The 57,671-nt window shown below is 61.4% G+C and carries 50 protein-coding genes and 1 pseudogene (1 of these 51 running past the window's edge); 16 read left to right on the plus strand and 35 right to left on the minus strand.

From position 1 onward, the window contains the following. Positions 1–172: 172 nt before the first annotated feature. Positions 173–391, plus strand: coding sequence for a hypothetical protein (locus tag SM763_RS19200; protein ID WP_368999457.1), 219 nt, complete (start codon positions 173–175; stop codon positions 389–391). Between the two features lie 15 nt (positions 392–406). On the opposite strand, the gene SM763_RS19205 is transcribed toward SM763_RS19200, so the two are convergent. Further along, the gene (locus tag SM763_RS19205; RefSeq protein WP_274834032.1) at positions 407–1,246 is read right to left on the minus strand and encodes a M15 family metallopeptidase; all 840 of its coding nucleotides are present in this window, start codon (positions 1,244–1,246) and stop codon (positions 407–409) included. 256 nt (positions 1,247–1,502) lie between these two features. Between SM763_RS19205 and SM763_RS19210 the strand changes: the two genes are divergently transcribed. Both SM763_RS19210 and SM763_RS19215 read left to right on the plus strand, forming a co-directional pair. Then, positions 1,503–2,021 carry an OmpA family protein gene (locus SM763_RS19210; RefSeq protein ID WP_368999458.1) on the plus strand — a complete coding sequence of 173 codons (519 nt, stop codon included), beginning with the start codon at positions 1,503–1,505 and terminating at the stop codon, positions 2,019–2,021. A 44-nt stretch (positions 2,022–2,065) separates the two neighbouring features. Then, the gene (locus SM763_RS19215) at positions 2,066–4,231 is read left to right on the plus strand and encodes a serine/threonine protein kinase (RefSeq protein ID WP_368999459.1); all 2,166 of its coding nucleotides are present in this window, start codon (positions 2,066–2,068) and stop codon (positions 4,229–4,231) included. 25 nt (positions 4,232–4,256) lie between these two features. On the opposite strand, the gene SM763_RS19220 is transcribed toward SM763_RS19215, so the two are convergent. The 22 genes and pseudogenes from SM763_RS19220 to tssA all read right to left on the minus strand — a co-directional run bounded on the left by SM763_RS19220 (position 4,257) and on the right by tssA (position 34,109). Continuing rightward, the gene (locus SM763_RS19220) at positions 4,257–4,979 is read right to left on the minus strand and encodes a PP2C family protein-serine/threonine phosphatase (protein WP_274830711.1); all 723 of its coding nucleotides are present in this window, start codon (positions 4,977–4,979) and stop codon (positions 4,257–4,259) included. Beyond that, the gene (tagF, locus tag SM763_RS19225; RefSeq protein ID WP_368999460.1) at positions 4,976–5,659 is read right to left on the minus strand and encodes a type VI secretion system-associated protein TagF; all 684 of its coding nucleotides are present in this window, start codon (positions 5,657–5,659) and stop codon (positions 4,976–4,978) included. The genes SM763_RS19220 and tagF overlap by 4 nt, the downstream gene beginning before the upstream one ends. Further along, positions 5,659–9,234 carry a type VI secretion system membrane subunit TssM gene (gene tssM / locus SM763_RS19230; RefSeq protein WP_368999461.1) on the minus strand — a complete coding sequence of 1,192 codons (3,576 nt, stop codon included), beginning with the start codon at positions 9,232–9,234 and terminating at the stop codon, positions 5,659–5,661. Before tssM ends, tagF begins: the two co-directional genes overlap by 1 nt. Continuing rightward, positions 9,231–10,655, minus strand: a complete 1,425-nt coding sequence (gene icmH, locus SM763_RS19235) for a type IVB secretion system protein IcmH/DotU (protein ID WP_368999462.1) — start codon at positions 10,653–10,655, stop codon at positions 9,231–9,233. The genes tssM and icmH overlap by 4 nt, the downstream gene beginning before the upstream one ends. A 77-nt stretch (positions 10,656–10,732) precedes the next feature. Then, positions 10,733–12,073, minus strand: a complete 1,341-nt coding sequence (gene tssK, locus SM763_RS19240) for a type VI secretion system baseplate subunit TssK (protein WP_274866621.1) — start codon at positions 12,071–12,073, stop codon at positions 10,733–10,735. 39 nt (positions 12,074–12,112) lie between these two features. Beyond that, a complete protein-coding gene (gene tagH, locus SM763_RS19245) occupies positions 12,113–13,618 on the minus strand; it encodes a type VI secretion system-associated FHA domain protein TagH (RefSeq protein WP_368999463.1) in 1,506 nt (501 codons plus the stop codon). 8 nt (positions 13,619–13,626) lie between these two features. Next, entirely contained in the window at positions 13,627–13,926 is a 300-nt protein-coding gene (locus tag SM763_RS19250; protein WP_274830717.1) for a PAAR domain-containing protein, read from the minus strand. A 17-nt stretch (positions 13,927–13,943) separates the two neighbouring features. Next, positions 13,944–14,552: a DUF6931 family protein gene (locus SM763_RS19255; RefSeq protein WP_274830718.1), complete on the minus strand. Its 609-nt coding sequence runs from the start codon at positions 14,550–14,552 to the stop codon at positions 13,944–13,946. A gap of 9 nt (positions 14,553–14,561) precedes the next feature. Continuing rightward, positions 14,562–16,673, minus strand: coding sequence for a type VI secretion system Vgr family protein (locus SM763_RS19260; RefSeq protein ID WP_274834013.1), 2,112 nt, complete (start codon positions 16,671–16,673; stop codon positions 14,562–14,564). 63 nt (positions 16,674–16,736) lie between these two features. Further along, positions 16,737–19,907 carry a type VI secretion system contractile sheath domain-containing protein gene (locus tag SM763_RS19265; protein WP_368999486.1) on the minus strand — a complete coding sequence of 1,057 codons (3,171 nt, stop codon included), beginning with the start codon at positions 19,905–19,907 and terminating at the stop codon, positions 16,737–16,739. A gap of 744 nt (positions 19,908–20,651) precedes the next feature. Continuing rightward, positions 20,652–21,152, minus strand: a pseudogene (tssB, locus tag SM763_RS19270) (type VI secretion system contractile sheath small subunit); the annotation flags it as partial. Further along, positions 21,145–22,002: an ion transporter gene (locus SM763_RS19275; protein WP_274830720.1), complete on the minus strand. Its 858-nt coding sequence runs from the start codon at positions 22,000–22,002 to the stop codon at positions 21,145–21,147. The gene SM763_RS19275 and the pseudogene tssB (SM763_RS19270), both read right to left, overlap by 8 nt. 31 nt (positions 22,003–22,033) lie before the next feature. Continuing rightward, a complete protein-coding gene (locus SM763_RS19280) occupies positions 22,034–23,272 on the minus strand; it encodes a hypothetical protein (protein ID WP_274830721.1) in 1,239 nt (412 codons plus the stop codon). Between the two features lie 90 nt (positions 23,273–23,362). Next, on the minus strand, positions 23,363–26,071 hold the full coding sequence (tssH, locus tag SM763_RS19285; protein ID WP_368999464.1) for a type VI secretion system ATPase TssH: 2,709 nt from the start codon (positions 26,069–26,071) through the stop codon (positions 23,363–23,365). Position 26,072: 1 nt separating this feature from the next. Then, the gene (tssG, locus tag SM763_RS19290; RefSeq protein WP_274830723.1) at positions 26,073–27,128 is read right to left on the minus strand and encodes a type VI secretion system baseplate subunit TssG; all 1,056 of its coding nucleotides are present in this window, start codon (positions 27,126–27,128) and stop codon (positions 26,073–26,075) included. Then, the gene (tssF, locus tag SM763_RS19295; RefSeq protein WP_274837458.1) at positions 27,092–28,969 is read right to left on the minus strand and encodes a type VI secretion system baseplate subunit TssF; all 1,878 of its coding nucleotides are present in this window, start codon (positions 28,967–28,969) and stop codon (positions 27,092–27,094) included. The genes tssG and tssF overlap by 37 nt, the downstream gene beginning before the upstream one ends. Positions 28,970–28,971: 2 nt before the next feature. Further along, complete coding sequence (gene tssE, locus SM763_RS19300) at positions 28,972–29,469, minus strand: type VI secretion system baseplate subunit TssE (RefSeq protein ID WP_274830725.1); 498 nt, start codon at positions 29,467–29,469, stop codon at positions 28,972–28,974. Continuing rightward, positions 29,462–30,289 (minus strand): type VI secretion system accessory protein TagJ, encoded by an 828-nt coding sequence (locus SM763_RS19305; RefSeq protein ID WP_368999465.1) that lies wholly within the window; start codon positions 30,287–30,289, stop codon positions 29,462–29,464. Before SM763_RS19305 ends, tssE begins: the two co-directional genes overlap by 8 nt. A gap of 72 nt (positions 30,290–30,361) precedes the next feature. Beyond that, positions 30,362–30,865, minus strand: coding sequence for an Hcp family type VI secretion system effector (locus SM763_RS19310; RefSeq protein ID WP_274830727.1), 504 nt, complete (start codon positions 30,863–30,865; stop codon positions 30,362–30,364). Positions 30,866–30,944: 79 nt separating this feature from the next. Then, a complete protein-coding gene (gene tssC, locus SM763_RS19315; RefSeq protein WP_274830728.1) occupies positions 30,945–32,441 on the minus strand; it encodes a type VI secretion system contractile sheath large subunit in 1,497 nt (498 codons plus the stop codon). An 11-nt stretch (positions 32,442–32,452) separates the two neighbouring features. Beyond that, a complete protein-coding gene (gene tssB / locus SM763_RS19320) occupies positions 32,453–32,971 on the minus strand; it encodes a type VI secretion system contractile sheath small subunit (RefSeq protein ID WP_274830729.1) in 519 nt (172 codons plus the stop codon). An 82-nt stretch (positions 32,972–33,053) separates the two neighbouring features. Beyond that, positions 33,054–34,109 carry a type VI secretion system protein TssA gene (gene tssA / locus SM763_RS19325; protein WP_274830730.1) on the minus strand — a complete coding sequence of 352 codons (1,056 nt, stop codon included), beginning with the start codon at positions 34,107–34,109 and terminating at the stop codon, positions 33,054–33,056. Positions 34,110–34,280: 171 nt separating this feature from the next. On the opposite strand from tssA, the gene SM763_RS19330 reads away from it, so the two are divergent. From SM763_RS19330 to SM763_RS19355, 6 genes are read left to right on the plus strand one after another with little or no spacing between them, the layout of a single operon-like run. After that, positions 34,281–35,120, plus strand: a complete 840-nt coding sequence (locus tag SM763_RS19330; RefSeq protein ID WP_274833998.1) for a hypothetical protein — start codon at positions 34,281–34,283, stop codon at positions 35,118–35,120. A 57-nt stretch (positions 35,121–35,177) separates the two neighbouring features. After that, positions 35,178–35,612 (plus strand): hypothetical protein, encoded by a 435-nt coding sequence (locus tag SM763_RS19335; RefSeq protein ID WP_368999466.1) that lies wholly within the window; start codon positions 35,178–35,180, stop codon positions 35,610–35,612. Between the two features lies 1 nt (position 35,613). Then, on the plus strand, positions 35,614–36,231 hold the full coding sequence (locus SM763_RS19340; protein ID WP_368999467.1) for a MotA/TolQ/ExbB proton channel family protein: 618 nt from the start codon (positions 35,614–35,616) through the stop codon (positions 36,229–36,231). Between the two features lie 15 nt (positions 36,232–36,246). Further along, complete coding sequence (locus SM763_RS19345; protein WP_274840688.1) at positions 36,247–36,657, plus strand: ExbD/TolR family protein; 411 nt, start codon at positions 36,247–36,249, stop codon at positions 36,655–36,657. Continuing rightward, positions 36,654–37,061: an ExbD/TolR family protein gene (locus SM763_RS19350; RefSeq protein WP_368999468.1), complete on the plus strand. Its 408-nt coding sequence runs from the start codon at positions 36,654–36,656 to the stop codon at positions 37,059–37,061. Before SM763_RS19345 ends, SM763_RS19350 begins: the two co-directional genes overlap by 4 nt. Further along, entirely contained in the window at positions 37,058–38,560 is a 1,503-nt protein-coding gene (locus SM763_RS19355) for a DUF4384 domain-containing protein (RefSeq protein WP_368999469.1), read from the plus strand. The genes SM763_RS19350 and SM763_RS19355 overlap by 4 nt, the downstream gene beginning before the upstream one ends. Before the next feature lie 61 nt (positions 38,561–38,621). Here the strand turns inward: SM763_RS19355 and SM763_RS19360 are convergent, their stop codons facing one another. Further along, a complete protein-coding gene (locus SM763_RS19360; RefSeq protein ID WP_274833987.1) occupies positions 38,622–40,118 on the minus strand; it encodes a caspase family protein in 1,497 nt (498 codons plus the stop codon). A gap of 190 nt (positions 40,119–40,308) precedes the next feature. Here SM763_RS19360 and SM763_RS19365 point away from each other — a divergent pair, with 190 nt between their 5' ends. Beyond that, positions 40,309–41,349: an OmpA family protein gene (locus SM763_RS19365; protein WP_274830738.1), complete on the plus strand. Its 1,041-nt coding sequence runs from the start codon at positions 40,309–40,311 to the stop codon at positions 41,347–41,349. Between the two features lie 89 nt (positions 41,350–41,438). On the opposite strand, the gene SM763_RS19370 is transcribed toward SM763_RS19365, so the two are convergent. Beyond that, on the minus strand, positions 41,439–42,557 hold the full coding sequence (locus tag SM763_RS19370) for a ParB/RepB/Spo0J family partition protein (RefSeq protein WP_274833985.1): 1,119 nt from the start codon (positions 42,555–42,557) through the stop codon (positions 41,439–41,441). Further along, on the minus strand, positions 42,554–43,858 hold the full coding sequence (locus SM763_RS19375) for an AAA family ATPase (RefSeq protein ID WP_274830740.1): 1,305 nt from the start codon (positions 43,856–43,858) through the stop codon (positions 42,554–42,556). Before SM763_RS19375 ends, SM763_RS19370 begins: the two co-directional genes overlap by 4 nt. A gap of 557 nt (positions 43,859–44,415) precedes the next feature. On the opposite strand from SM763_RS19375, the gene SM763_RS19380 reads away from it, so the two are divergent. Then, a complete protein-coding gene (locus SM763_RS19380; protein WP_368999470.1) occupies positions 44,416–45,099 on the plus strand; it encodes a hypothetical protein in 684 nt (227 codons plus the stop codon). Positions 45,100–45,145: 46 nt separating this feature from the next. Here the strand turns inward: SM763_RS19380 and SM763_RS19385 are convergent, their stop codons facing one another. The 4 genes from SM763_RS19385 to SM763_RS19400 are packed head-to-tail and all read right to left on the minus strand — an operon-like array spanning position 45,146 to position 48,310. After that, complete coding sequence (locus SM763_RS19385) at positions 45,146–45,928, minus strand: ABC transporter permease (RefSeq protein WP_274833981.1); 783 nt, start codon at positions 45,926–45,928, stop codon at positions 45,146–45,148. Further along, positions 45,925–46,677 (minus strand): ABC transporter permease, encoded by a 753-nt coding sequence (locus tag SM763_RS19390; protein ID WP_274830743.1) that lies wholly within the window; start codon positions 46,675–46,677, stop codon positions 45,925–45,927. Before SM763_RS19390 ends, SM763_RS19385 begins: the two co-directional genes overlap by 4 nt. A 9-nt stretch (positions 46,678–46,686) precedes the next feature. Beyond that, positions 46,687–47,451, minus strand: coding sequence for a transporter substrate-binding domain-containing protein (locus SM763_RS19395; protein ID WP_274830744.1), 765 nt, complete (start codon positions 47,449–47,451; stop codon positions 46,687–46,689). 49 nt (positions 47,452–47,500) lie between these two features. After that, positions 47,501–48,310, minus strand: a complete 810-nt coding sequence (locus tag SM763_RS19400; RefSeq protein ID WP_274834727.1) for an ABC transporter ATP-binding protein — start codon at positions 48,308–48,310, stop codon at positions 47,501–47,503. 91 nt (positions 48,311–48,401) lie between these two features. Between SM763_RS19400 and SM763_RS19405 the strand changes: the two genes are divergently transcribed. Genes SM763_RS19405 through SM763_RS19420 form a run of 4 tightly spaced genes read left to right on the plus strand, consistent with a single transcriptional unit; the run spans position 48,402 to position 52,629 of the window. Then, a complete protein-coding gene (locus SM763_RS19405) occupies positions 48,402–49,061 on the plus strand; it encodes a TetR/AcrR family transcriptional regulator (protein WP_274830746.1) in 660 nt (219 codons plus the stop codon). Further along, positions 49,058–50,245 (plus strand): pyridoxal phosphate-dependent aminotransferase, encoded by a 1,188-nt coding sequence (locus tag SM763_RS19410; protein ID WP_368999471.1) that lies wholly within the window; start codon positions 49,058–49,060, stop codon positions 50,243–50,245. Before SM763_RS19405 ends, SM763_RS19410 begins: the two co-directional genes overlap by 4 nt. Next, complete coding sequence (locus tag SM763_RS19415) at positions 50,242–51,843, plus strand: 5-guanidino-2-oxopentanoate decarboxylase (RefSeq protein ID WP_368999472.1); 1,602 nt, start codon at positions 50,242–50,244, stop codon at positions 51,841–51,843. Before SM763_RS19410 ends, SM763_RS19415 begins: the two co-directional genes overlap by 4 nt. Positions 51,844–51,846: 3 nt before the next feature. Beyond that, complete coding sequence (locus tag SM763_RS19420; RefSeq protein WP_368999473.1) at positions 51,847–52,629, plus strand: dimethylarginine dimethylaminohydrolase family protein; 783 nt, start codon at positions 51,847–51,849, stop codon at positions 52,627–52,629. Between the two features lie 5 nt (positions 52,630–52,634). On the opposite strand, the gene SM763_RS19425 is transcribed toward SM763_RS19420, so the two are convergent. From SM763_RS19425 to SM763_RS19440, 4 genes are all read right to left on the minus strand, one after another. Next, positions 52,635–53,549 (minus strand): MurR/RpiR family transcriptional regulator, encoded by a 915-nt coding sequence (locus tag SM763_RS19425; RefSeq protein WP_368999474.1) that lies wholly within the window; start codon positions 53,547–53,549, stop codon positions 52,635–52,637. Between the two features lie 67 nt (positions 53,550–53,616). Next, positions 53,617–54,429 (minus strand): metal ABC transporter permease, encoded by an 813-nt coding sequence (locus tag SM763_RS19430; protein WP_274830751.1) that lies wholly within the window; start codon positions 54,427–54,429, stop codon positions 53,617–53,619. After that, on the minus strand, positions 54,426–55,223 hold the full coding sequence (locus tag SM763_RS19435; RefSeq protein ID WP_368999475.1) for an ATP-binding cassette domain-containing protein: 798 nt from the start codon (positions 55,221–55,223) through the stop codon (positions 54,426–54,428). Before SM763_RS19435 ends, SM763_RS19430 begins: the two co-directional genes overlap by 4 nt. Next, the gene (locus SM763_RS19440; protein WP_274834734.1) at positions 55,220–55,702 is read right to left on the minus strand and encodes a Fur family transcriptional regulator; all 483 of its coding nucleotides are present in this window, start codon (positions 55,700–55,702) and stop codon (positions 55,220–55,222) included. The genes SM763_RS19435 and SM763_RS19440 overlap by 4 nt, the downstream gene beginning before the upstream one ends. 135 nt (positions 55,703–55,837) lie before the next feature. Between SM763_RS19440 and SM763_RS19445 the strand changes: the two genes are divergently transcribed. Continuing rightward, positions 55,838–56,884 carry a zinc ABC transporter substrate-binding protein gene (locus SM763_RS19445; protein WP_368999476.1) on the plus strand — a complete coding sequence of 349 codons (1,047 nt, stop codon included), beginning with the start codon at positions 55,838–55,840 and terminating at the stop codon, positions 56,882–56,884. 44 nt (positions 56,885–56,928) lie between these two features. On the opposite strand, the gene SM763_RS19450 is transcribed toward SM763_RS19445, so the two are convergent. Next, positions 56,929–57,671, minus strand: the 3' portion of a protein-coding gene (locus tag SM763_RS19450; RefSeq protein ID WP_368999477.1) for an NAD(P)/FAD-dependent oxidoreductase. The gene runs 532 nt beyond the window's last position; the window shows 743 of its 1,275 coding nt (coding positions 533–1,275); its start codon lies beyond the right edge, outside the window; it ends in the stop codon at positions 56,929–56,931.

The following is a 57,671-nucleotide window of genomic DNA, read 5'->3' on the forward strand; positions in this document are numbered from 1 at the left end:
ACTCGGCGTCAAGCCCGTCACAATTTACAGATATGTCGGCCCCAACGGGGAACTCAGAGAGAACGGAAGACGCGTCCTGGCCGCTTAGAGTGTCATTCTGCACTCAGCCGGAATCGACCCCAATCTGCGCAAGATCGCGCGTGACAACCGCGATCCGCAGGCCCCGCGCGCAGTGGTGCAACACTCGGATACCAATACGAAATCCTCCCGCCCGCTGGTGGCGGTGGCATCCACCCGCAAGCGGCAGGCGGCTGCCGCAGCCGTTTCTGCGCTTGAGGAGGCGGAGACGATCCTGCTCAGATCCGCCGCCCAATCGACCGCCCGAGCTGTGCAATACCAGCAAATCGCTGCGGCGCTTGGCTCCAACAAGGTCCTGCTACGCTCACTGTGATGCCGTCGGGGCTGATTACAGTCGCCCCTCTGCGATCCAGGTGTCCAGCTGGCGGCGGCTGATTTCGAAATGCATGCTGTCTTCGCGGCCAAAACCGGCCCCCCAGACCCAGCCTTCATCAAAGAAGAAATCGGCCATGATCGTCAGCCCCAGCTGCGTTTTGCCATCGGTGAAATTATCCAGCTTGCCGTCGATATTGAGATCCACCGCCAGACCGTAGCTGTGCGTCGACAGGGAATTCACCGTGCCGCGGATCCGCCGCACGCAAAGGGCGCCGGCGGTGTTGATCCGGGAATAAAGGTCCGGGTCGACGCTGCGGATATTCTCGAACACGATCCGCAGGCTTTCGATTGCGGGCTGCAACATGCTGACACGGATCGGGCCAACCTGCTCGGTTACGAGTTTTTCCTTCAAATCCGGGTTGGTCATGGGCTGGCAGCTGTCGCTCAGATCCTCACGCGGGCGCCCCAGTTTTTCGGACAGATACCTGCCCCCGGCCACGTTCAGGCCCCGGTTTACATTCAACCGGTCTGCGATCAGCACCACCTGCGCATAATCAAGGTCTGTGCCTTCGGTCTGCTCCCAGATCTGACGTTCGCCGTCAGCGTCCGGGAGAAAAGGGGCGTTGGAGCCTGCTCCTCCCGCGGGCAGGCGCGCAATCTCTGTCTGAAGGTCACTCATCCGGAGTTGCAGATCCTCGATCTGCTGACGGAGCATTTCCAGTTCGATCCGCGCCGTGGAATCGACGGCCCCGCCTGCATAGTCTTCATCAGACATAAGCCAGCTCAGGCCGAACCAGACAACGGGCGCCAGGACGATGCCTGTCGCGATGATAACTGCCGAAACGACGCGCATAGAACCCTCAACATACTACGCCCCTATTGAATGCCCTGAACCAGCCTTCGTAAAGCCCTCAATTCCATCCGTCGCGGATAGGGCAGAGTTTAGGGGTTTTTGCAGCGCTGTTTGCGGCCGCCCATTGGCAGATCAACAAGTGTGGTATAGGCTTTTATTCAGTATATGTTTTCAACGTAAGGGACAGGTTATGGTCCGGTTTCGCATTATTTCTGCCTGTATTCTGAGTTTGGGTGTGTTGCAGGCGCCTGACGCTATGGCCCAGTCTGCCGATGACGGCCCCTCGGTCGAAGAAATCACCCAAGCCTTCAAGAAGCAAAAAACCCGCGGTCTAGTCATCGTGCCGAACGCGGCGACGTCCTCTTCGGCGCAGAGCGACGACACTGCGGAAACGGCCACCGTTGCCGCTGCTGCGGAAGAATATAACCCGGTTGAGCGGCAATCGCAGATCAACGTCCAGATTTCCTTTGATTTCGACAGTGCAGCCCTGCGCACGGATCAGGAGCCGAAGCTGGCCAATATGTGCGAGTCGATGAAGCTAATGCAGGGCACCGTGTTCCAGATCATTGGTCACACCGACAGTTCGGGCTCGGCCGAATACAATGAACGCCTGTCTCTGCTGCGGGCGCAGGAAGTTCGGCGCCATCTGATCGGCTCCTGCGGCATTCCCGAGGACATGCTGAAAGCGATCGGCATGGGGGAAACCGCACCCTTTGATGAAAACGATCCGCGGGCCGATGAAAACCGCCGTGTCGAGTTCCAGGCTCTGGGCTGAGGGATGAACGTCGCTTCGGGCGGGTACAAGGCGGGACATGACAGATGATCGAATCCCGCCCCGGTGATATTTTTCAACCCGGTGATCTGCTGAACAACACCTACCGGATCGAGATGCTGTTGGGTCGCGGTGGCACTTCGGATGTCTACAAGGCGCGCTCGGAAATCTCCGGCAATCTGGTGGCGATCAAGGTTCTCAAACAGGAACTCTCTGCCAACGAGGACTTTCAGGTCCTGATGGCCCGCGAGGAAAACATCCGCGAAATCCGCCATGACGCGGTGGTGCGCTATTCGGAAAATCACCGCACCCCGGATGGGCATATCTACCTGCTGATGGATTACGTCGACGGGCCGGGGCTGGATCGGAAGCTGAAACAGGGACCGATGTCTGCCGATGATCTGATGATCATCTGCAAACGCGTGGCGCAGGGTCTGCAATCCGCCCATGCACGCAAGATCGTGCACCGGGACCTGAGCCCGGACAATATCATCCTGCGCGGCGGTGATCCGGCCGAGGCCGTGATCATCGATTTCGGCATCGCCAAGGATACCAACCCAGGTGCCCAGACGATTGTCGGTAATGAATTCGCCGGCAAATATTCTTATGCCGCGCCCGAGCAGATGAGCGGGCAAACCGACGCCCGGTCGGATATCTACTCGCTTGGCGCCTTGCTGCTGGCGAATTTTCGCGGCGCGCCGCCGTCGCTGGGCGCAAACCCCATGGAAGTGGTGGAAAACAAGCAGAAGCCGCTGGATACCTCGGGTGTGCCCGACCCCTTGAAGGGGCTGATCGACCGCATGTGCGCGCCGGATCCTGCGGACCGGTTTCAAAACGCAGCAGAGGTTCTGGCCTATATCGATGACCCGGACCCCCGCCCTGCTGGTACGCCGCCCAAGGCAGACACTCCACCCCCGGCGGAAGAAGCCACGATCATTGTTCCGAAGACCGCAGCGCCAACCGCAAAACCTGCGCCCTCGACGCCTCCGGTAGACGAAAAACCGGCAAAAGGGCGCGGTGGCCTCGTGGCGGTTATCCTCCTTATAGGTGTGCTGGGTCTGAGCGTTGGCGGCTATTTCGCCGGGCTGTTTGGCAATCTCACTGGACCATCCCTGCCGGTTGCCGAACCTTTCACGCTGATTATTGAAAAATCCGCAGGGGCCCCGGCCCGGGCAACCGGGAACATGCCGTCTGAGGCGAGCCTCACTGCGCTGCAGGACATGGTTGAAACCACGGATGTCTCTCTGGCGTCAGGGGCAATCGCCGACAGCTGGGGCGACGATGTACTGGCAACCATTGCGCCGCTGGATCAACTCGGTGAATGGCGTCTTGCCGTCAGCAACAATCAGGGCAGACTGAGCGGCGTGACGCAGGATGCCGAACTGGCGGCGTCGTTGAACGCGCGGTTTGCCGATGGGCTGCCGGGAGCACTGGACGGCGCGGTCGATATCGTTTTCAAACTGCCTGTTCTGGCGCGGGAAGAGGTCCTGTCGGTGATCGCTGATCATCAGGACTGCGGCCCGTTGCAACTGTCCGGCACAGATGGAACCGGCGGCTTTGCGCCCGAGGATTCCATCGTGATCACCGGGCGGCTGGCGGAAACATCAACCCGCGTTGCCCTGTTCGATGCGCTGCGCGCCATCGCGAATGACCGCAAGGTGGTTCTGGACGCCGAAGTGCTGAACCCCGCCCTTTGCGTTGTAGAGCAGCGCCTTCCCAAGGCGCCTGCGGGCGGGGCAAAGGTCAGCTATACCCTTGGCGGGGAAGGCACGCCGAACCCATCGGGGCGGTTCTTCGTCGGGGAAAATCCGGTCATCGACGTGATCCTGCCGGAAGACATGACCGACGGCTTTCTGACCGTTTCAATCTTGGATGTCTCTGGCAACGTCTTTCATCTGTTGCCCAATATCGGACGTCCCGAGAATGCGATTGCGGACCTCAGAGATGGTGAGATCGGGCCGTTTTCCGTGCGCGTCGCCTTTGATTTGCAGGATGCAGCAGAAACCGGCGGGCTGGCGTTCAAGGTGGATGACAGCACCCTGGGCAAAAGCCGTATTCTGGTCCTGCATTCCTCGGAACCGCTGTTCGCGGGCATGCGTCCCACATCGGAAAGCGCGGTTGGTTTTGCCGAAGCGCTGCAGCAAAGCGCGGCAGAGGATGCGAGCCGGATCCTGTCGCTGGACAGCCGTATATTGGTGACAGCCCGCCCCTGATTGCGGCCTGTCGGACCCGCGTCCGTCAGAGCACGTCGACGACGATCACCGAGATATTGTCAGCCCCGCCCCCGGTCAGTGCGACCTGCACCAGCCGCTCGGCGACGGTTTCCAAGGGCGTGCTCGACAGAATATCCTCCAGCATGGAGAAGGTGGCATATTTCGTCAGCCCATCCGAGCAGATCAGGAACCTGTCGCCGCTTTCAGCGGTGCCGCGCACCTTGTCGAGTTCGAGATCCTCCCCGACCCCAACCGCGCGGGTGATGGCATTGGATTGTGGATGCTGATCCGCCTCATCCCAGCTCATCTTGCCGGAGTGGACGTATTCGGCGACCACGGAATGATCTGCCGTCAGCATGTCGATCTGCCCGCCATGGAGCCGGTAGATACGGCTGTCGCCGGCCCAGATACCGGCGAAATGGCCCTGCGCCATGATCAGGGCGGCAACCGTTGCACCAATGGTGCCGCCCCCCCGCGCCGTGGCCTCGGCCTGGATGGCGCGATGGGCGCCTTGCAAGGCATCACGCAGGGCATGCATCTTGGCCGCCGGGTCCAGCCCGCCGGGGATCATCGCGGCGGAATCCGCGATCAGACGGCTGGCATAATCGCCGGCATCATGGCCTCCCATCCCATCTGCAACCAGCCAGATGTCATGGTCCGGTAGCGCCAGCACCGCGTCTTCGTTGACCTTGCGTTGCAGTCCGACATGGGTCTGAACGGCATAGCGATAGGGGTGCATCGGATTCATAGCGGCCGGGCCTCCTGCCAGATGGGAGCCGTAAGATCGAACAGTCCCATTGCAGCCCCGCCTTGCGGCAGGCCCGGGCACATCATCATCCGCGGGCCGCTGTCCAAAACCGCAGTCCAGATGCTGGTATCAGCAGCCCGGCTGTCCAGCAGGGCTGCCGCCACGGTGTTTGGTAGATCCTCTGTCTGACCAGCGCCGGTCAGCACCAGCGTGTTGCCCGATGTGCGCAGCGGCGCCACCGCGCGCATGGCGGGCGGCTGCACCGCGCCGAGGGCTGCGGATAATTTGTCCTGTGTCATGCTGTCCTCCAATGCATCCAGGGCAATCGCCTCAAGCTGCTCAAACAGCTTTGTGTCGGTGAAATGATCCAGTACCGCAGGCCCCGGCGTGGCCAGAGGCGCCACCAGTGTCAGCGGAAACCGGCGGCCAACCCGGTCAACCGAGGGCATCAGGACCCCCGTCAGCTTTTCCGGCCCGGCAAGGCCCGCAGGTAATGAGAATCGCCAGATCGGCGCCGACATATAGCTGCGATCAAAGGCCGTGCCATAGGCGCTTTGCCCGGCCAGCAGCACCTGCTGCAGCCAGCCATCCCACAGGCGGACAAAACCGCCCGGCATGTTGATCCGGAAAAAATCTCCGACCGAGGGCATCTTGCCGAAGGCTCCGAACCCTGCCTCCATCACATCGACTTCGGGCAGCTGAATTTTGCCATCGCCGGCAGGGCAAAGGGATTTACGACAGATCCCGATTGCAACTCGAACAGGGCCAGACGCCCACCAACCCGGAAGTTCACCCGCCGCCGGTCGGTGACGTTAGTCCGGCGTACCTCGGCGGCATCCAGCAACCGGAACCAGGCCCAGGGCCCATCCCGCGACAGAACGTTTTCAATATTGCGCTTGTCCGGCAAAAGGGTGATCCGCGCCAGGCCGACCGTCCCCGGCCAGGTCACTGCAACCGGCGTGGGCTGTCCCATCCGGTGATTATAGGACACCTGCGTGCCGTCGATCTCCAGAAGAACCTCCTTGGCCTTTGAATCCAGCGCCTTGGGGGTGATCTGGAACTGGACCACCGGCGTGTCGCCCCCGGCAAAGAAGGCATCACGTATTTCAGCGGCATACTGCATCTGTTCCAGCACCGCTTGGCTGATCCCCAGATCGACATCATTGACGCGTTTCCAGGTCCACGGGCGGCTGCGGGTATCGACATATTTCAGCAGGTTCTCGTCAAAGAAACTGTCGATCAGCCCGCCCGGCGCAAACAGTTTTGCAAAATCCACCATCGCCACATCGGCACGGGCGCGCCGGTTGAAGGGATAGCGGTTATCCAGCGCCTTTTCGCAGAAGGGCAGAACCGAGGCCTGCCAGCGGGCATTGATCGATGCGCGGGTTCCTTCCGAGGTAATGCCGGAAGAGCCCGTCGAGATCTGCATGGCCCAGCGTTGCACCGGCCCGTCGATCCGCGAGGCCGTTTGCTGGAACTGCAGTAGGGCCTGCCCGCTTTCGCCCGAGGTCACGCCGCTGAACGACATCTTGTTCAGCTCCTGATACACGAGTTGCAGAGAGACCATGAGGTCGTCCAGCCGCGAGGGCTGCCCTTCGGGGCGGTCCACCAGATCGTGCAGCCACTGGAATCGGTCCTGCACATAGGCACCCGGTGGCTTTGGCGGCTCGCCGGAGGCGGTCGATGCCGAGCTGACAAGTGCCTCAAGCAGGATTTGTCCTTGGATAGACAGGCTGGACCGGGTTTCGATGGCTGCCACCTGCGACACGCCTTCGCCTAGGGATTCCGTGTTCAGTTGCGAGCGGTCCTCCGCCAGGCTGGTTTCCTGGCTGACCGCCGTCAGGATATTGGTGATCGGAGAGGTCGGCCCGGACAGCACATTGGTCACCTCGACCGCATGGCTGAGGCTTTCCAGCGGCACGATGTCCACATCCCCCAGCACCTGATCATACCGGGTGATATAGTCGTTGTAATAAAGGTCGAGCACATCCCGGCTGAGCGCAAGAAGCGCGGCTTCGCTCTGGATCTGCTCACCGCCGCGGTCACCCAGCACCCAGACCTCGCGCTGGACACGTTCCGACACGCTCACCGCTTCGGGCAGGAAGACGTTGTGAAACCCGTCATAGGTAAAGATGCCTTCGACACCCTCGTTCAGCGGCTTGTCGGAGCTGCGCACCAACACCCGTTTCACCGACGGCCCGCCAATATCAGTCAGCCGCCATTTCGGCAGGCTGGTGGCAGTGTTCGAATTGATGATGCCATTATAGACCCGTTGTGCCAGCGGCATTTCCGACAGGATATTCTGGGCCTGCTCCACCAGCGGACCATTCAGCGCGATCTCGGTCATCGGCTGGGACAGCATCGCCGTCAGGTGATCCATCAGATCCGCCCGCAGTTGCGCCCGCACCGTTCCGGGATAGGCCACCGATTCCCAGTCAAGCTGCATCCATTCCTTGATCAGATCCGGGTTCATCGGCCCCTGAAGCCCCAGCATCAGGTAGATTTTCAGCGCCTCATAGAGAACATCCGGGTTGTTCATATTGGCGCTGATCTGCTCTTCCAGCCGGACCAGAAGACGGGGCAGCAGCCGCTGGTTCAGCGCGGCGCGATAGGTCTGCGCCGCCTCTGTTCCGATCACCTCACCCTGGTAAAGACCATAGGTCATGGCGCGCTCCGGCTCCGGATCCGAAAGAACCGGGTTGCCGGGCATGTCACGCAGCAGGTTCAGCGCAGCGGCCACCGGCACCAGATCAGTATCGCCCACCGGGCTGGGCGGCAGTTCGGCCGCGGCCGCCTGATAGGCTGCGGCCTGCCCGGCGGCCTGTTCGATCAAGGCGGCGTTCTTCAGGTAGGAATTCACCCAAAGCGCCCCGGTCACCGAGGCAAAGATCACCGTGGCGGCAATGGCGGCGCGGCGGGTCCAGCGATAGCGGCGCTCAACCTTGTCATCGGCAGAGACAAGCCCGGCCTCGGGGAACATTACCCCTTCGAACAGGCGGGTCAGAAAGTAGGACCGCCCACTGCCCTGCCCGGTTCCGATGGCTTGACGGCCAATGCCGAAGGTCTGCGCCATACCCAGCATCAGCCGGTCGATCGGCGTGCCTTCCTGGGTGCCCGAGGTGAAATAGACCCCGCGCAGCATCTGACGCTGATCATAGCGGTTATCCTGAAAGACTTCGGTCAGGAAATCGCGGGCCACCCGGCGCATTGAGGCCACCTGCCCCGGAAAACCCGCCACCAGCGCCCGCCGCTGGTGATCGCTTTCGCCCTGCATCTTCTCCAACAGCTGCGCGTTCAATTGCCCCAGAAGGGCTGCAAATTCCTCGTCAAAGCCTGCAATCGGGGCAGCCTCTTTCTTGCCCTTGGGCAGCGGCAGGGTGAAACCCCAGACCTGTTCGCGCTCTTCCTTGCCCAGAGCATCGAAATACTCCTGAAAGCCCGCGATCAGATCAGCCTTGGTGAACAGCACATAGACGGGAAAGCGCACGCCGAGTTTCTCGCGCAGCTCGGACAGGCGGCGGCGCACGGCCTGGGCGTGAGATTTCTGGGTGATCTCGTCCTGAAGGGACAGGTCTGACAAGGAAATCGCGATGATCGCCCCGTTGATCGGCTGGCGTTTGCGGTACTTTTTCAGCAGGCCAAGAAAGCCCAGCCAGGCGGCATTATCCGCATCCGCATCGCTTTCCTGCGTGGTATAGCGTCCGGCGGTATCGATCAGCACCGCCTCATTGGTGAACCACCAATCGCAATTGCGGGTGCCGCCGACGCCGCCAATCGCGGCCTTGCCCATCTTGTCCGCCAGGGGAAACTGCAGGCCGGAATTGACAATTGCAGTGGTCTTACCGGCGCCGGGCGGGCCGATCATCACGTACCAGGGCAGATCCCTGAGGTGACGGCGCCCGTTCTTGGACTTGCGCAATTCGGCCATGGCCTGTTTGAACTTGCCGCGCAATTCACCGATCTCCTCGGCCAGGACATCGTCCTCTTCCGGCACCTCCGTGGCCTCGGCCATGTCTTCGGTCATCTGGCGATCCCGGCGGCGACGACGCCAGAAAACCAAACCGATAATCATCAGGATCACCACCCAGATCACGCCGATGGTAATGCCGCGCGACAGGATGCTGTCAAAGGGGCGCCAATCCTCCGAGCCGATGAAAGGTGCGAAATACCACACGCAGGCCGACAGACCGGCCGCCAGCAGGATCAGCACGAAATAGAGGGATCTGAACAGCGGCAGAATATAGCGGCGGATCATTCGTCAATCTCCTGCACCAGAAGGATTTCAATCCGGCGGTTCTTGGCCCGGCCTTCACGGGTGCCGTTGTCGGCAATAGGTTCCTTGTCGGCGCGGCCTTCTGCGGATAGGCGGTCAGGATCTGTCATCACGTCGGCCATTCCCGCCATCACCGATTTGGCGCGGGCCAGCGACAACGCCATGTTTGACGGAAACCGGGAAGAGCGGATCGGTATATTATCGGAGTGGCCGACGACGATGACCTTGCCCTTTTCATCGTTCAGCGACTCGGCCAGACGGTTGACCGGCCCCTTGAAAGCATCGGAAAGCTTGTCAGAGCCAGAGCCGAACATGCCGGATCCCGCCAGCCGGATGATCAGCAGGTTGCCCTTCTGAAACACCTCGACGATGCCTTCCTTGATCTCGGGATCAAGGAAACCCGACACCTTGGCCACTTGTTCTTCGATCGTGGGCGCAGGCGGCGGCGGAGGGGGCGGCGGCGCGCGTCGTTCCAGCTGCGCCGCAGGGCCGGAATCGATGATCGCAAGGCGACCAGAGACATTCTCGGTCTGGTTCGATAGGGCCCAGCTGAGGCCGGCATATTGCAACACCAGAAGCGCGCCGGTCACCGCCAGCGCAATCCAAACCAGACGCCAGGCCGACAGCGCCTTGAAGGGTTTTTTCACCCCCTCCCAATGTGGCGACAGATCCCATTCCAGCGGCCCGCGCTGATTGCGGATAATCCGGGCCAGCGCCGCGCGGATCTGCATCAGCTTCTCACTGCCACCCTGTTCGACGCGCAGGCGACCTTCAAATCCCAACGACATGCACATGTAGAGGAACTCCAACATGTCGATATTGGCGCCCGGCTCTTTTTCCAGCCGCGCCAGCAGGTCGTAAAACCGGTCCCCACCCACGGTTTCGCGGTGGAAAGTGCCCACCATGGATTGCAGGCCCCAGCTGGATTGCCCACCCCAGGGCGTGTTCAGCACCACATCATCCAGCGTCGCGCAAAGAGCGTAGCGCGCGACCTTGACCGTCTGCGCCGGAATACCCGCCTGCAAGGCGCGGTTTTCAAAGGCGCGCACCTCGGCCACGACGCTTTTGCGCAAAGCGTCCGGGTCCATGTGCTGCGCGCGGTTGCGGATACGGCTGATCAGGGCAAACAGGGTCGCGGCACAGGCCGTCAACTGGTTCATCCCGGTCAACGCCAGTTGCGAGGCTTTACCGGGGGATGCTTTTGGCGCAGCGGCGGCGGCCTGCGGAACGCCGTAGGACTCAGGTGCTGGTGGGGCATCCGGGTCTGCCGTCGGCTCGGCCGGTGGCACCGAGGGTTCAGGGCTTGGCATGGGCGCGGTCGCGCGCCGCCCGCCCGGATTGGGCTTGATCACCGTCTTGTCGGTATCACCCGGCTCGGCAAAGGGATCGTCATAATCACCCATATCTTTTTACCCTGTCACCCTTGTACAATTCTGCAGCCACCTGAGGGCGCCGCATGACGATCCGGTACCGGACCGCCCTACCCGTTTCTGATCGCCCACAGCTCCATCTTGAGCCCCGGATACTGCCCCGACACATGCACTGCGATGCCACCGGATGTGGTCATCTTGCGCCAATAGGGGCTGTCGGCATCCATTTCGAAGTATACCACACCCGCATGGTAGGGGATCTGCCGCGGCGCCACCGGCAAGGGGCGCAGCGTGATCCCCGGCAACGCGGAGTTCACCAGCTGACGGATTTCCTCGACCGGGCCGATCTTGGCCTGACCGGCAAAGTGGCGACGCACATCCTCGGCCGGGATCTCGGCGCTGACCGCCAGGACAAACCCGGCATTGCCCAGCAGTTTGCGGTCCGCGATGACCCCGACGGAAATACCGTATTTGCGCGGCTCCAGCTTGATTGAAATCGCGGTCTGTTCCAGCACCGAGCTGAGGTACTGCCGCAGGGTGCGGATCACCGGTGCGAAACAGCCCATCAGATTATCATGGGTATAGGCGGGGAATTCGGGTGCCTGTTTTTCCGTGGACATGAAAACCGACAACTCACCGGCCAGCCCGGTCAGCAGCATGAACAGCCGTTCGGGGTGCAGGTTTTCGATCTGCCGCAGATGGCGCACCATCGGTAGCGTGCGGTTGACCACCGTCAGCAGCAGAAAGTCGGACACATCCGCCACGCCGCGGGCGCCTCCGGCTTCGGCCAGACGTCCGGCCAGGGCCTCCATGCGATGCGCGAGAAGCCCTTCGAGTTCCCGCAAAAACCCCGAAAGCGCCGGAGCCGCACGCACATCCAGACAGGAGGGAATGAAGGCCTGATCCAGCACGATCTCCTGATCAGGGCGCACTTCGATGATCCGGGCCACAGGGATGGCCAGCAGGTCAGCCAGATCATCGACCTCAAGCGCGAATTGCAGCCGCATCTTGCCCACATCCAAAGGCACCGGTTTGCGCTCGGCGCTGGTGACATCGGTCACCTCCTGCGTGTCGGGACGCAACCGGCTGGCCGAGCGTTCGGCGCCGGACAGATCCACCTCGGCAGCGCCCTGACGGCGTTGCGGCACGGTCAGGTAGACGACGCAGTCCTTGACCGTCGACGGCACCTCCATCGCGGGCGGATGCGGATCGGCCATAGGCACCCGGAACACCGTGCCATCATGGGTCAGCCCCTCGCAGGACTTCAGTGCAAACTGGCCGATTTTCAACGCCTCGTGGTCGATCTCAAGCCCGTTCACCCCCCAGGTATAGGGGCCAAGACGCCGCGCCAGCCCGCCGACAAGCGCCTCGGTATAGCGGTCGGCCTGCTGGAAATGATGAGGCTGCAGAAACAGCCCCTCGGTCCAAAGCACTTTACTGTCCCAGGACACTGGGTTCTCCTTTTAATTGGACCACGCGCAGGGCGCGGGTCAGTCTTTCAACCGATCCAGCTGAGCCTTGTAGGCCCGCGCAAATTCGCGGCTGAACAGGTCGTGAAAATCGTTTTCCGCCTGATCTGAAATCTCGGCGTATAGTTGTTCGTAAACATCCCAATAGCGTGCCTTCTTGCCGCGCAAGATCCCGCCAAGGCCGCCCTTGTCCTCGATCTGCGCCTCCAGCGCCTTGGGATCCAGACGGCCCAGCACCCCTTTGAGCGCGGCCTCCATGCCGGTGACCATGGCGACCTCATGCGCCTTGATATCCTCCAACGCTTCTTCGGCAGCGGTTTCCGGCGACAGGTAGCCCTTGGTCGCGGGGCGGAGCATGGTCTCAATCGCCTGTTCCGGCGTGATCGAGAATTTCAACGGGTTGTTGCCGCCTGCGGAAATCATCGTCTGTTCGATCCGGAACTCGGATTTGATCGAGGTCCGAGTCATCAGGATTTCGCGCAGGCCCGCGATGAGGGTGTGCATGACCCGGCCCATCCTGCGCATGGCCGTCGCCGGATCTTCGCCTTTCAAGGCCGCCTCTTCGGCGCCGAGCCCTTCAAGGAAGGCCGCCGTGATCTGATCGCCAGATGCATCCGATGCCGCGGCCGCCGCTGTCTGATCAGTCGGCGGCGCGTCAGCCGGTTGCGGGGCTATTGGCTCCGGCGCGGTGTGTTGCGGCGGTGGCGCTGGTGCAGGATCTGGCTGCTGGTCCTCTGCAGGGGGGGCGGCTGGCGACATATCCGCGGGGGGTGGAGGCGGCGCAGCCACTGCTGGATCCGCGGGCGGGGTCGGCGCCTCGGAAGATCCCTCGATCCCCGAAAGGAAATCATCATCCCAATCATCCGGGATGAGCGCCGAAGATGACGTGCTGGGCGATGCAAAACTGTCCTGCGCCGAGGGGGCATGGCTGGGCAGGCTGGCGCCCTCCCCTTCGCGGCCATCACTGGCCTTCTGGAAAAACGGATCTTCGTCTTCGCCCATCGGCGGCAGCAATTCGTCGATGGGATCTACCGGGTTCAGCTGCGAGGGGCCGGTCGGCTCCGACCCGCCCAGAAGATCATCCAGAAAATCACGCCCCGGACCGGCATCGTCCAACAGCGCCAGCGGGTCCGGCGCGTTCTCGGCCACACCGGGTGACATCGGTGCCGCCTCCAGTGGCGCTGCAATGCCCGCATCCGGTTCGGCCAGATCATCCCGGATTTCGATGACCAACTCGTAATTCCCGATACAGATCACATCACCGTTGTTGAGCGGTGTCGGTGTGCGACCAAGCGGGATTTTCGAGTAGTTGAGAAAGGTGCCGTTGGAGCTGAGATCGACGATCACGACCGAGCCGTTGTGATCCTCGATCACGCAGTGATGGCGCGACAGCATCTGATCGGGATCCGGCAGCACCATATCATTGCTGGCGCCGCGCCCGACGGTCAGGCTGGCCCCCCGCATCGGCACCGGCGCCGCATCGCCAGGCATCGTTCCCGAGCTCTGAAATTTGAGCGTCACCGCCATAGTCGCGATTATCCTCCTACAATCACTGTCACCTGCCCCATGGTGATCATGCCACCACAGGCCGCGTTATCCAGAATGCGGGCGGCGGGCAGATTGTTGATCAGTACCGTCGCCGATCCCTTGATGATCGGATGCGGTGGGGCGGCCGTGCACATGTCGCTCATCCGGGCAGCAGGCAGGCCACCGACCAGAACGGTCACGGCGCAGGGCGGCAGAATCGGTGTCGGCACCGGCAGCACCGGTGGCGGCGGCGTCGATGGCAGCATGCAAGCATGCAGATCGGTCACGCGGGCCTGGGGCATTCCCATGTCAAACCACCTCCTCGTTACACTTCTTCAGAGGCCGCCGACGTGGCAGCCCCCTGACCATTGCCGCCGCGCGCAATATCCAGCGCTCGGGCGACCAACACACGGCCATGTTCTTCAAACCTATCAGACAATTGGCCCAACGCTACCATATTCATGGCAAAAGCGGCCGCCTCGGAGGCCCCGGCCGGCGCGGGATACTGACGCAGATCGCCCGGCCCCAAGGTGCCATCGGCATAAAGCACCGCCAGAGCACAATTGACCGTGTCATCATCCACATAGGCATGGTCCAGCGTGATGCGCGCCGCATCGCGGTTTTCCTCGCTCGGGTCCAGAACCCAGGCTTCGGAGGTGGTCAGTGACGGCGGATCCTTGGGCGAGCGCGGCCCGATATAATCACGCGCGGCAAGGCAGGCCCACCAGACCCGCTCCCGTGGCGGCAAAAGCACGGCAAGAAGACGCAACAGGTCCACCAAAGCGCCCTTGTCCGCCAGTTCTTTCAGCACCGCCGGGGCCGTTGCGGTCGGCGGAGACTGTAACGGGGTCTTCAGCAGAACATTCGCCCGCGACAGCAGCTTGGCGACCGGATCGGCGGGAAGCTTTTTCAGATCATCATAGTTTTCCGACATCGTTCCCACCTAGTTGATCAGCGTCAGGCCGCCCTTGAGGGTCAGCATTGCGTCGCCTTTGACCGTAGTCATCGGCGCCTTCGCCTCGACCATGCCGGAGCCTTCGATCTTGATCATCGGGCCCTTGATGGTGACACCCGAATTGTCGATCTTGACCGAGGATCCCCCCACCTTGAGCAGGATTTCCTGTCCCGCCGACATCTCGATCTTCCCGGCCGTCACATCCACGGTCAGATTGCCAAGCGAGACCGTTTCGGAGTGATTGCCCTTGGCAATCGTTTCGGTCAGGTTACCCGTGTCCACATCAAGGGTCATGTTGCCCTTCTGGATGGTTTCAGACTTGTCACCCGTCTCCACCAGTTCCGTGCGATCCCCGGATTTCACGGTTTCTGTCATGTTCTGCTTGATGGTCATCGCAAAACTTTTCTCGTCCGTGCCCGGCGCATCCGGATCAGGCGCATCCAGCCCCACCGTCACTGCTGAGCGATCCTTGACCAGCATCTGGTGATCCTTCTGCGCCTGAACACGCATCAGCTCCTCGCCGGCCTTGTCCTCGAACATCAGCTCGTTATAGCCGCCGCCGCCCTTGGACGAGTTGGTCTTGATCCCCAGCTGCGTCTGATCGTCGGGATATTTGTAGGGTGGCATTGTGTCGGAATTATAGAGCATTCCGGTGCAGATCGGGCGGTCCGGATTGCCGTCCTCAAACTGGATCACCACCTCCTGACCGATACGCGGCACTGCCACCATGCCCCAGTTCTTACCAGACCAGGGCGTGACGACGCGCACGAAACAACAGGCGGTTTCGTTCTTCTTGCCCTCCCTGTCCCAGTGAAACTGAACCTTGATGCGGCCATATTCATCGGTCCAGATTTCCTCGCCGCTTTGCCCGACAACCGTCGCGGTCTGAAGGCCCGGCACCTCGGGCCAGGGCGTCACCAGCGGGGCGCGGAACTGTTCCTGCTTTTCGATCGCGGAAAAGGTCGAAGCATAGGCGTCGCCTGCGACCTCTTCGGGGAAATCCATGTTGCGGGGTTTCACGTCCCGCCGCATCTCGCCCTCTTTGGCAGCGTCGCTCTTGCGGTCTTCCCTTTCGTTGTAATCCCCTGCCACCTGCAGATAGTGGATCGTATCCACCACCAGATATTCGCCATTGGCGTCACTGTCCGGGTGGTTTTTCAGAGTAAAGGTTCCACCAGTGCCAAGGGTGCGCACGCTGGAGGCACCGCGCCAGCGTTTATGAGCTATCGCTTCGGCTTCCATCCGTACCCGGGCCAGTTTTCCGCCTAGGCCGGTGTCTTTGCGGTGATGGCCCTGATAGTCGTAGACCTCGTAATCCTTGTGGCTGTGATTGCCGCGGGTGATCGAGTTATTGACCTTGAGATCCGCCATGGGTGAGGTGAAATCGAAATCATTCAGCGTCACCTTGCCTCGGGTCAGCGTTTCCTCGCGCGTCCATTCGGCAATGTGATCCTCGCGGCGGCGATCGCGATCATCGCGGGCATGGAATTCGATGGTCGATGAGCCGTTGATCGGGGAATGCCCGCTGATCCCGTCGCACAACACAAGGCTTTCGGCAGAATTCTTGTCCTTATTGCTGTCAAAGTAGAAATAAATGCCTTCCTCTTCCATCAGGCGGCACAGAAAGGCGTAGTCCGTTTCCCGGTATTGCAGGCAGTATTCCCGCTTTTCGTATGAATCGCTGAGCCGGTCGCGAAAATCGCTAAAACCATATTCGCTAAAGATCTGCTTGATGATGTCGACCGCCGACAGGTTCTGGAACACCCGGCTGTCAGAGGTGCGCGTCAACAACCAGAACCAGGGCCGGACCTCAGCCACATAGTGACCATAGCCATCCCGGAACCCCATGTTTTCAACCGAGATGCACAGGCCGGAAAACTTCTGGTCGCTTCCATCTGCCGTTGTCACATGCAGGTTCAGGGTCTGGCCGACGATCTCTTCCAGTTTGACCGCCTTGTTCTTGGACTGAAACGCGACCGTGGTTTCGGTCAGCTTGCTCAACCCTTCGCGCACGATGGCCCGTTTCAGGTGCAGGTCCCGGGCGCTGTAGCTGCCCGACATCCACACCATATCGCTTTCATGGGCTTTGCTCTCAACCATGGCGGCTCCTTTCACGAATGAAGGCCAGAGCGGACCCAGCCCGCCTTATGTCCATCCGAAACATCATAAATCATCCAATAGCGCAGCAAGATCGGCATCCATGCCATCGTCGTCGCCGCTGTCCTCATCAATATCTTCAAAAGACGCCAGCAAATCATCGAGATCGCCGCCGTCGTCGCCACCCGTATCAAGATCAAGGTCTTCGAGCCCCAGATCATCAAGGTTCAGATCGTCATCATCGCCACCATCTGAACCGGGAGCGATGTCCTCGCCGCCTGCGGCAGATGCAGCCTTGCGCGGATCGGGCGGCGAAGGTTCTGGGGCGGGCAGGCCGGTCCAAGGACCTAGGATTTCTCCGCCTTTCACCGACTGGAAGGAGGTCAGACGCAACTCGTCCCGTCCCTTGACCGCTGCAATCGCCATGAAGCCACGCTCATTGGCCATGGCGATCTTGTCCAGATCGATGTTGCGTTCGGTACAGGGCAGCGCCACCTGATCGCCAAACCGGTCATTCACATAATGATAGGGCATGCCGCCAAGGCTCATGATGCTGCCCAGCTGCATCGCAGCGCCATTGGCCTTGAAGGAGCGCGCCAGCAAAATGGCGACCAGAACCACCGGATTAGCCCAGAGCATCCCGCGCAGCCCCTCGGCCTCGGTAAACTCCTCGAAATCGAACTCGTAGATCGGATCGCTTTTGGCACCATAGGGGCGGCGCAGCAGGAACCGGGGACTGACCAATCCCAAATGCCCTGCTTCGGACATGCCCTGCAGGGTGTCCCAGGCCTCTGCCACAAGTTTCGGGCGTTCCTTTTTCGGCACCGCCAGAAAGGCGGGCGACATAGCGGCAAAGAAGGGCGCATCCACATGCGCAGCGACCCGCGCGATCCGGCCCAAAAGCTCCGCATGCGGCGGGGTTTCCTCGAAACCATAGAGGCCAATCAGCGCCGAATAGCCGCCACGCCCGTTTTCCTCGTCCAGCGGCTCCTCGGTCAGCAGGCGGGCAAAACCGCTTTGGGTCAGATCATCGGCGGCGGCCAGATCCGCCGCCAGTTCCTCGGCCGAAACGTCATAGAGCATGACCTCAAGACTGTCGTCGACCTCGACCGAGCGCGCGATCAGATCCAGCGCGCGCCACTGCGCTTCAACTGATTGGAATTCCGGATGATGCAGCACCAGCCGCATCGCATCAGACAGCGCTTCGTCCACCGCCACCTGCATCGCCGCCACGTCCGGATCTGGCAGCGCACGGATATGTGGACCAACGATACGGGCCAGCATCTCCTCGACCGGAGAGGCTTGCCGCAGCGCATTGCCGGTATCGCCGATCAGCTGCTGGAAGGCGCTGAGCCGCCGGTCCGCGGGCACCGAACTGCCTGCCGAGCGGGTTTTCGGCGCATGGGCACGGGTGCCGTGTTTCTCCGCCCAGGCGCGCAACGTCGCCGCCGCATGATCCGCCGTGGCGCCGCTTTGCAACTGTTTGCGCAGCCCCACGAGTTCAGAAAACAGCGCAACATTTTCAAACAGCTCATCCGGGTGCAGATCGTCCAGCGTGCCCAGCTTGACCGCGATGCCTGCGCCATCTTTGCCGATGGGCAGCACCAGTTCGGTGGCAAAGCTTTCGATCACATCCTCGACCGTATCGGGATCCAAGAGAACCGCTTTACGCGCAGCCAGGGCATCGCCGGTTTCGACAATACCGCGCGCCGCCCGGCCCGAAAAATCCCCGAACAGCGCCATGCGGAAGCGTTTTCTCACCAATTTCTGCGGCTCAGGACGGTCTGCGGAGAGGGTTCCAAATGCGAATTCCGGGTCCTTGTCAGCCTCGGCTTCCGCGGCTGCCGGAGGGGCCACCTCTTCTTTGGCTGTCTCATCTGCCGTGAGATCCCCCAGAAGATCATCCAGATCGTCGCCGCCTGCGTCCTCATCCTCGCTGGCAAGCCCAGCCAACAGATCGTCAAGATCATCATCGTCGGCCGTATCCGCAGTTTCCTCACCCGCCAACAGGGCATCCAGATCATCACCCGGATCATCCAGATCCGTCAGAAGAGCGTCGAGGTCATCGCTATTCTCAGCTTCATCTGTGATTTCATCAGGCTCTTTTTCCTCGGAAGCTTCGTCACCCAAGCCTGCGAGCAGGCTGTCCAGATCATCCTCATCTGCATCGTCGCTGGCGTCTTCTTCGAACCCGGACAACAAATCATCCAGATCATCGCCCGCCGCTTCCTCTGCCGCCTCTTCGGCTTCATCAGAGTCGTCCGAAGTCTCATCCGCGAGCAGAGCATCCAGATCGAAATCCGCATCACTCGGCTCTGCCTCGGACACCTCCTCATCATCGTCCGCCAGCAAAGCGGCAAGGTCATCGTCCGGAGCGTCATCCGGCTCTTGGACCTCGGTCGCATCCTGCAAGAGGGCTGCGAGATCGTCCTCCTCCTGCATCTGATCTGCCTGCCCTTCAGGCTCTTCATCTGCAGTCAAATCACCCAGAAGATCGTCCAGATCACTGTCCTCGGCCGCTGTCTCCTCTGCCTCGTCGCTCAGGCCCAGATCGGACAGGATATCATCCGCATCCCCTTCGTCCGCGTCGTCGTCGCCGACCCGATCCTCTTCAGAGATACCACCCAGAATGTCATCAAGGTCGGGATCAGCTTCCTCGCTATCCCCTGTCTCGACTTCCGCCAGAGAATTCAGCGCGTCCTCCGCTGTATCACTTGCCTCTGCCGCGTCGGTTTCCGGCTCGGCTAGCCCTTCCAACAGCGCCGCAACATCATCTTCCGGCGCTTCGGTTTCTGAAACTTCAACCGACGTAAGGCTGCTAAGGGCTGCCACCTGCGCAGTGTCTTCGCCTTCTGCCTCTTCGTCATCGTGGCTATCACTCAGGCCGAGATCCGAAAGGATATCATCCGCTCCCCCTTCGTCCGTGTCGTTGCCGCCGGTCGGCTCCTCTTCGGAAATGCCGCCCAGAATGTCATCGAGATCGGAGTCGTCTTCCTCGCTATCCCCTGTCTCGACTTCCGCCAGAGACTGCAGCGCGTCTTCCGTTGTATCGGCTTCCTCTACCGCGTCGGTTTCCGGCTCGGCTAAGCCTTCCAGCAGCGCCGCGACATCGTCCTCAGGCGCTCCACTGTCTGAAACCTCGATTGAGGCAAGACTGCTGAGAGCTTCTGCCTGCGCCGTCTCCTCCTCCGCGTCGCTGGTATCCTCCGGCACGCTCCCGAGGATATCTGCCAGCATGTCTTCTGTTTCCTCCTGCTCCGGCGGTGGCGCGGCGGTGGTCAGGGTATCGAGGGCTTTCAGTGCCTCCTCTTCGTCGCTGTCAGGATCCGTCTCTTCCGCCGAAGCCAGGCCGCCAAGGATATCGCCGACATCGTCCTCAGCAGTGTCCTCTGGCTCGATGGCCGTCAGGCTGTCCAGCGCGGCCAGAGCCGTATCCGGCGCGTCGCTGTCTTCGGTTTCGGGCAGACTGTCGAGCGCGGCGGACAGATCGTCCTGCGTCTCTTCCTCTTCTACCGGGGACTGCGAAAGGCCCTGCAACACCTGCGCCGCGTCATCCTTTTCAGGTGGCGTTGCCGTGTCCGTCGCCTCAATACCTCCAAGAACATCGTCGATGTCAGGCCCGGCATCCTCAGCGGCAGGTGCAGTGCTTGCGATCCCGGCCAGAACATCGGTCACCGTGTCAGCCCCCGGGTCCTGAGATGGTTCTGACCCCGCCAGATCCTTCAGGACATCCGCCGTCTCGTCCTCTGCTTGTTCTGCCGCCGGTTCACCCGTCGCAAGACCTTCTAGGATACCGGAGGTCGCATCCGCCTCGTCCTTTTCCTCAGGCGCCTGCCCGCGCAGACTGTCCAGAACACCCTCGGACCCGTCCTCTGTTTTTGCCTCTACCGGGGCCTGGCCCGCCAGATCCGACAGGATACTGCTGCTTTCATCCGCGGCTTCCTCGGGCAAATCTATGCCACGCAAAGATTCAAGGGCCGTCTCTGTGTCGGCGGAGGGTTCGGAGGCCGACACTGCCGCCAGCAAGCTGGGCGTACGCAGGATCTTTTCGATCAGCGCCTCGGCCCCGGATTTGCCATCCATATAGGCCATCAGGTTTTGCAGCTGGGTGCGCGCCTCCAGCAGCGGGCGCAGCGCGTCCACCTTGGCGGCAATCGCGCCGGGAGAAAAATCCTTCATGCTTTCGAAAGTCAGATCGACCGACAGATTGCCCTCGCCGGTCAGCGTGTTGGGCACCGAAAAGGCGGCGCGGGGCGCCAGCGCCTTCATCCGCGCGTCGAAATTGTCGACATCGATCTCCAGGAATGTCCGGTCCGCCACCGACGGCTGCGGCACCTTCGATTTGCCCGTCAGATCCGCCATCACCCCCATGACAAAGGGCAGCTGAACCTTCTTCTCCGCGCCGTAAAGCTCCACATCATATTCGATCTGAACCCGGGGCGCACGATTGCGGGCAATGAACTTTTGTGAGCTGTCAGCCATCCCCGCCCCCTTTCAGCGCCGCCAGTTCATTGCGCAGCACTTTGATCTCCTGATGCATCTCCAGAACATGTTCGTCGATCACATCAGTCTCCCGGCGCACCAGATCGCGCAGCTGTTCGAATTCGGCTTCCGCCTCAGCCTCCACCGCGGACTGCATGGTATTGACCAGAAGACCGATGAAAAGGTTCAGCACCGAAAAGGCGGTGATGACGATAAAGGGCACGAAGAACGACCAGGCAAAGGGGAAAACCTCCATCACCGGACGCACGATCCCCATCGACCAGCTTTCCAATGTCATGATCTGGAAGAGGGAATAGAGCGACCGCCCCAGCGTGCCGAACCATTCCGGGAAAGCCGCGCCATACATCAGCGTTGCCATCACCCCAAAGACGTAGAAGACGATCGAGATCATGACGATCACCGCGCCCATGCCGGGCAAGGCATCCAGAAGCGCCTGCACCACAGCCCGCATCTGCGGAATGACTGAGAGCAGACGCAGCGCCCGGATCACCCGCAACCCGCGCAGAGCCGACAGCCCCTGTTTGTCCGGCAACAGGCCGACGCTGACGACCAGCAGGTCAAAGATATTCCAGGCCGAGGCGAAGAACCGGAATCCATAGGCGAAGAGTTTCAGCGCCAGTTCGGCAACAAAGATCCCAAGCACAAGCCGGTCGATCCCATCCAGCAAACCGCCAATCTGGGCATCGACCGATTGTGAGGTGCTGAGTCCCAGCGTCACCGCGTTGAAGATGATGACACCCAGGATACCGTTGGTCACCGCAGGGCGTTCCACAAAAATGCGGGCGCGGGCGCGCAGCGTCAAACTCTCTTCGTGGTCTGCGGTACTCAACGTCTCTTCTCCTCTCGCTCTTTGGCAGGCGTCAGGCCGCCGCTTCCACCACGTTATCGACCAGCCCCTTGATGTCCTTGATCGCATCAAGGACGCCCTTGCCCTCTTCCAGGATGGTCAGTTTCTCCAGCTCCTTGATCTTCTGAATGGTGGTACGGTCGTCGATCTCCAGACCGTTGCCCTTCATCACCTCCTGAATTTCAACGAGAAACGCTTCGCGCTCGGCCAGCTTCTTGTTCATGGCAGAGCCAGCCCGTTTCAGATCCATGCATTTCGCGCCGATCTTGACCCCTTCCTTCAGGGTCCTGTTGGACTTCATCGCCTTCATCAGCTTGTCGGCGCTGGCGCCCAGTTTGTCAGCGCGGTGGCGGGTCTTGGTGGTGTGTTCACGGTAGGCCACGCGGGCCTTTTCCACATCGGCAAGGTTGCTTTTGATCTTCTTCACCGAGAAATCCATGATCTTTGCGGCGATGGATTTCAGATCACGCCCCTGGGTGACTTCCTCTCCGGCATCTTTTGCGGATTTCAGCGCTCCCTTGATCGCGGCCATCGGTTTGGAATAATCGAGATTGCCCGCGATATCGCCAAGTCCCTGCCGGTCGATTGCCTGCTGCACCGAGGTTTCCCGCAGTTTCAGAAAGGCAGCGAGCCCCTTTTGCAGGTCCTTGCGCAGCTTGGCTTCGTTCTTCAGCTGCTGATTGATCTCAAGACCCAGTTTGGCCACCTCGACCACGATGGTTTTGTAGGAGGTGATCTCGGCCCCCGACGTGGCAATCAGTTTCGCCACAGAGGCGCCGATCTTGATCACACCAAGGCTGCATTTGACCGTGGTCTTGACCCGCGCCTCTTTTAGCAACTTGTCTTTCTGCGCCTCAGCTTTCAGCGTCTTTTCAACCGCCTTCTGGGCTGCCGGTTCGGCCGAGGCCAAGGCGTTCTTGATGCTCATGTTGGAGTCAGCGATCATCTGCTGCGCCGCTGCCACGTTCTTCTTGGTCGGCTCCTGCATCAGCTCGCCGATCTTCTTGTCGAGCCGGACCGCCTCTTCCTTGATGATCTTCTCGTAATCCAGCATCACCGCTTCGGCGGCCGCTTTCAGACGGTTCATCGCTGTGCTGGGCACCTCTTTGGGCTTCGACAGCTTGCCAGTGGTTGTGACCTCGATCACCACATCCGCACGGTATTTGGGGATTTCCAGATAGATCAGCTTTGGTTTGCTGCGCACGATATCGATGATTGGCAGCGTTGCCTTTGTTACTGTCGTCTTTGCCATCTCAAGATCCTCACTGGTAATATTGCAGCCCCGTCGACCGCTGTTTCCTACTGACTACTTGTGCCGGTTCACCCGGCGCGCTTTGCACCCCTATTCGAATGCGTATGAGAAGGCGTCATCCGCGATGTCGATCTCAACCTTGCTCACCTCCCGGCCCTCCATCAGGCGGCGCAGGAATTCGTTGGAGATGTCTGGCAGCATGCTGTTGGTGACGATGGCGTCGATCATCCGGCCACCGCTTTCCAGCTCCTGACAACGCTCGACGATCTTGTCGACGACCGCATCCGAATAAGAGAACGGCACGCTATGCGCTTCCTCGACACGTTTCTTGATCCGACCCAGCTGCAGCCGGGTAATCTCTGCGATCATGTTGGGGCTGAGCGGATAATAGGGGATCGTCACGAGACGCCCCAGAAGCGCCGCCGGAAAGATCTTCAGGAGCGGATCACGCAGCGCCTTGGCGATGCCTTCGGGTTCCGGCATCAGATCCGGATCAGCGCACATATCCATGATCAGATCGCTGCCCGCGTTCGAGGTCAGCAGGATCAGCGTGTTCTTGAAATCGATCACGCGGCCTTCGCCGTCCTCCATCACGCCCTTGTCAAAGACCTGAAAGAAGATCTCGTGCACGTCCGGGTGGGCCTTTTCGACCTCATCCAGCAGCACCACCGAATAGGGCTTGCGACGCACCGCCTCAGTCAGGACGCCGCCCTCACCATAACCAACATAGCCCGGAGGCGCACCTTTCAGCGAGCTGACCGAATGGGCCTCCTGATATTCGGACATGTTGATGGTGATGACATTCTGCTCACCACCATAAAGGACCTCGGCCAGCGCAAGCGCCGTTTCCGTCTTACCCACACCGCTGGTGCCGGCCAGCAGGAAGACACCGATAGGTTTGTTCGGGTTGTCGAGTCCGGCGCGGCTGGTCTGGATGCGCTTGGCAATCATCTGCATCGCGTGATCCTGTCCGATCACCCGCTTGGCCAGATGCTCTTCGAGCGACAGGATGGTGGCGATTTCATCCTTGACCATGCGCCCCACCGGGATGCCGGTCCAGTCCCCCACGACCGAGGCCACCGCCTGATGATCGACGATGGGCAGGATCAGGGGGCGGTCGCCCTGCAGCTCTTCCAGTTCCGCGTTCTTCTCCTTCAGCTCCTGCATCAGGGTGGCGCGGGTTTCCTCATCCAGCGGGCTGTCGCCAGCTTCTTCAACTTCTTCGGCAGGCGCATCCACCGGCGCGGCGCCCTCGCGCAGCTTGGCGCGCAGCTCAAGGATCGCCTCAACCACGGCTTTTTCCCGGTCCCATTGGCCTTTGAGTTCCGCCAGGCGTTCTTCCTCAGCGGACTTTGCAGCGGCCACAGCCTCGCGCCGCGCGGCAACGTCATAGCCGGCGGTTTCGTCGCGACCGATGATCTCCAGCTCGGTGGTCAGCGCCTCGATCAGGCGCTGGCTGTCGTCCACCTCGGCCGGGACGGCATGCTGACTGACCGCCACACGGGCGCAGGCCGTATCCAGCAGGCTGACGGATTTGTCCGGCAATTGCCGCGCCGGGATATAGCGCGCCGACAGGGTGACCGCCGCTTCGATACCTTCATCCAGAACCTGCACGCGGTGGTGTTTCTCAAGCATCGAGGCGATGCCGCGCATCATCAGGATCGCCTTGGGAATGTCCGGCTCATCCACCTTCACCACCTGGAAACGGCGGGTCAGCGCGGGGTCCTTTTCGATATATTTCTTGTATTCGGCCCATGTGGTTGCGCCAATGGTGCGCAGGGTGCCGCGCGCCAGGGCCGGTTTCAGCAGGTTGGCCGCATCGCCGGTGCCCGCTGCGCCCCCTGCCCCGACCAGCGTGTGGGTTTCATCCACGAACATCACGATGGGGGTGGGGCTGGCCTGCACCTCGTCAATCACCTGCCGCAGACGGTTTTCAAATTCGCCCTTCATGCTGGCGCCGGCCTGTAGCAGACCCACATCAAGCACCAGCAGCCGCACATCCTGCAAGGCGGGCGGAACATCACCGCGGGCGATGCGCAGCGCGAAGCCTTCGACCACCGCGGTTTTCCCGACGCCTGCCTCCCCGGTCAGGATCGGGTTGTTCTGGCGCCGCCGCATCAGGATATCGACGATCTGGCGAATTTCCTCGTCCCGGCCGACGATCGGATCGATTTCCCCATTGCGGGCCTGTTCGGTCAGGTCGGTGCAGAATTGCTCCAGTGCCACGCCCTTGCCCATGGCGCCGGGGGCCATCGCATTGGAAGCTTCACCCGGCTCGGCACCGCCGCCCACGTCGCTGCCATCCTGCGCGCCAAGGCGATCCTCGGGCGAGCCTTCCGTGGCTTCGGCAAAATTGTCGGCCAGATCATCGGCGCCGATCTTGGCCAGCTCGGGCGACATCGACGCCAGGATATTGCGCAAGGCGGGTGTTTTCAGCATCCCCAGCAGCAGATAACCGCTGCGCACCTTGGAGTCGGAATAGAGCAGCGAGCCCCAGACCCAGCCGCGTTCCATCGCATCCATCAAATGATCGCTCAGATCCGAAATCGCCGAGGCCCCGCGCGGCAGCATATCCAGCGCCCGCGTCAGTTCCGTCGCGATCTTGCCGGTGTCCAGGTCATAGTGCTGGATGATCCGGTGCAGATCGCTGTCCTGTAGCGCCAGAAGCTGATGCATCCAGTGGACCAGCTCCACATAGGGATTGCCCCGCATCTTGCAGAATACGGTTGCGCCTTCGACGGCCTGATATCCCAGTTTGTTGAGCTTGCCGAACAAGGCCACACGGCTGATCTCGGTCATTTCACATAACTCCCTCTACTCGTTCTTGGGACCCGGCGGCGACACCGGGATACAGATACAGATCACCCGCATCGGGCTGGTCCTTGTCCGGATCGGGCCGCGAGCGGATCCAGCTGGTATGGCCCAGCCGGGTGCTGCCGCCGAGACTGGCGCGCGGCACCTCGTCTCCGGCCAGCACAAGATTCACATCCCAGTCCAGCACATCCCCGACGTAGGACCGCACGATGGACCGCAGGCGCGAAAGGGCTCTGCCGCCGGGCAGCAACCGGTTGTAATCCGCAAGGCTGAGCGGGCCGATCCGCAGGCGGAACTTGGCGGTTCTGCTCCAGACCTTGTCACCAAGGCTGGTGCTGCGCCCCAAAGCCCCGGATCCCAGTTGCCAGCGGTCATCCGGCTCCAGCTGCAGCCAGCTGCCAACATATTCTTCCAGATGGACAGGCACCTCCAGGAAGGCGGACAGGATCGAGACCAGCCCTTCAGGATGCTTTGCGCCTTGCGAGAGGTGCCCCGAAAAATGCAGCTTCGCCAGATCCGGCATGGCATCGCGATCCGGCAAGCCTTTGCCGCTGTAGCCGGTAAAGGCAGCAATGCGTTTGGCCATCGGATCATCGGCGCGGTCAAAGCTGACGGCCGGCTGCCCCTGTGTCCAGGCCCGGTACAGAAGGCTCAGCATCCGGTGGGTCAGCATATCGGCAAAGGCCACCATGGTCGGGTCGCGGTGGTTCCGTTTGCGATCCCGGGCATATTCCGTCAGGTGCAGCGGCAGCGGACCCTGCGGCCCGAACAGACCAAAGAACCGGTTGGTCAGGCGCGCAGGCCGGTCGCCCTCTGGTGGGGTGAAGCCCGCAATGGTGGAGGGTGGAAAGGCCAGCTCGGCCTCCTGCCCCAGCCGCAGACGGTCCTCGCGCGGTCGACGGCTTTCGCCGAGGCGTGGGGCCTCGGCAAAATGCGCCTCCAGCAGCCGCAGGGCCTGAAAAACGTGATGCTCTTCAGGCGACGCGGCCAGCTGGCCATATAGACTCAGATCATCCGGCCGAGGCCCTTTTCCGGTCGCCATCTGGCAATGTCTCCGCGTTTCTCGGTTCGAAGAACCGTTTCCGTGAACGAATTGATGGTGGCATATCCGCGAAAGAACCGCTCCAGCACGGCCCCCAGCGCATAGATGTTGCTGCCTTCAAAAAAGCTTTCGTCAAATCCGATTGTGATCTCGAGCCCGCGCACGGCGGTCGACAGGATCTCGTCACTCATCCGCCGCACGATGGGGCGGCTCGACACCGATACGATCCCTTCCAATTGCTTTTCGGTGACCCGGTTTCCCAATGGGGCATAAAGGCCCACCAACTCGCGCAGGGCCTCTGCCGCCTGCCCCTTGCCGCTGTCGGCAATCGACACGTAGTTGAGGCTGAGATGGGAAATCAGCCGCCAGGCGGTATCCCCCTGCGCCAGAGTCGGATGCGGCCGCGTCGGAGCGACCGGCAAGGAAATCTTGCGTACCGGGCCGCCCTCCGGCAGGTGAAACACGTCATCGTTCCCGGTTGCCAGCAACAAGGGAAGATCCCGGTTGGTGCAAAGCGCATTGACCGCCAGCTGTTCCAGATGCGGCCCGAAGGGCGCCTGCGTCCGGTCCACCAGCGTCAGGTAGACTTCTGACCCCAGATAGGACGAGCGCACCCCGCGCAGGCGCTCCTTTTCGGATCTTTGCCGCATCCGGCGTTTGATCGTGTAATAGGCGGGATGGGTTTCCCCCGCAGCGGTAAAATCAGTGGCCGAATAGAACGGGCGGAAGACCACGTCATCTTCGCCTTCGCCGCTGATCCCGGTAACGCTCCGCAAGGCGTAGATTTCAAAATCCAGCCCCGCAGTCCGGTTCGGGATCACCTGATGTTCGGTGTCGTTCGGGGTGATACGGACCCGGTCGCAGCGTTTTTCAAACAAGTTCACCGCCGGAACCGCATTCAGCTGAAAAACCTCGGGCACGACGATGGGCTCGATACCGCGCATGCCTTCGCGCAGCAGGATGTAGATATCGACCTCATCTCCCTCGGCACGCTGCAATGCGGGCGCCAGCCCCTGAAGTTCCACAAAGCGGAACCGTTCGGGCATGGCAAAGTATTCCTGGAGCAGGCGATAGCCGTCGTAGGATTGCCGGGGCACCGGCAGCAAAGCCTCTTCGCGGGAAAACCCCTTTTGCACCACGGCGCCATCAGCCAAAGGCGCCTGCCAATCGGCCCTGCGGTTGGTTGACCGCGCGACGACCCCCTGCACCTGGGTGCACAGAAGTTCTAGCAAGGGCCAGCTGTTGCCCGCTGCGCTGGACAGGTAGATCTGCAACCGGTCCATGCCAAGATCGCGCAGCGCTTCACCATCGTTGCGTTTCAGCCGCAGGCGAATACCGGCGCGGGCATCAAAGCCGGTTGCAACCCCGGCGGCCACCAGATCCCCGCGACCGTCGATATACTGGGCCTCAGTGATCTCGATCGGCCACATGGTGATTTCCGCCGCGGTGCGAAATTCGCAAGGGGTCTGCTCCCCTTCGGTCAGGCGCGACCGCAGCACCGAGCCGCGCGGCATAACATAGCCGCTTTTGACGGCAGAGTTGCTGGTATCCGGTTCAAAGGCCGCGATCATCATCGACGGCGTCGGCGCAAGGTAATGCGGATAAATGATTTCCAGCAGGTTCGAAGTGAAATTGGGATACTGCAGCTCCAGCTCCAGCTGCACCCGGGCCGACAGGAACGCGACCCCTTCCAGCAGCCGTTCCACATAGGGGTCGAGAACCTCAACCCCCTCCATACCAAGCCGCGCCGCAATTTTCGGATAGGCCGCAGCAAATTCGCTGCCCATGTCGCGCAGGTAATTCAGCTCGTTTTCATAGTGGTCCAGCAGCCGTGTATCCATTGCTACAGCCCTCGTTCCACGTTTACTTCACCGGTGGTCAGATCAACCTTGCTGCGCAGGTAAAGCTCCAGCGGCATCGGTTGCGCCCACATATCCGCGCGGATCTCCAGAGCCACCGTCATGCCTGCGGCCTCTGTTTCGCCGGTCAGGCGGACATCGACAGACCCTTCGATGATCCGCGGCTCATAGCGGGACACCGCCCGCTCGATCCCGCGCCGGATCATTTCCGTTTTCTCGCTGGTCGAATACTCACCCGAAACTTCACCCAGCCCGTAGTTCAGAACCGAAGCCGCCACCGCCGGATATCTGTCGACCGGAATATGGCTTTCTCCGTTCAGCGTGTTCAGCAGCCAGGACAGATCCCGCTGGATGATATCGCGGAGCCGGTTCAGGTCGATCACCCGCGATTCCCGGCTTTCCTTGCGGTTGCCGGGATCATTGTCCGTCAGCCGATCCAGCAAAGAGGGCTGAAGGCGTTCGGCAAGGGTCTGATCAGCCATCCGTCAGGCCGCCCTGCGGCTCATCCGTGTCCTCGGCGCCATGCAAGCGCAGACTGCGCAGATCCATAATCGCGATGTCCTGATCGCCAATGGTGAGCAACCGCTGACCGATGCCGATATAGGTATTCGCGCCGATATCCTGCCAATCCGTTGCCCGGGCCATCATGGCCTCCGGGTCTGCCTCGGTGCTCTCGGGATATCGGGTTGGCACCAGCGCAACCAGTTCGCCCCCATTCACCAGCGTGATGGTGCCTGCCATCCAGACCCGATCGCGCAGATCAGCCGGTTCATCCAGTTCAAGCGACCGGATCTGGGAAAAGGGCATCCAGAAATACCGGCCGTTGATGATCACCTCCAGCACCGGACCAAGCCGCATATCGGCATCGGCGATCCAGTCAAAGGCCTTGCCATCCGCTTCACCCGGGGTCGCCGGGGCCGCATCAAAAGCCTTGGCCCGGAGCGCTGCGGATTCATCGTGTTTGCCATGCGCCAGAAGTTTCTGCGCCTCGATCAGATGCGCCAGCCAGTCCTGAGGCTCGCCAAAGATCATCGGGGCCTTTTCACCCTGAAAGACCTTTTCTCGGTACACCTCACAAATAATCGCTTCGCGGTAGGTCTGCGCCATGAGCGTGGCGCCCGGATCCAGTTCCGCGCTCAGCTTCAGCTGAGCGATGGCCCGTTTCCAGTCCCCTAGAATACAGAGCAGTTGAAACAGGAAAATTCGCAGTTTCGCATTCGACGGGTCCGCCCGCACTTTGTCCTGCAGGGCCGTCAGCGCCTTACCAGGATCGCCCGACTTCAGATATTCCTCGGGGGTCATGCGCCAACTCCGACAGTTACTTGATCACAAACAAATACCCCGGACGCCCAAAACGTCCGGGGCGAGGGCATATCAGTATTCGAATTTGCCCGACTGAACGTTCCACTGGAAGACAACCGGTTTTTCCAGTTTGCCGGTCTTCTGGTTCGTCGACTTGTAGGTGTGCTCGATCGCGGCATAGGCCAGCGACCAGGTTTCCTCGGGGATGCCATCCTCGCTCGCGGAGATCGAATAACTGTCGACCACCACATCCTTGAGCTTCCATTCGGAATAGGCCAGCAGACCTTCGGACTGGCTATCACCAGAACGACACCAGTGCATGATGATTTCCGGACGCACCGTGCCGTTTGCCACGGATTTTGCAAGCTCGTTGGATGCCTTGCCCATCTGGGAGGTCAGCTCGATCTTACCAAAGTTCGAATTCGCATGCATCCGCTGGGTCGAGCCGAGATCGGTCATTTCGACAGCGCGTTCCACGTTCCAGCTGGCGGACTGGATCACGATCCAGTTCTTGTGGTTCTCTTCGGTTGCATCGCCTTCGATGTCCGAAATCTCGACGAACATATTCGCAGCCATTTTCTATCCTTTCAAATTCAGTACTCGTTAAGGCCAAATGTTTTGTCAGACCCTGTTGTGTGCGGCTGATGAGTGGAAATCAGCCTCCTTTTTCTGAGGGCAGTTTCGACACCAGCCGGAGCGAGACGGAAAGTCCTTCAAGCTGGTAATGCGGGCGCAGGAAAAATTTGGAGCTGTAATAGCCCGGGTTGCCCTCGACCTCTTCGACCACCACTTCCGCAGCGGCGAGAGGTTTGCGCGCCTTCTCGTTTTCCGATGAAATATCGGCGTTGAAATCGACGTAATTGTTGATCCAGTTCTGCAGCCAGCTTTCCATATCCTGGCGGCTTTTGAACGACCCGACTTTGTCGCGTACCATGCATTTGAGGTAATGCGCGAAGCGGCAGGTGGCGAAAAGATACGGCAGGCGGGCCCCAAGGTTGGCATTCGCTGTCGCATCCGGATCATCATATTCAGTGGGCTTGTGCAGGGACTGCGCGCCCATGAATGTCGCCACATCCGTGTTCTTGCGGTGGATCAGCGGCATCATGCCGTTCTTGGCTAGTTCCGCCTCGCGCCGGTCATCAATGGCAATCTCGGTCGGGCATTTCTGATCCACACCGCCATCCGTAGTCGGGAAGGTATGCGATGGCAGCTCTTCCAGTGTACCGCCGCTTTCGACGCCGCGGATCCGCGAACACCAACCGTAAGTCTTGAACGAGCGGGTGATATTGGTGGCCATGCCATAGGCGGCGTTGACCCAGCCGTATTTCTCGCTGCCCGCACCGCTGGTGTCTTCTTCGAATGCGAATTCATCCACCGGATCGGTTTTCGATCCATAAGGCAAACGGCCAAGGAAGCGTGGCATCGCCAGACCAACGTATTTGGAGTCTTCGCTTTCGCGCAGGGACCGCCAGGCGGCATATTCCGGCGTCTGGAAGATCTTGGTCAGATCGCGCGGATTGGACAGTTCGGACCAGCTATCCATCTGGAACAGGGTCGGCTTGGCGCCCGTGATCAGCGGCGCATGGGTTGCAGCGGCGATCTTGGACATCTCGCCCAGCAGTTCGATATCCGGCGGAGAATGGTCGAAGTGATAATCCGCCACCAGCGAGCCATAGGGTTCACCGCCCAGCTGGCTGAATTCTTCGGTATAAAGCTTCTTGAAGATCGGAGACTGGTCCCAGGCAGTGCCTTTGAATTTCTTCAGGGTCTTGCCCAGTTCCTTTTTGCTGATCGGCATCACCCGAATTTTCAGCATCTCGTCGGTTTCGGTATTGTTGACGAGATAATGCAGCCCGCGCCAGGCGCTTTCCAGTTGCTGGAACTCTTCATTGTGCAGGATCAGGTTGACCTGCTCGGTCAGCTTCTTGTCGATCTCTGCCACGATGCTCTCGATCGAGCGCAGGGCATCGTCGGAAATCAGCCCGGTATTGGCCAGGGCCTGTTCGGCCAGCGTCTTGACCGCGCTTTCGACTGCGGTCTTGGCCTGATCGGACTTGGGGCGGAATTCCTTTTGCAGGAGGTTTTCAAATTCGGCGGAGCCAAAGGCGCTTTCGGCAACGGCGGCTTCGGTCTGGAGTTCTTCGTCAGCCATTGTGATCCTCCTTATTCCGCATCAGACCCGGCATCGCCGCCGGGTTTCGGTTGGGCCGCCAGGGTTTTCAGCAGGCTCGGATCCTGCATGATTTTTGCAATCAGATCCTCGGCGCCGGTCTTGCCATCCATGTAGGTCATCAGGTTGCTCAGCTGCGTGCGCGCATCCAACAGCTCGCGCAGCGGCTCGACCTTGGCAGCGATAGCGGCCGGTTTGAAATCATCCATGCTTTCAAAAGTGATATCGACGGCTAGGTTCCCCTCGCCGGTCAGCGTGTTGGGCACGGTGAAAGAGGCACGCGGCGCCATGGACTTCATCCGGTCATCGAAGTTGTCCACGTCGATTTCCAGAAACTTGCGATCGGCGACTGCGGGTTGTTCCACCTCGGATTTCCCGGTCAGATCCGCCATCACACCCATAACAAAGGGCAGCTGGACCTTCTTTTCCGCGCCGTACAGCTCCACATCATATTCGATTTGAACCCGGGGTGCCCGATTCCGGGCGATGAACTTTTGTGAACTTCCGGCCATCTAGGTCTCCTTACTCGTCAATTCCGTGGCACGATGCGGTGATCTTTTCGACCTGTCGTCACACGCCACTGTCCCTGTTGTTTCAATCGTCGTCCTCAATGCCGCCGATCAACTGCACATTCTCCAGCCCGCGCGGCGCCATGTCGTTCATGATGGTAAGGAAATCGGCCCCCACCAGACGCTTTGCCCGCTCCAGCAGTAATGGCACCGGACTCGACGGTTCCTCGCGTGCGTAATAGCCAATGATGCGGTCCAGCATGTTGGACACATCCGCCGGTGAGTTGATCGCCCCCGGCGCAATCCCGGCAGCTGCGGCGGGCGCTGCCACGGCAGCTCCGGCCTCGGCCTCTTCTGCCGCATCGGCCTCTGGCGCCTCGGCGCCCTCTTCGACATTGCCATAGTCGCGCAACCGTTTGGCAATCTGTTGCAGCAGCTTGATCAGCGGATCCAGTTCTGGCCCCTGCCCCGGTGTCTGTTCGTCAAACACCGCAGAGATTGCCTTAACGTTCTCGACCGCCGTTTCAGCCGCCGCCAGCCGGGTCGCGACCCCTTCGGGATCGCTGTCCTGAAAGGCAGCACTTATGGTCGCCTGATCCGGCACCCGCTCCATGTCCGATGGCGCCGTCGCAATCCCTTCGGCCACTTCCATCTCCCGCAGGGAGAAGCGGCCAAATCCGCGGCTGTCGCTCAGAGGCGTGCGGCGCAGAGACCGGTAGACCGGTGAAGGGCCTGCCATGCCACCGGGTTGACCGCAAAGATCCTGAACCGCGTTGATCCGCATGATCGGATCGCCGTCGTCTTCATCAAGCTCGGGGTGGCAGGTGTCCCAATATTGCTCAAGACAGCCGCGCATGAATGTGGTCACATCCGCAAAACCGGACAGACCTTCGGATTGCAGCAAGGCATCGGCCAAAAACACGGCAGCCCGCAGATCGTGACTGCGCTCCAGAACCTCTGTCGCCTTGACCGCGACTTCGCGGTAATCGGGATCCGTCGCCTCGGTGCGCTCATCGCCGATAACGGTTTCTTCCCCCGGCTGAGCAGCAAGCTCCATATCCGTGAAGGCCGGGTCATACTCGAGATTTGCACCGCTTGGTGCATCCTCTTCCTTTGGCTGCAGCAGTACCGCCGGATCCATCTGACCTCCCAAAACCCGGTCAAACGCAGTCCGCCCCGCTACAACAAGTATTCAATCGATACCCATGCAGCGGTGTGAACCGCGCCACTCTAAAACAATAACTTGACGTCAAGTGAGCCTTATCGAATTCTTAAAGTCAATTGTTTTCACGTCCTTTTGCGAGTGGTGGTCATGTGTGCAGACCGGGTTAACGGTGACGATGTCAGGACGATGGTGCGGGAAGGCGCCAAGAAGCGGATGAGCTTTGCCTTCTGCCTGGATGGCTCCAAGGATCCTCTGCTGATGATCCAGCCCGGCAAAAAACCCGAAACCTTGCGCAACCCGGTAAAGCAGGCCGGAGGAACAAACCCCATGGCCTGGGGCACCTATGTTGTGCGGGACGGCGAGATGGAAATGATCTGCGAACAGGCCCCGGGCAAGATGATCACGGCGCTGAAAAAGTTCCTGCAAAGGAACCGGCCCAAGGTGAACGTGCTGTTCTATGATGACGGCGGCAACCTTCTGGACAGTCTCAAACCCGAAGGCGAAAGCAAGGGGCAGGCGGATGTCGATGATGTCTCGGCCACCGGCATTGATGCCAGCGCGGTGGCACCTCTGACACGGCGCCTGAAGCGCATCCAGCCAAGGATTGCACTGGCTCCGGGGCCACTGGAGCTGAAACTGAAACGCGCCCTATCCAAATCGGTCAAGCTGATCAATGCAGGCCGTCTGCAAGAGGCCGAAACCCTGATCGTGGTGATCGAACGGGCCATCGCCCGAATCGGAAAGGACCGCGAAAGCGCCGACAAAAGCATGCGCCGCGGCCAACGGGAAATGGACCAGCGCTCGCTTGGCGCGCAGGTCAAACGCGCCCAAGCCCTCAGGGCCAATGTTGCCCGCGCCCCAGGCCCGGCCCGCGACCGTCTGGACCGGGCCGTACATGTTGCCGCGCGCCTGTTGAAGAAACGCGATCTTACCGGCGCGCAATCGGTCATGGACCGCATCGAAAAAGCCCTGACCACGCTTGTCTGACCCCCCACCCGGGCGCAGTCGAGTTTTTAATTACATTTTGAAGAACTGGAGACTTTCATGCCCCTCAAATTCCTGCACGTCGCGGCCGTGATGGTCGCGGTTACGCTCATTGCCCTGCCCCGCAATTCCATGGCCGAGACAGGCCCGCTGCTGGTGGAGCTGAACAAGACCGAAGAGATCGACGGCGGTGGGTGCCGCGCCTTCTTCCTGTTCCGCAATCAAACCGGGAAAAGCTTTGCCGGGTTTGAAATGTCTCTGGCGATCCTTGATGCTGGCGGTGTTATCGACCGGCTTCTGTCGGTGGATGCCGCCCCCCTGCCCGTTCAGCGCACAACCCTGAAACTCTTTGAAATTCCCGACATCGCCTGCGGCAACATTTCCGAGATCCTGCTGCATGACATCACCTCCTGCCAGCCGCAGAACGAAGAGCAGATGGATTGCTTTCCGATCCTCAACCTTGAATCGCGCGCAGCTGCGCAGCTGGTGAAATAAGATGGCCACCACCTGGGAAATGCTGGGCACTGGCGGGCCAGTCATCGCCTTGTTGGCGCTGATGTCGCTACTGTCCCTCACCGTGATCGCGGTGAAGCTGATCCAGCTCTGGTCCGTCTGCCGCGGAGAGGCGGCGCGGGCAAAAGCGATCGACCTCTGGAGCGGCGGCGACCGGAAAAGCGCCAAAGACGCAATAATAGCGGGCCGCGCCCCGGCCGACCGTGTCATGACCTATGCGATGGACGCCCTGGGCAGCGGCCTCAAAGGCCCTCTGCTGATGTCCGAACTTGAGCGGCGCGGCAACGAAGAGGTCGCGGGCATGAACAGCCTGATCCGGTTGCTGGAACTCATCGCCATGGTGTCGCCCTTGCTGGGGCTTCTGGGCACCGTTCTGGGCATGATCCAGTCTTTTCAGGAGCTTGAACTGGCTCAGGGCGCTGCAAACGCCTCGGTTCTGGCCGGCGGGATCTGGCAGGCGCTGCTGACCACCGCGGCAGGGCTGCTGGTGGCCATTCCTGCGGCCATCGCGGCAGGGCTTTTTGCATCCCGGATCGAACGCGCGGCCCAGACCATCGAAAGCGCCGTGGGCAGGCTGATGCTGGCCGACGCCAGCCGCTGATCGGATGGTGGCGCCATGATCCTGAAACGAGCCTCAAGACCCCGCGCGCTGATCTCGTTGGTGCCGATGATCGACGTGATGCTGATCCTGCTCGTGTTTTTCATGGTCACCTCAACCTATCTGAACCTTGATATGATCCCGGCCCTGCGGGCCTCCGACGGGGCAACAGGCCCTGCCGCGACGCCAACCGATACGGTGATGATTCGCCTCGGCGCAGATGGCATTCCGGTGATCCGGGGTCGGCCCCTGTCCGGCTCCGAGTTGGACAGCCTCCTGCGCAGCACCATTGCCGCCGACCCTCTGACACAGGTTCTGATCCTGCCCTCTGGAGCCGCATCGACGCAGGCTCTGATCAGCGTGATGGACAAGGCCGCACAAGCCGATGTGCAGCAGCTACGGGTCCTGAGGCTGGAGGTGCAGCCATGAAGCTGACCCGCCCTGCCCGCGCAGCCCAATCCGAATCGATCATTGCCCTGATCGATGTGGTGTTCTTCCTGCTCATTTTCTTCATGCTGATCGGACGGATGGACGCCACCGCTCCATTTGAAGTCAACCCGCCCCATGCCGAAACCGGACGCGATATGCCCGCTGGCGGCATCACGCTGGCCGTATCGGCGAAGGGCGCCCTGGCGCTGGATGGCGATGACATGCGCCCCGAAGATCTGCCCGACGTGCTGAGCAGGCATCTGCAGGATAACCCGGATCTGCGCCTACGGATCAACGCCCACCGCGCAGCAGAGCTGCGCAATGTCCTGCCTCTGGTCAGCCGCGCGCAACAGCTCGGCTTCCGCGATGTGGTTCTGGTCGTCACCCCCGAGACCGGCGGATGACATCGCGGGCCTCCATATGGGGTGCGGGTCTTGTCGCATCTGGCCTGGCCCATGCGGCCATGGCAGGCGCGCTGGTGTTCAGCCTGCGCCCCGATGATCTGGTCAAACAGCCCACGCCCCAAAGCAGCCTGACAATGGCGGCGCAACGGCTGAACCGCAGCCAGGCAATCCCGCAGCAGCCCGAAGGCGAGACCGCCGCAGAGGCTGATCCGCAACAAGAGGGGCTGGCGGCCAATCCGCTGCCGCAATCAGAGGCGCGCCTGGCCGAGCCGCAACCACAGGCCCTTGCGAGCTCGCCCCCCTCCCTTGCCTCGGTTCCGGCAGCCGCGCCCGCACAAAGTGCAGCTATCGCGCAAGCCCCACCTGCGGCGCAGCCCATTGCGTCTGCGCAAGTCAAACCGGCTGCGGTTGCCAGCCTATCCCCCGAGATCACACCATCCATATCGACCACACCGTCTGCCGATGTGGCGCTTGCCGCAACCGATCTACCGCCTGCCCGCCTTTCACCGGCTGCAGAGCCCTCACTCGACGTGAAAACGGCGGCCCCGGCTGCGCAGCCCATTGCTCAGTTCGCCCCTGACACGGCGCCGGTGCCGCAGGCATCGCCATCAGTGGATGCGGCGCAAACGCTCCCGCCCAAAGCTACGGTTTTGCCCACCGCCGTTCCGCAAAGTGATCAGGTCACCGCCGCTCTTGCCTTTCAGGGCGGCGCACCGGACGGGATCGACCCTGTCTCACTGGCGGCCTTCCAAAGCTTCATGGCGCCCACCGCCGCTGCGTCAGACGGAAACAGCCTGCGGGATGGGCTGCTGGGCAGTCTGGCCGCCGTGCCCTGCTCCCGGCTTCAGGTTGCCTTTGACCCGGATACCGCCACGCTCTCCCTGCGCGGCCATATTCCGGAAGACGGGATGCGGGCACCGGTGCTTGCCGCCCTTCAGGCGCAGATGGGACAGGACATCACCGTATCCGACCAGATGCGCCTGCTACCGCGCCCGCAATGCGGCGCCCTTGCCGGGATCGGAGAGGTCGGCCTGCCGCAAAGTACGGATCAGATCACCAATCCCCTGCTGGTCGGGGACGACGCCCACGCACGGGTCCTGTCCTATGCAGGCGGCGACCGGCTGTTCTTCGATCTGACCGCGCCGGATTACCCCGCCTATGTCTATGTCGATTATTTCGATGCAGGCGGGCAGGTGCTGCATCTGGTCCCGAATGAAACCATCGCACTACAGCAGACCCCTGCCAAAGATCCGCTGCGCGTTGGTGCCAGGGAAGACGGAGATCCCGGCCTGCAGATCGCCGTTGGCCCGCCCTACGGGCAGGAAATCGCAGTCGCCTTTGCCGCCTCTCATCCGCTTTTTTCCGGGCTGCGTCCCATCAGCGAACCCGCCGAACCCTATCTGGCTTGGCTGCGCGAGCGTGTGACAGAAGCAAGAGAGCAACACACTGATTTTAAAGGGGAATGGGTCTATTTCCTTGTCACCACGCACGCACCCTGATCCCGTCCAGCATCATGCGGAACAGGCAGGCACCCAATCTGCCAGCGTGATAGATGATCCCCTATTGGCAGCCCCCGGCGGCCCAGGATTTCAGCGTGCGTTTCAAGGCGCCGCCGAACGGATGCTGCTTGGACAGGGAGCGCTGCATGTTGAGGCTAAGATAGGTATTGCCCTGATCGCATAGACGCTCCCGGTTCCATTGATGGCAGGCGCTGCAGGTCTGCTCTTTCCAATAGCTTTCCGGCAGCCCCTCGATTGGGGGGAACATCGGCGACAGATCGACCACTTCGGCTAGGCTTTTGCCCGCAAGCGCTGCTACCTCTGCATCCAGGGGGCTGGCATAGGTGACCGGCCCTGAATCCGCGGGTCTTGGCCCCGGATCTTCGGCAGGCGCCGCGACGACCTCCGGCTCTCCCCCAGCCTCTGGATCCGTGCCGGAACCGGCCGTCAGCGCCGCGATTTCGGTGCGGGCGATCTCGGCATAGGTGCCAGCCGGGTAATTTTGCAGATAGGCCTCATAAGCGCTGAGGCTGCCATCCTGCTGCGCCGCATTGAACATGGCCGTTTCGGCCTCGTCGGGACCTTGTGACGTGGGCGCAGGCGCCGCGGTGCCACCACCGGCCAGTTCCTCTGCCATGACGTCCTTCAGCATGTCCCGCGCCTCCTGGGTATAGGCCCCGTCGGGATAGCCGCGCAGGAACAGCATCAACTGCACCGGATCCCGCGTCGCCTCGACCGAGCGCCACAACTGCAGCTCCTCAGTCTCTGCCGGTGTGAGCGCCCGTTCCTCAGGAGCCTTGGCAAAGACGAAGTCGCTGACCAGCGATGAGGTGTCCCAGGGGGTCTGCTGTCCCCGGCTCTGCTCCAGTACCGCGCGGCGCACGTCCTTGAACACCTGCTCGACCGGCTGGCCCGGGACCTGAATTTGCGTCGCCAATGCTTGGGTAAACGGGCTGTTGTCCCCGTCCCCATCCAGAGCCACCCCACCCGGAGACGTCGCATAGGCCAGGAAGGTGCCGGTCGGAGCCTTCATTTCGGCCAGACCGCTTTCGTCCAGATCCGGCACATTTTCGAACGGGTTGTTGCGGCAGGCATCCAGAATCACAAGGTTGGTTCGATTGCGCGCCGAAGCCATCTGCCGCAGCACTGATTGCGCTTCGACCGCCATCAGGTCCAGATCCGCGGCATCGGCCAGCGCAACATCGACCGGCAGCAGGTAGTTGTTGCCAAAGCTTTGCACCCCGTGCCCGGCGTAATAGAACAATCCGGTGGCATCTTCCCCCGCCGCCCGCAGGCTGCGCCCGAAATGGGCAATCGCTCGCTTCATCCCGACCTGTGTCAGATCCGTCTCAACAGTGACCGTAAATCCAAGCTGTTCCAACGTCTGCGCGATCAGCTGTGCGTCCCGGTCGGGGTTGTCCAACGCGGTGACGGATGCATAGGCAGAGTTGCCAATGACCAGGGCCAGACGTTCTTCCGCCCTCGCATGACTGGCTCCCCAGAACACAACCAAAAGAAGAGCGAGGCCAATTCGGATCGCCGCAAACATCGCGCGCATTTACTTTACTCCAACACCTTTTCACACCGTCGCAGCATCCACAAAGGATCGCAAGGCCGGGAAATTCCTGCCGAAAGTATCGCCATCCTTGCGCCACACCACAAGTTTCCTGTTATGCTAGCAGCAGTTCCCTACTATTTCGTGCTATGCGGGGAACAGTGTCCTAGTTCCGCCAGGAGTGGCTTGTCCCATGTTCCGATTGCTCATTCTTCCGATTTTCCTCGTCCTTTTCACCCTGCCCCGCACGGTTTTTGCGGCCGATCCGTTCGAACACGGCTGGCAACTGGATCCGGAGATTTCCACCATCACTTTCCTGTCGGTCAAGAAAGGCACCATCGCCGAGACCAGCGAATTCGCGGCCTTCAGCGGGCAGATCACCGAAAAAGGCATCGCCCAGATCAAGATCGCGTTGGATTCGGTCGACACCAAGATCGACCTGCGCAATGTGCGGATGCGGTTCCTGTTCTTTGAAACCTTCGCCCATCCCGAGGCCACCGTCACCGCGGTTCTGGATCCGGCGCAGCTGGCGGACCTGCCCACAGTGCGCCGCAAGCTGATGCAGGTTCCCGTCACCCTGTCGCTGCATGGCGCCGATGTCGACCTGTCCCCGCGGGTTGCGGTAACCCTGCTGGACAATGACCGGGTCAATATTTCCTCGGTCGATCCCGTCATCCTGCAGCTGAAGGATTTCAACCTGATGGCCGGGCGCGAGAAGCTGGAGGAAGCCGCCAATGTCACCATCACACCGCTGGGGATCGTCAATCTCAACCTGACCTTCCAACGCACCTCCCCCGGAACGGCGCCAGCCATCGCCGCGCCTGTGTCCGGAGCCTCGGCCGCGCTGGAAACCGCCGGAGATTTCAGCCGCGAGGCCTGCCTTGGCCGGTTCGATATTCTGTCCCGCAGCCGCAGCGTGAACTTTGCCCCGTCCACCGCGCGGCTGGACCGAACCTCGATCATCTTTCTGGACAGCCTGTACGATATCGTCAGCCGCTGCCCCTCGATCATTCTTGAGGTTGGTGGTCACACCGACAGTCAGGGCCAGGCGGCCTGGAACATGCGACTGAGCCAGCAACGCGCCGATGCGGTGGTGAGCTATCTGACCCGCAAAGGCATTGGGGCGGATCGACTGAAACCGGTCGGCTATGGTGAAACCACGCCGCTGGTGTCCAACGACACCGCGCAGAACCGGGCCAAGAACCGGCGGATTGATTTCAAGGTTCTGAACTGACCCACGGCAAACCGGCAAAAAAGAAAGGGCTGTCCCCGCGGGGACAGCCCTTTTATTTTCTCCAAGACACTTCGCCCTGTGGCTGGGATTTATTCCGCGCCCCGGTCCAGCGTGGTGAAGAAGGCCGAGATTGCCTCTTCGAGCCGACGCCGGTCGATGGCGGAGAAATCCCGTTCCATCGCCATCTCGATCTTCCCATCCCGGGCCTGACATCGCACCGTCCCCGCGGGGACAGCGCAGCGCAGGGTCGTCTTTGCACTGGCCGATTTCGGCGCGGTCCCACCAGCGGGACTGCTGGAAGCTTCGGATGTCGGCGATGTCAGGACACCCCGCAAAAGCACCAGTTCTGCCTCTGCCGTATCAGGCCGCAGAGACCGCAGCTGTGCCTGCAACTGCGCTTGCGCCTTTGGATCATCCGCCAGCCGCTTCTTCAGATCGAGCCCCAACGCGCGGGGGATCACCTCAGGGAAGGTAAGCTCGGGCCCGATCATGAGCAGCAAGTCGGCAAAATGGCGAATGTAGCTACGTTTCTGACGACCGGCAGAGGCATAGAGAAGCCGCACCGCCTCATCAATGCTGTCCGCCTCCGTCTCGGGATCCTGCGCATAGGACACGGCCAGCTGCGCCATCTCGGCAAAGGAGATATCCCGGCGCACCAGGTTTTCATCGACCATCCGGCGATAGAGGCCCTGCAGGGTTTCCCCCTTGGCCACCAGCCCAGCCGGAATGGCTGCGAAGCTGTCATCGCCCGTTTCCTCAAGCAGGGCACGATAAGCCGACAGACGCCGAAAGCCCTGAACCAGCTGATAGACACCCCCGTCTTCCTCGACCCGGATCGGGTTCGACAGCCCGATCGAGCGGATCGAATCCTTCAGCTCATCCAATTCGGGATCCCGGCTGACAGAGCGGTCCCGGACCAGTTTGTCAGTGCGGATCTTCCCCAGCGGGATCCGGTCCACGACCAGCCCCAGTTTCTTGAGCCGCACGAACTCATGCGCCAGCCGGTCATTTTCCGCTCGGATCGTTTTCTCTGCCTCGGCGCGCTGGCGCAGGGCATCTGCGTTCTCGGTGATAGCCGTCGCCATCGGACCGCGCCGCGCCGCGCCGGAGCCCGATCCCTCAGCCGTGTTCTGCCGGGGCGGTTCGGCCGGAGCCGGGGCAGGGGAGTCTTCTGGAAAATCGATGTCGAAAACTCTGCGCTTGCTCATGCTTCATCCTCCAGCTTTTCCCAGGCGGCCACCGCGTTTGTCTTGAATTCATCATAGGCCTGATCAAATGACGCCCGCGCACGCCGCCAGGTTTCGCGCGTCATGTCCCGGTAATCGATCTCGTAGATCGAGCTCAGGAACCGCCCTGACTGTTCGACCGCGCGGGTCATTTCGATCGGATGCTCAGTCATCCTGCCATCGAAAACCTTCATGAAGGCACTACGCATCGCGCGGTGCAGATCGTTGCCGGATTCATAGCGCGTCAACAGGAAGCGGACGTCCTGAAACACCTTCGGCAAAGAGAACGTCCCCGCGGGGACAACCCCGTTGAAGGCCGACAGATCCTCAAGCGCTTCGGACAGCTGTCCGATAAAAGAGGTGGTGGAATCGTATTCCCAGTAGCCCGGCCCCGACGGGATGTAGAGCATGTCGGCCGCAAAGACCGCATTCATCGACTGATAGCCAATCGCCGGCGGGCAATCGAAAATGATCAGGTCATATTCATCCGCCGGTAACTGATCGAGGTAACGCGACACAGCCGCAAAGAAGGACCATTCAGGATTGAGGTAGCGGTACTGCGCGCTGGCAAATTCAACAAAGGCCGCATTGGCGCAGCTGGGCACCAGATCAATCGTCGGCCAACTGGTCGGCTTGATGAAATCCCCGATGCGCAAATCCTGCAGACCCATGCCGGTGATCGATCCCGGCAGGCGACGTTCGGGCAGGGCGGCCCCGGTTTCGGCGCCCCGGGCTGATGCATTCATGCGTTCGGTTTCGCGCACCAGATCCCGCGCCATGATGCCCCAGACCGTATAGTCCTCGGTCACGTCGCTCAGCCCCATGGAGTGGGAGAGGGTCGCCTGCGGGTCGAAATCGAGGCAGAGCACCCGGTATCCGTCCAGCGCCGCCGCGTGGGCGAAATGCAGTGCCACGGTGGACTTGCCGGCGCCGCCCTTGAAGTTGGAAATCGCCACCCGCAGAGCGCGCTTGCCCGCCGGGCGCTGCGGCAGCAGGGACTTGCGGTTGATCTTGATCCGGCGACGCAGCTCGTTGATCTCTTCCAGAGAATACCAGCGCTGGCGGCCGTCTTCTTCGACCTGTCCCTGCGGCAGGGAGGGGTCGGCCGCCAACCGCCCGCGCAGAGTGGATTGATTGACCTTGAAAATCAGCTCTGCGACTTCCCAGCTGGAAAATCTGCGCAGGGTCTTTTCCATCTCGGGGGAAAAGGTCTGCTGCCGGATCCAGCTTTGCATCTTGAGTGACTGCGCCTGCAACCGGGCCAGGTCTTCGTGTGTAAACATGACTGCTCCTACATCAAAGTGGCATAGGTCCCGTTTACCCAGGACGCTAATTCTGCCTCAAAACCCATTTACGTCGGATTTGCAAAAAACGCAAAACCTATTATTGTTCGGATTAGCGTCCTGTCCCTGCGGGGACACTTTGTTCAGAGGGCTGAAAACAAACACCTGTGTCACCGCTCCGCCGATTCGGAGGCACATGGCAATACGCTCCGTTTTTTGGCCTACAATGGCGCAGATATAGGGGGACATAAAGAAACCCTCCCCAACCTATTGGGGGACATTTTCGATTGAATAAGGGACATCCAGAACGTCCCCCAATACCATTGATACCAATTTTCTTATCAGAAAAAGGTTTGGGTATGCCCGACCAATCCGATGGGTTCTTGACAGAATCGGAACTCCGGACGCAAATTAGGCCAAGATACAGAAAAACGTTGAGTTCGGATCGAAACCGACCAACACGACGGCTGCGTTCTCTCAGACAAGAAAACACAGCGCATGAGGCAACCGGCTGCTATTTGAAACAAATAGCAGCCATGGCGGGAACGGGGATGGCAATGCTTGCCAAAAGACCAGCGGGTCGTCATGCGGCGGCGATCAAGTACGATGTTCTCACTGCCATGGGAGCATATGCGCTGGCACAGGGACCAACCTCCCAACGGCTTGTTCTTCGTTTACTGACGCTTCTGACAGCTCGCTACAACTGGCAACGGGATGAACTTGCTGTAGGCCAGCGCGAGATTGCCCGGCTCTGGGATGTGGATGAGCGCACCGTGAAGCGAGAGATGGCCAAGCTGCGCTCCATGGGATGGCTGGTCATCAAACGGCAGGGCGCGCGGGGCAGGGTCTCTCAGTACGGTCTGGGGCTGGATCGGATACTGGATGACACCCGGGACCGCTGGGCCGCCGTAGGCCCTGATTTTGACTGCAGGATGAGCGGTGGCGACGAACAGCCAACCAATGTGGTGCCCTTGCGCAGCGAGGCCAGCGCACCGGCGCCGGATCTGTCTGATGGCACCGAATGGAGCCTCGCCAAGGGCTTGCTGCATACTGAGGACATGGCGACCTATACGGCGTGGATACAGGCTCTGACACGGGAGAGCAGGGCAGGGGGCCGCCTGGTGCTGCGCGCGCCGAGCCGGTTCCATGCGACCTATGTTATGTCGCACCTGAAGCGCAGACTGCTGACCGCCTGCCGTGATGTGGACAGCGACATTACAGACATTACCGTCGTGTCGTGAAGAAAGGCGCCCCCGCATCGGAGGGCGCCTAGAACGGTAGGTGAACCTATCGGCGATGCCCGCCGGGCACCTGACGTTCGAAATAGCCGAACATGAGGCTGATGATCCCTGCAATCACCATATAGACCAGCGCCAGCAGCAAGAGCGGCTCATAGACGATGAAGGTGTCGGAGCGAACGCGGGAGGACACCGCGTAGATGTCCATAACCGTGATGGTGGCGATCAGCGGCGTTGCCTTCAATTGCAGGATGGTTTCCCCGCCAAGCGTCGGCAGCACATTGCGCACGGCCTGAGGCAGCCAGATGCGGCGGAACATGGTCATCCGGGGCATGCCAAAGGATTTGGCCGCCTCCAGCTGTCCACGGGCAACGCCAGAGAATGCGCCCCGCATCACCTCGCCCTCGTACCCGGCATATGACAGCGTCAGCGCCAGCACCGCATAGGGCCAGGCCTGCCGCAGGTACGGCCATAGTTCAGAGGAACGGATCCAGGGAAACTGCGGAAACAAGGAGCCAAGCCCATAATAAAGCAGCCAGATCTGCAGCAGCAACGGGGTGCCGCGTATCACCGTGCAGAACATCCGGGCCGGGGCGGACAGATACCAAGGCCCCACCGCCTGGGCGAGCCCCAGCGGCACCGCCAGAAGAAAGCCGAGGATGGTTGTCACCACGAGGATCCAAAGCGTGGTCCACATGCCTTCGATCGCCAGCGGCATGTATTTCGGCAGCCAGTCCCAGCGCAGGCTGACGGCGCACCAGACAACAAAGGCCGCAAAAAGCGCCAGCATCACGATCCGATGCGGTTGGAAAAATGCGCGCAGGCTGGTCATTGGCGGCCCTCCTTTAGCGACGGCTGACCACGGCGGGCCCATTTCTCAACCCGGCCAAAGATGACCCCGGAGCAGAGCGTAACCAGCAGGTAGAGCGCCCCGGCAGCAAGGAAGAAGGTGAAATAGGCGCGGGTGCTGCTGGCGGCCTGTTTGGTCTCCAGCGTCAGCTCGTTGAAACCGACAACGGCCAGCAATGCGGTGTCCTTGGTCGCGATCAGCCACAGATTGGCCAGACCCGGCGTGGCAAAGGCCATCATCGCCGGGATGGTGACCCGGCGCATGGTCATCAATGCAGGCATCCCATAGGCGCGGGCCGCTTCGATCTGACCGGGCGGGACGGCTTGAATGGCGCCGCGCAGCACTTCGGTTGCATAGGCGCCCTGCACGATCCCCAGAACCCAGATGCCGGCGGCGACCCCGTTGATCTCGATCCGCCCACCGCCAAGCAGCGCCGATGCCTTGTTGATAAGATCGGTGCCCACGTAATAGAGGATCAGGATCAGCACCAGTTCGGGAACGGCGCGGATCACGGTGGTGTATACGGCCAGAAGGTCACGCGTGACCTTCCCGCCGTAAAGTTTTCCATAGGCCCCGAACAGCCCGATCAGAAGCCCCAGTCCAAAAGCACCAAAGGCGATTTGCAGAGAATTTGCCAACCCGCGCAGCAGGTTGCTTCCCCAGCCTGGAGCCGACAGCGATAGCAGTGCTGCGCTGTCAGCCAGACCAAGCGCGTTCAGGAAGTCAGTCACGATAGCGCCTTAGTAGATGCTGGTCGTGAAGTACTTAGAGGTGATTTCGGCGTGGGTGCCGTCGGCAAGGATCTTGGCGATCCCTTTGTTCAGCGCCGCCTTCAGATCCTCTTCACCCTTGCGCACACCGGCGCCAACACCTTTGCCCAGAATGGCAGGGTCGTCTTTCACCGGACCTTTGATCTCGCAGCAAGCGCCTGCGTCAGAACCGACGAAATCCGCCATGGCGATGCTGTCGGCCTGGGTCGCGTCGATGCGGCCGGCGAACAGATCCTGGTTGGCTTCGTCCTGGGTCTGATAGACGCGGATTTCGGCGTCCTTGAAGTATTCCTGCGCATAGGCCTGGTGGATGGTCGAGGCCTGCACGCCCAGGATCTTGCCTGCCAGCGATTCAGGGGTCGGCTCAATGTCCATGGATTTGTCCGCAACGATCACCGTGGGGGTGTTATAGTAAGCGTCGGAGAAATCGATGGTTTTCATGCGCTCTTCGGTGATCGACATGGAGGCCATGATGGCGTCGATCTGCTTGCCGGTCAGCGACGGGATAATGCCGTCCCATGCAACCGGAGTAATCACGCAGTCCAGTTCAGCAGCGGCGCAAACCGCGTTGATGACGTCGATTTCCCAACCAACCCAGTTGCCGGAGCTGTCAGCCGAAGCAAAGGGCGGATAGGGTTCGGCCGCGATACCGATCTTCACTTCTTCGGCGGTGGCCATGGTCGCGGCCAGCGCCAGCGCGGCGGTTGTCGCGGAAAGCAATGATTTGAATGTCATAGGTATTCTCCCTGAGTTGAGATGATTGGCCTTTGCGGCCTTGCCGCCCTTAGTGGACGGATTTCAGAAACTGTTGCAGACGGGGGGATTGCGGGTTGCCAAAGACCTGTTCTGGCGGTCCCTGTTCCTCGATCCGCCCCTGGTAGAGGTAGACAACGTGATCCGCGACCTCGCGGGCGAATTTCATTTCGTGGGTCACCAGCAGCATGGTGCGCCCTTCGGCGGCAAGGTCGCGGATGACCGTCAGCACTTCGCCCACCAGTTCCGGATCCAGCGCCGATGTGGGTTCGTCGAACAGCATGACCGAGGGATCGACCGCCAGCGCGCGCGCAATCGCCGCCCGCTGCTGCTGTCCGCCGGACAGAAAGGCCGGAAAGGTATCTGCCTTGTCGGCAAGCCCGACCCGTTCCAGCAACTGGCGGGCCTTGGTGATCGCTTCGGCGCGCGGTTGTTTCAGCACATGCACCGGCACTTCGATCACGTTTTCCAGAAGGGTGCGGTGGGTCCAGAGGTTGAACTGCTGGAACACCATGGCCAGACGGGTGCGGATCCGTTCGATCTGACGGCGATTCGCCGGACTGCCATCGCTGCGCATGGCGACTTCTTCGCCGCCGATGATGATCTTGCCGGACGTGGGTTGTTCCAGAAAATTGATGCAGCGCAGCATAGTTGATTTGCCAGAGCCGGAGCCGCCGATGATGGCGACCACGTCGCCTTTCTGCGCGGTCAGTGAAACCCCCTTCAGAACCTCCAGATGCCCGAATGATTTGTGCAGATCCGTGACCCGGATCGCCTCGGTGGCGGCGTCGGGGGCAGGGGGTGTCTGAGCAGCTGTGCTGGCAGCGGCGCTTTGCGGCATTTTTCGCGGTCCTTACTTTTCGGCTTGTAGTAAGGACGAACAATAGTAATTATGCAAGTGTATAATTTGAAATCGTCAGGCCGGAGAGACCGTGACCGAAGAACGCCGGAAATTTAAGCGGGAGACTGCAGAGGCCCGAAAGGCCGCCCTGATCGCGGCTACGCTTGAGCTGGTCGCCGAAAATGGCGTGCGTGGGGCGACGGTCCGGGCCATCGCCGAGCGTGCCGATGTGACGCAAGGTCTGATCCGGCACTACTTCTCCTCCAAGGAAGAGTTGATCAGCGCTGCCTACGAACATCACATGACCTATATGACGGATCTGACCGAGGCCCCGGCCACGCAGGTCACCGGCTGTGCGGTGAGCAGGTTGTCGGCCTTTGTTGTGGCCTCGCTTACGCCGCCGGTTGTCGATCCGCGTTCGATTGGTCTTTGGGCCAGCTTCCTCAACAAGGTGCAGCAGGATCCGGTCATGCGCCAGATTCACGCGCAGACCTATGCCGATTTCCGGGACCGGCTTGAGGCGCTGATTGATGCTGCGCTGCGTGAGACCGGACGCTCCGTCGCGCCGCCTGGTCTGCGTCATCTCGCCATTGCCTGTAACGCGGTGATCGACGGTCTATGGCTCGAAGGTGGCGCCTTGCCGGATGCTTTTGAGCCGGGAGAGCTGCCCGAAATCGGGGTGCGCTCCGTCGGCGCCATTACCGGATTAGAATTGAAAATGACACCTCAGGAAAAGGCTGATCGGCCATGAAAACAACAGATGTGACCAAGCGTTTGGCAGGGCTGGGCGGTGCAAAATGGGAAATACACCTGAAAGCACGCGCCATGGCCGAAGCAGGCGCCGATCTGGTCGAAATGACCATCGGTGAGCCGGACGTGCCAGTGCCGCAGGCGCTGCTTGATACTGCGGCACGCGCCATGCAGTCTGGCCGTACTGGATACTCCGATGGGCGCGGCGAAATGAATCTACGCCGGGCGCTGGCCGCGCAATACAGCAGCAAGATCGGCCGGGCGTTTGAGCCGGACAACTTCCTTTGTTTTCCGGGCACGCAGACCGCGCTGTTCGCAGTGATGACCGGTGTCGCGCAGCACGGCGATGAGGTGCTGGTCGGGGATCCTATGTATGCCACTTACGAAGGGGTCATTCGCGCAACCGGCGCCAATATGGTGCCCGTGCCCCTGCGCCCCGAACACGGGTTTCGCATGCAGGCCGAAGATATCGCCGCCCGTATCACACCGCGGACCCGCGCGGTGCTGCTGACCTCACCGCACAATCCCACAGGGTCGATTTTGACGCCAGAGGATATCGCGGCCATCGGCAAACTTGCCGTGGAGCATGATTTCTGGATCATCTCGGACGAGGTTTACGCCGAACTGGTGTTCGATGGTGCTGAGTTTACATCGCCGCTGGCGCAGGCCGATATCGCGGACCGGGTGATCGCCGTATCCTCGGTTTCCAAATCCCACGCCGCGCCGGGATTCCGCAGCGGCTGGTGTGTCGCCTCCAAGGACTTCTGCGATGCCTTGCTGCCGTTTTCCGAAACCATGCTGTTCGGCAACCAGCCTTTCATCGCTGACATGACCGAACAGGCGGTGCGCGAGGGATCTTCTGTGGCGGCAGGCATGGTGAGCCGGTTCTCTGCCCGCGCCGAACGTCTGGCGGATCGGCTGCATGCGGAAACAGGACTGACCGTGCACCGGCCGGAGGCGGGCATGTTCGCAATGATCGATGTCTCTGCCACCGGCATGGATGGTGATGCCTATGCGATGGATCTGTTGGAAAACGGTGGGGTTGCGGTGATGCCGGGCTCTTCTTTCGGGGAAAGCCTGAAGACCTGGGTGCGCGTGGCACTGACCATCGAAGATGCAGGTTTCGACAAAGCGCTTGACCGGATCGTGGCCCATGCCGCCCAAAAGGCGCAGGAGGTCGCATGACCAGCGTCGGAGAACAGCTTGTCGCAGATCTGAAGGCGCGCGGCGTGACCTGTGTGTTCGGTATTCCCGGAGTGCACACCGTGGAACTTTACCGGGGGCTTGCCGCGTCGGGGCTGCGTCATGTAACGCCGCGCCACGAACAGGGCGCCGGGTTCATGGCGGACGGTTACGCTCGCGTGTCGGGACAGCCAGGCGTAGCCTTTGTCATCACCGGGCCGGGATTGACCAACACGCTGACGCCCATGGCGCAGGCGCGGGCGGATTCCGTGCCGATGCTGGTCGTCTCCGGGGTCAATGCGGCCCCGTCGCTGGGGAAGGGGATGGGGCATCTGCACGAATTGCCCGACCAGCACGCGCTGGCGGCGACGGTGGCACTGGTGTCCGAACATGTCGACAGTCCAGAAGCGCTGACTCCGGCGCTGAACCGGGTGTTCGATCACGTACGGAGCCCGCGACCCGGTCCTGTGCATGTGCAGATCCCACTGGATATCGCCGGCACTGCCGCACCCGCAGGCGCGGCGGCTCCCCAGTCAAACGCGAACTATCCAGAGGCGGATGCCGATCAGATTGCCGAGGCCGCGCGACGGCTGAACGCCGCGCGGCGCCCGGTGATCCTTGCAGGCGGCGGGGCCAAATCGGAAGCGGCGCAGTTGCGGCGCCTGGCTGAACGGCTGGATGCTCCAGTGGTACAGACGGTCAACGCCCGTGGGGTGCTTTTCGATCATGCCCTGAGCGTTCCGGCGAGCCCCAGCCTGCAGGCAACACGGGCACTGATCGAAGAGGCCGACGTGCTTCTGGCCATCGGAACCGAGATGGGGCCGACGGATTATGACATGTACGCAACCGGCACCATGCCTGCGATGGCTGGGCTGATCCGGGTCGATCTATGTGACCAGCAATTGCAGCGTCACCCTGCTGAGCTCAGCATTCAAAGCGGGGCAGGGGGCTTTCTGACTGCGCTTCTGGCAGCGATGCCGGACGGGCAGGCGGGTAATGACGGCGCCGCGCGGGCGGCCCGCACCCGCGATGCCGCTCTGGAAGAGCTGGGACCGGAGTATCGCGATCAGGTTGCCGTGCTTGAGGCCATGCGCGATGCGCTGCCGGGGGCGATCATGGTCGGGGATTCAACGCAGCCGATCTATGCTGGGAACCTTTACTACGATCACGACCGCCCGGGCGGCTGGTTCAATGCGGCAACGGGATATGGCGCGCTCGGCTATGGCATTCCCGCAGCCATCGGGGCCGCGATAGCTGCGCCTGACGCGCGGGTGATCTGTATCGTCGGCGATGGCGGTGCGCAGTTTTCGCTGCCCGAAGTCATGGTCGCGGTCGAGGAAGATCTGCCGGTCACATTCGTGGTCTGGAACAACCACGGCTACCGCGAAATCGCGACCTCGATGCAGGACGTTGGCGTGACAGTGGTTGGCTGTGATCCCACGCCGCCCGATTTTGCCGCAACCGCCCAATCCTTTGGCATTCCGCATCAGGCGGTCGCTCAAATCCCGGCCGAGGTCGCCGCTGCTTTGCGCGCGGCGCCGAAATCCGGCCCTTCCATGATTGAAATCGCGGCACCTGTTTTTGTGCCGACACAGGACTAGAATATGACCAACCCTTCGTTTGAGTTTACCCGCGCCATCACCCGCCATCCGGCGGCCAGCATCGTCAACGGGCTGCGCGCCGAGGATATCGGCACCCCGGATCTGGAGACCGTGCTGAAGGCCCATGCGTCTTATGTGGCGACCCTCAAAAGCACCGGCGCCGAAGTGATCGAGTTGGAGCCGCTGGAGGCCTATCCCGATGCGGTCTTTGTCGAGGACACCGCGCTGTGCCTGCCGCAGGGCGCCGTGTTGATGCGCCCCGGCGCGCCGTCCCGCATGGGGGAGGTGGCCGAAATGGCTCCGGCCCTGCGGGGGTGTTACGAAGATCTGCGCGAAATCAAGGGACCCGGCCATATCGAAGGCGGGGACATTCTGGTGACCGGTCGCGAGATCCTGGTGGGCCGCTCGGATCGCACGGATGCGGCGGGCGTTGCCGAGCTGGCAGAGATCGCGGCGGAATGGGGCCACTCCCTGCGCGAGGTTTTCACGCCCGAGGGGGTTTTGCACTTCAAGACCGATTGTTCCCTGATGGATGCGGAAACGATCCTGTCCACCCGGCGGCTGGATGCCTCGGGCTGTTTCGAAGGCTACCGGGTTCTGCACGTGGCCGATGGCGAAGAGGCAGCGGCCAACGCGATCCGGTTCAACAATCTGGTGTTGATGGCGGCGGGGTTCCCGCGCACTGCCGAAATGCTGGACCGCGAAGGGTTCGAGGTCGTGGAGATCGACAACCGCGACTGCGCGAAACTGGACGGCGGCATGTCCTGCCTGTCGCTGCGGTTCTGATCCCGTCAGCGGCCAGTGCGGGGCAGTTTGGTGCCACTCCAGTAGGCGCCGCTGTCCTGACGCAGGTCCTCATAGGCCTCGATCCGGCGGCGGGCGGCGTCTCCGCCTGCCGTGATCAGGTGTGTCAGCAGGCATTCCAGAACCGCCATGGCGCCACCATAGGCCCCAAAGGCATGCAGCGAATTCGACGCGACGGCCAGCACATGATCGGCATGGATGCCGGGGGCGATCACCTCGCTGTCTGAAATCAGCACGACCTTGGCGCCTCTCTTTGCCGCCATGCGCAGGGCCTGAATGGTCCCCGAGGAGTAGGGGGCAAAGGTGATGGCGATCAGGCAGTCCTCCGCTGAGAGGTCGATCAGATCGTCCATCGCCGAGCCCATATGGCGCGGCACCAGATCCAGATCCGGCAGTGCCATCCGCCCCACGTAGTGAAAGTAATGCGCTAGTGCATATGAGGCGCGGGTGGCGGTAACGTAACATCGCCGTGCCGAGGTCAGCGTTTCAACAATGGCAGCGGTCCGTTCGGGGGTCATCAGCCGCAAAGAGCGCGCTACGATGTTGATCTGGTTGCGGGCCGCGCGCGCCTGAAGCGCCGCCGACGGCGCATCGGAGGTTTGCATCTGCGCCAGCCAATCCTCTCCCAGCCCCGCCTCTTGCCCAGTGACAAGCGCGGCGCGGAAGGGGGTGCGCAAGGCTTCGAAACTGTCAAACCCCAGATGTTCAGCAAGACGCACCAGGGTGTTGGCGCTGATCCCGGCCTTGGTGGCGGTAAGGCGCACCGGGTCGAGCGCGAAATCACCCGGGTTATCGATGATATATTTCGCCGCCGCCGCCAGTTTGGGCGGCATGTGGGAAATGCTCTCTTTCAGCGTGGCCAGCAGGCGGGTGGTCTGTTTCGGATCAAGTTGGGGGGTCATGGGATAAACAGAACATATGTGCTGAACCATGCAACAGGAAATCACACGGTCTGCGCAGGCCCACGGATCAATTGCGACCGATGATATGCTGGCGCAGGGCGTGACCCAGACTGGAAAGCGCGAACAGGATGGCGGCAAGGCAGACAATGGTCGGCCCGGTCGGCGTGTCAAAGGTAAAAGCCAGTTGCAGCCCCCCGAGGGCGGACAAGGCGCCGATCGTTGCCGCAATCAGCGCCATTCGTTCCGGGGTCGAGGCAAAGGGACGTGCGGCGGCGGCCGGGATCAGCAAGAGCGCGGCGATCAGCAAGACGCCGACCACCTTGATCGCCACCGCGACGACAAGCGCGAGGGCAATGGTCAGCACCATCTGCTCTCGTTTCGGGTCGATCCCGGCGGCATAGGCCAGATCCGGGTTCAGGGTCGCCGTCAGAAGCGCCGACCACCGCGCCCAGAGCAACAGCAGAACCAGCGCCGCGCCGCCCCAGATAATCGCCAGATCAACGCGGCTGACGGCCAAAATATCGCCAAACAGATAGGCCATCAGATCGATCCGGACTCCATGCAGGAAGGAGACCGCGACTAGGCCAAAGGCCAGCGAAGAATGTGCCAGAACGCCCAGCAGCGTATCCATGGCATAGCCCCGGTTGCTGAGGCTCGAAACCGCTGTCGCCATCATTAGCGAGGTAACGAGCACGCCCGCAAAGACCGAGGTATCAAAAGCCAGCGCCAAAGCTACGCCCAGGATGGAAGCATGCGCCGTGGCATCGCCGAAATAGGCCATTCGGCGCCAGACCACGAAACAGCCCAGCGGCGCCGCCGCCAGCGCAACGCCGATCCCAGCAAGCGCGGCGCGGATCAGGAAACTGTCGAGAAAGCTCATGATACCTTGTCCATATCTGCAACGCCCCTGTTTGCGTCGGAGGGGCCGTGATCGTGGTCGCAGCCAGGACCATGATCGTGGGAGTGGTCGTGCGAGTGGTTGTGTTCGTGCCGGTAAAGCGCCAGCGCTCCTTGGGTTCCGGTGCCAAACAGCGCCCGGTATTCTGGGGCAGAGGCCACGTGTTCCGGCTCCCCCTCGCAGCAAATATGGCCGTTGAGGCAGATCACCCGGTCAGAGGCGGCCATGACCACGTGCAATTCATGGCTGACCATCAGCACCGCGCAGCCGAGTTCAGCCCGCACGGTTGCGATCTGTTGGTAAAAGGCGGCAGAGCCGGGCTGATCAAGGCCTTGGGTGGCTTCATCCAGAATCAGAAGTTGCGGGTTTGTCAGCAGCGCCCGGGCCAAAAGGACGCGCTGGAACTGCCCGCCCGACAGACCCGACATCTGCCGCGTGGCCAGCCGGTCGGCACCGGCCTGTGCCAATGCGGCTTCGGCCTGAGCGTCAGTGACGCGGCTCGGCAGGCTCAGAAACCGGCGCACGGTTAACGGCAGGGTCGGATCGATATGCAGTTTTTGCGGCACATAGCCGATGCGCAGGCCGGGCGCGCGGGTGATGCTGCCCCGGCTGGGCTTCAGGGCGCCGATGATGCTGCGCAACAGCGTGGATTTTCCCGATCCGTTCGGCCCGACGATGGTGAGGATCTCACCCGCTTCGATATTCAGGTTCACATCGGACAGCACCGTGTTGCCGCCATACTGAACGGACAGGCCTTTCAGGGATACAAGGCTCATGCAGCCTGTGCCTTCTGGCATTTCGGGCAGATCCCTTCGGCTTCGACGACGGTGCGTTCGATCAGGAACCCGGCTTCCTCTGCTGCAGAGCCGAGCTGTCCCTTGGTGGGATCGGTATGCACTTCGGCCACGGCATCGCAGATTCGGCAGATCATGAAGATCGGCGCGTGCCTGTCGCCCGGATGGGTGCAGGCCACAAAGGAATTCAGCCGTTCGATCTTGTGGGCAAAGCCATTCTTGACCAGGAAATCCAGCGCCCGATAGGCGACCGGGGGCTGCGAGCCGAGTCCCTCTTCGCGCAACCGGTCCAGAATGTCATAGGCGCCGAGCGCCCGGTGCTCTTGCAGCAGGATTTCCAGCACCCGCCGCCGTACGGGGGTGAATTGCAGGCCCTTTGCCTTGCACCGGGCATCCACTGCGGCAATGCAGTCGTGGATACAGCTGCTGTGATCGTGGGTTTCGAAGCCGATCGAATCCATCAGGGGTCTCCGCACAGGGCAATTGAAGGGGCAGTAACAGGCGCCGATTTGGGTCTTGATATGTTATGTTATGACGTTTATCAAGCCGCGTAATGTTATACAATTACATCGACTCGGGACGAGAGGACTGTCGGAATGAAAGGCTTATCTTACGCAGCGGCGCTGCCTGCTGTTTTTGGGGCAGGGATGGCGCTGGCCGAGGTGCCGCGGGTGGCGGTTGATATCGCGCCGTTGCATGGGCTGGTCGCCCGTGTGATGCAGGGAGTGGGAGAGCCGGATCTGGTGGTGCCGCCCGGTGCGTCACCCCATGGCTACGCGATGCGCCCCTCCGAAGCGCTGGCGCTGGACCGCGCCGATGCGGTGTTCTGGATTGGCGAAGCACTGACACCCTGGCTGGAAGGCCCGCTTGAGACCCTGGCGGGGCGGGCGCGGGTGACCGAATTGCTGGAGGTCGATGGCACGCTGGAGCTGGAGTTCCGGTCGGGCACGACCTTTGATCACGATGATCACGATCATGAAGCCGAGCATGATCACGACGGTCACGCTGGAGAAGATCACGATGGACATGAGGATCACGCCGTAGAGGGCGAGCATGGTGACGATCATGATCACATGGCCCATGATGAACACGGCGACGCGCATCACGAGGATCACGCTGGTCACGCGCATGAAGGCATTGACCCCCATGCCTGGCTGGCGCCGAAAAACGCAGAGCTGTGGCTATCGGTCATTGCCGCAGAGCTGGCCGCGCTGGACCCCGAAAACGCAGAGATCTACATGGCCAACGCCAAGGCCGGTCAGGCGGAAATCAAGGAAACCGTGGGGCGCCTTGATGCGGTTCTGGAGCCACTGCGCGCCAGCTCCTTCATCGTTTTCCACGACGCTTACCAGTATTTCGAGCACAGTTTTGGGCTGACCTCATCCGGGGCGATTTCGCTAGGCGATGCTTCGGACCCAAGCCCCGCGCGCATCGCCGAGATCCGCGATGCGGTTGCGTCCCATGGCGTCGCCTGTGTCTTTTCCGAGCCGCAGTTCAATCCGGGACTGGTCGATACGGTGCTGGATGGGACCGGGGCAAAAACGGTAGTGATTGACCCCATGGGCAGCCACATCCCGCCTGGGCCGGATTTCTACACGGAACTGTTGTCCGAACTGGGCAGCGCCATGGCGAGCTGCCACTAGGTATTCCGGAAAGGGGCAGGGCGGGGGACCCTGGTCTGCCCCTTTCAGAACCGGTTCTTGACCAGATGCGTCAGGGTCGCGCCGGTCTCGTAATAGGCTTGTTTGAGCCCGGCAAAGGGCAGGCTGTGGCTGGCCACCGAGTCTACCGGAAGGCAGGATGTCTCGCCAGTCAGCAGTGCCTCGGCCATGCGGGTGCCAAACAGTGTGCCGGGGCAGATGCCGCGCCCGGAATAGCCGAAACAGGCATAGCCGCCGTCCAGATGCTGGATCTTCGGCAGGTGTTCCGTGGTCATTGCGATCCGCCCGAACCAGGTCTGTCGCAAGGGCGTGTCGGCCAGCGCCGGGAATAGATCGGCCAGTTTGCGCCGCAGCCAGCCGAGGTGAATGCCGCTGCCGGGATGGTTCAGCGCCCCCATGCCGCCGATGATCAGGCGACCTTCCTGATCCAGCCGCCAGGAGGACATGACCAGCGCCGAATCCCAGCATCCTTCCAGCTCGGGCAGGATGGCCTTGCGAACTCTGTCCGGCAGCGGATCGGTTGCGGCCTGGAAATAATGCACCGGGATCATGGCCGGGGTTTGCAGCCCTTCGATGGGCAGGGCGTAGCCGTTGGTGGCGACGATCATATGCTTGGCGCGAATGCGGCCATTGGGGGTGGTGATGTCCCAGATATCCTGCTGCCGTGTGGCCGATAGGGCAGGGGTCTCTGCGTGGACCTTTGCACCTGCGCCCGCAGCGGCCCGGGCGAGGCCACGGGCATAGGCCAGCGGCTGGACCGTGCCGGCGC

It is taken from the genome of Pseudophaeobacter sp. C1-32P7 (assembly GCF_041008775.1).
Classification (GTDB): domain Bacteria; phylum Pseudomonadota; class Alphaproteobacteria; order Rhodobacterales; family Rhodobacteraceae; genus Phycobacter; species Phycobacter gallaeciensis_A.

Bases quoted from the DNA above. Each gene is read 5' to 3' on its own strand.
- SM763_RS19280 (WP_274830721.1), bottom strand. From the start codon at position 23,272: ATGGCAAAGACGACAGTAACAAAGGCAACGCTGCCAATCATCGATATC.
- tagH (WP_368999463.1), bottom strand. From the start codon at position 13,618: ATGGCGGTGACGCTCAAATTTCAGAGCTCGGGAACGATGCCTGGCGAT.
- SM763_RS19380 (WP_368999470.1), top strand. From the start codon at position 44,416: ATGCTTGCCAAAAGACCAGCGGGTCGTCATGCGGCGGCGATCAAGTAC.
- SM763_RS19365 (WP_274830738.1), top strand. From the start codon at position 40,309: ATGTTCCGATTGCTCATTCTTCCGATTTTCCTCGTCCTTTTCACCCTG.
- tssB (WP_274830729.1), bottom strand. From the start codon at position 32,971: ATGGCCGGAAGTTCACAAAAGTTCATCGCCCGGAATCGGGCACCCCGG.
- tagF (WP_368999460.1), bottom strand. From the start codon at position 5,659: ATGGAGGCAGGGTTCGGAGCCTTCGGCAAGATGCCCTCGGTCGGAGAT.
- tssH (WP_368999464.1), bottom strand. From the start codon at position 26,071: ATGACCGAGATCAGCCGTGTGGCCTTGTTCGGCAAGCTCAACAAACTG.
- SM763_RS19205 (WP_274834032.1), bottom strand. From the start codon at position 1,246: ATGCGCGTCGTTTCGGCAGTTATCATCGCGACAGGCATCGTCCTGGCG.
- SM763_RS19345 (WP_274840688.1), top strand. From the start codon at position 36,247: ATGATCCTGAAACGAGCCTCAAGACCCCGCGCGCTGATCTCGTTGGTG.
- SM763_RS19360 (WP_274833987.1), bottom strand. From the start codon at position 40,118: ATGCGCGCGATGTTTGCGGCGATCCGAATTGGCCTCGCTCTTCTTTTG.
- SM763_RS19420 (WP_368999473.1), top strand. From the start codon at position 51,847: ATGACCAACCCTTCGTTTGAGTTTACCCGCGCCATCACCCGCCATCCG.
- SM763_RS19260 (WP_274834013.1), bottom strand. From the start codon at position 16,673: ATGGTTGAGAGCAAAGCCCATGAAAGCGATATGGTGTGGATGTCGGGC.
- SM763_RS19430 (WP_274830751.1), bottom strand. From the start codon at position 54,429: ATGAGCTTTCTCGACAGTTTCCTGATCCGCGCCGCGCTTGCTGGGATC.
- SM763_RS19445 (WP_368999476.1), top strand. From the start codon at position 55,838: ATGAAAGGCTTATCTTACGCAGCGGCGCTGCCTGCTGTTTTTGGGGCA.
- tssA (WP_274830730.1), bottom strand. From the start codon at position 34,109: ATGGATCCGGCGGTACTGCTGCAGCCAAAGGAAGAGGATGCACCAAGC.
- SM763_RS19435 (WP_368999475.1), bottom strand. From the start codon at position 55,223: ATGAGCCTTGTATCCCTGAAAGGCCTGTCCGTTCAGTATGGCGGCAAC.
- SM763_RS19395 (WP_274830744.1), bottom strand. From the start codon at position 47,451: ATGACATTCAAATCATTGCTTTCCGCGACAACCGCCGCGCTGGCGCTG.
- SM763_RS19265 (WP_368999486.1), bottom strand. From the start codon at position 19,907: ATGCTGGCAGATATCCTCGGGAGCGTGCCGGAGGATACCAGCGACGCG.
- SM763_RS19350 (WP_368999468.1), top strand. From the start codon at position 36,654: ATGAAGCTGACCCGCCCTGCCCGCGCAGCCCAATCCGAATCGATCATT.
- SM763_RS19330 (WP_274833998.1), top strand. From the start codon at position 34,281: ATGTGTGCAGACCGGGTTAACGGTGACGATGTCAGGACGATGGTGCGG.
- SM763_RS19440 (WP_274834734.1), bottom strand. From the start codon at position 55,702: ATGGATTCGATCGGCTTCGAAACCCACGATCACAGCAGCTGTATCCAC.
- SM763_RS19410 (WP_368999471.1), top strand. From the start codon at position 49,058: ATGAAAACAACAGATGTGACCAAGCGTTTGGCAGGGCTGGGCGGTGCA.
- tssM (WP_368999461.1), bottom strand. From the start codon at position 9,234: ATGATCCGCCGCTATATTCTGCCGCTGTTCAGATCCCTCTATTTCGTG.
- tssF (WP_274837458.1), bottom strand. From the start codon at position 28,969: ATGGATACACGGCTGCTGGACCACTATGAAAACGAGCTGAATTACCTG.
- SM763_RS19215 (WP_368999459.1), top strand. From the start codon at position 2,066: ATGATCGAATCCCGCCCCGGTGATATTTTTCAACCCGGTGATCTGCTG.
- SM763_RS19305 (WP_368999465.1), bottom strand. From the start codon at position 30,289: ATGACCCCCGAGGAATATCTGAAGTCGGGCGATCCTGGTAAGGCGCTG.
- SM763_RS19415 (WP_368999472.1), top strand. From the start codon at position 50,242: ATGACCAGCGTCGGAGAACAGCTTGTCGCAGATCTGAAGGCGCGCGGC.
- SM763_RS19355 (WP_368999469.1), top strand. From the start codon at position 37,058: ATGACATCGCGGGCCTCCATATGGGGTGCGGGTCTTGTCGCATCTGGC.
- icmH (WP_368999462.1), bottom strand. From the start codon at position 10,655: ATGGGTGATTATGACGATCCCTTTGCCGAGCCGGGTGATACCGACAAG.
- SM763_RS19340 (WP_368999467.1), top strand. From the start codon at position 35,614: ATGGCCACCACCTGGGAAATGCTGGGCACTGGCGGGCCAGTCATCGCC.
- tssE (WP_274830725.1), bottom strand. From the start codon at position 29,469: ATGGCTGATCAGACCCTTGCCGAACGCCTTCAGCCCTCTTTGCTGGAT.
- SM763_RS19385 (WP_274833981.1), bottom strand. From the start codon at position 45,928: ATGACCAGCCTGCGCGCATTTTTCCAACCGCATCGGATCGTGATGCTG.
- SM763_RS19250 (WP_274830717.1), bottom strand. From the start codon at position 13,926: ATGGGAATGCCCCAGGCCCGCGTGACCGATCTGCATGCTTGCATGCTG.
- SM763_RS19335 (WP_368999466.1), top strand. From the start codon at position 35,178: ATGCCCCTCAAATTCCTGCACGTCGCGGCCGTGATGGTCGCGGTTACG.
- SM763_RS19370 (WP_274833985.1), bottom strand. From the start codon at position 42,557: ATGAGCAAGCGCAGAGTTTTCGACATCGATTTTCCAGAAGACTCCCCT.
- tssG (WP_274830723.1), bottom strand. From the start codon at position 27,128: ATGGCGACCGGAAAAGGGCCTCGGCCGGATGATCTGAGTCTATATGGC.
- SM763_RS19310 (WP_274830727.1), bottom strand. From the start codon at position 30,865: ATGGCTGCGAATATGTTCGTCGAGATTTCGGACATCGAAGGCGATGCA.
- SM763_RS19210 (WP_368999458.1), top strand. From the start codon at position 1,503: ATGGCCCAGTCTGCCGATGACGGCCCCTCGGTCGAAGAAATCACCCAA.
- SM763_RS19220 (WP_274830711.1), bottom strand. From the start codon at position 4,979: ATGAATCCGATGCACCCCTATCGCTATGCCGTTCAGACCCATGTCGGA.
- tssC (WP_274830728.1), bottom strand. From the start codon at position 32,441: ATGGCTGACGAAGAACTCCAGACCGAAGCCGCCGTTGCCGAAAGCGCC.
- SM763_RS19400 (WP_274834727.1), bottom strand. From the start codon at position 48,310: ATGCCGCAAAGCGCCGCTGCCAGCACAGCTGCTCAGACACCCCCTGCC.
- SM763_RS19375 (WP_274830740.1), bottom strand. From the start codon at position 43,858: ATGTTTACACACGAAGACCTGGCCCGGTTGCAGGCGCAGTCACTCAAG.
- SM763_RS19425 (WP_368999474.1), bottom strand. From the start codon at position 53,549: ATGACCCCCCAACTTGATCCGAAACAGACCACCCGCCTGCTGGCCACG.
- SM763_RS19255 (WP_274830718.1), bottom strand. From the start codon at position 14,552: ATGTCGGAAAACTATGATGATCTGAAAAAGCTTCCCGCCGATCCGGTC.